Genomic DNA, 53,208 nt, shown 5'->3' on the forward strand with positions numbered 1-53,208 from the left:
GCTACGCCCCCTGTAGCAGCGGCCGCAGGCCGCGTCCGTTATTTACCACCCTTCTTGCCCTGCAACAGGTGCGAGAACACAGCGTGCAGGTCGTCCGAGGCGCTTTCCTCGTCCAGGTTCAGCTTGCTGTCGATGTGGTCCATGTGGTGCATCATCAGGTCCACCGCCAGGGCCGCGTCGCGGGCCTCGATGGCGTCGATCAGCTGGGTGTGTTCATCGTAGGAGCAGTGCGAGCGGTTGCCGCTTTCGTACTGGGCGATGATCAGCGAGGTCTGCGACACCAGGCTGCGCTGGAAGCTGATCAGCGGCGCGTTCTTCGCCGCCTCGGCCAGCTTCAGGTGGAATTCCCCCGACAGGCGAATGCCGGCGCCACGGTCGCCGCGCGAGAAGCTGTCGCGCTCATCCAGCACCATCTGCCGCAGTTCGGCCAGTTGCTCGGCCGTGGCGTGCTCCACCGCAAGCTCGGTGATGGCACGCTCCACCATGCGGCGGGCGAAGAACACCTGCCGCGCCTCTTCCACGCTGGGGCTGGCCACCACCGCGCCGCGGTTGGGGCGCAACAGCACCACGCCTTCATGGGCCAGGCGCGACAGCGCGCGGCGAATGATGGTGCGGCTGACGCCGAAGATCTCACCCAGCGCTTCCTCGCTCAATTTGGTCCCGGGCGCCAGGCGCTGTTCGAGAATGGCCTCGAAAATATGGGCGTAGACGATGTCGTCCTGGGTGCCGAGGCGCCCGGCCTTGGCCGCGCGCGTAGGTTTCTTGAGAGGTTGCAGCTGTTCGTTCATGGGCACTCGAAGGTGAAGGTTTTGCGGCAGTAAGGCCCATTGTACACAGGGCCACGGGCTTGTGTCAGTTCAAGCATAGCGGCACTTGGCAACCACTGGCGGCGGCCATATAGCGCGATCGGCAAATAAACTGCGCACAAAATCAAAAACATTATTTGCATTATTTGTATACAAACGCATAATCCCCTCGAGCGACTTTCCTGACCCAGAGGTCAAATAATAACGGGTCGCCGGCACCACCACCTTTACCTGCCTCACGGGGCCGCGCGCAGGTGCGCACGGCTTCGGAAAACAACAAAAGCCTTGAGGAGTAACTCGCTGTGGAAAGCAATAAATCCGAAGCCGCCCCCCTGGACCTGGCCCCGCCCCTGCGGCGCGGCCTGCTGGAACGCCTGTTCAAACTGAGCGTGCATGGCACCACGGTGCGCACCGAACTGATCGCCGGCCTGACCACCTTCATTACCATGGCCTACATCATCTTCGTCAACCCCAACATCATGGCCGACGCCGGCATCGACCATGGCGCGGCATTCGTCGCCACCTGCATCGCCGCCGCCCTGGGCTGCCTGCTGATGGGCCTGTACGCCAACTGGCCGGTGGGCCTGGCGCCAGGCATGGGCCTGAACGCGTTCTTCACCTACACCGTGGTCGGCACCATGGGCTACTCGTGGCAGACCGCCCTGGGCGCGGTGTTCATCTCCGGCGTGCTGTTCATGGTGCTGACCCTGTCGCGGGTGCGCGAGTGGCTGCTCAACAGCATCCCGGTCAGCCTGCGCCACGCCATGGGTGCCGGCGTGGGGCTGTTCCTGGGCGTGATCGGCCTGAAGACCTCGGGCATCATCGTCGCCAGCCCGGCGACGCTGATCAAGCTCGGCTCGCTGCATGAGGCCGGGCCGCTGCTGACCGCGCTGTGCTTCCTGATGATCGCCGTGCTCAGCTACCACCGGGTGTTCGGCGCCATCCTCATCAGCATCGTCAGCGTCACCCTGATCGGCTGGGGGCTGGGCATCGTGCAATACGGCGGGGTGTTCTCGCTGCCGCCCAGCCTGGCGCCCACCTGGATGGCCATGGACGTGGCCGGGGTGTTCAACGTCAGCATGATCAGCGTGGTGCTGGCCTTCCTGTTCGTGCACATGTTCGACACCGCCGGCACGCTGATGGGCGTGGCCCAGCGCGCCAACCTGGTGAACGCCGAGGGCCGCATCGAAAACCTCTCCCGCGCCCTGAAGGCCGACAGCGCCTCCAGCGTGTTCGGCGCCATGGTCGGCGTGCCGCCGGTGACCAGCTACGTGGAAAGTGCCGCGGGCGTGGCCGCCGGTGGCCGCACCGGGCTGACGGCGGTCACCGTGGGCCTGCTGTTCGTCGCGGCGATGTTCTTCGCGCCGCTGGCTGGCATGATTCCGGCTTATGCTACCGCCGGCGCGCTGATCTACGTGGCCATGCTGATGATGGGCGGCATGGCCCACATCAACTGGGACGAGGCCACCGACAGCATTCCGGCCATCGTCACCCTGATCATGATGCCGCTGACCTTCTCGGTGGCGGACGGCATTGCCCTGGGCTTCATCACCTACGTGGCCTTGAAGGCCGGCACCGGCAAGCACCGCGATATCTCGGTGAGCCTGTGGGTGCTGTGTGCGATATTCATCGCCAAGTTTGTGTTCTTGTAATATTTCGGCTTCACCGCCGCCCGTAGCCGCTGCCGACAGGCTGCGGCTACGGATTTGTGCGAAGGCCTTATCCAAGGAGAAAAACAATGAGTGTGGAAACCTGGCTGTTGTTCAGCGCCGCAGCGCTGGTGGTGATCGTCATCCCCGGCCCGTTGTCGCTGCTGATGATCGGCAACAGCCTGAACTACGGCCTGCGCCGCTCCTACCCGGCGTTCCTGGGTGGGGTCAGCGCCTCCATCTGCCTGCTCAGCGCCTCGGCGCTGGGGCTGGGGGCGTTGCTGATGGCTTCGGAGCAGGTGTTCAGCGCGCTGAAGATCGTCGGCGCGCTGTACCTGTTCTACCTCGCCTGGCAAAGCTGGCAGCAGTCGCGCCGCGCCCCCAGCGCCGCCGAGGTGCCCGCTGCCCTACCCGCGCCACGCTTTGGCGCGCTGTTCTGGCGTGCGTTCGCGCTGGGCGCCAGCAACCCCAAGGACATCCTGTTCTTCGCCGCCTTCCTGCCGCAGTTCCTCAACGCCGAGCACTCGCTGGCGGCGCAGCTGGGCATCATGATCGCCACCTGGGCGGTGCTCGACCTGCTGTGCAAGCTGGGCTACGGCCTGGGGGCCCACGGTGCGGCACGCTATATGCGCAGCGGCCGCGGGCAGAGCTGGTTCAACCGCGTCAGCGCGGCGTTGTTCGGGGGGGCGGGGACGGCGGCGCTGCTCAGCCGAGGCTGAAGCGACGCGGCCGCTGCTACGCACACCTGTAGCAGCGGCCGCCAGGCCGCGTCCTGGGATGTCAGCGTTGCGCCTGTTGCTGCCCCAGCAGGTTGCCGATGAAGCCGGCGAACTGCTCCACGGTCATTTTCTGGCCGTTGAAGGTCACCATGCCGTCGGCGTAGTGCAGGCGGCTGGTGACGTTGTCACCCTCGACCTTGCCCAGCTGGCTCATCACTGCCATGCCGCTGATGGAATCGCTGACGTTCTTCGCCTGCAACGCCACCGCGTCCTTGTCGGTCTGGCCCTGCAGGTGCGCCTGGGCACTGGCCAGGTCCATCAGCATGGGCTTGGACAGGGTGACGTTGGCGTCCAGCAGGCCGATCACCTTCTTGCCCAGGCCTTCGGACGGCTGGTCCAGGGTACCCGGGTTGGCCAGGTCGACCACAAGGTTAGCCTGGCTTTCACCGTTGGCGGTCTTCAGCGACAGTTTTTCCAACTCGATGTGCGGCTTGGCCGCCAGCAGCGCCAGCAGGTCGGTGTTCAACTGCTGCTGGTCGGCAGCGCTCAGCTTCAGCGCCAAGGGCACGCCGGCAGCTGCGGCAGCCTGTTGTTGCGGGGCAATCTTGGCGACATACAGCGCATACAGCGACTTGCTGGCCGGGATGTCGAAATTATTCAGCTTCCAGACCATCTGCGCCGCACCAATCGGCTGGTTGCCGACGGTGATGGAGGCGATCTCATAGGTAGCCTCGGCGGCCAGCTTGCCTTCCACCTCCTGCATCAGGCCGCTGCCGCTGAAACCAGTCACCGCCACGGCCGGCGCGTTGGGCGTCTGCACGTTGGCGCTGGCCAGCTTGAGCTCGGTGTGGCCCAGGTAGAAGCCGGACTCGCCCTTGGTGCCGCCGCTGTAAATGGTCAGGCCCTTGGCATCGGCATGCACTGGGCCATTCTCGCCGGCAACGTCAACGGACAGGCTATCCATGTTGCCCGTCAGCTCATATTTGTGGGCATCGGCAGTGCCGCTGACGGTCAAGGTGAAGCCCGAGAACTTCAGGGTCTTGCCCGGTTCCTTGGACTCCAGGGGCAGGAAGTCGAAGGTGGTCTCGCTGCTCAACCCGTAGTGGATCACCGAGCGTCCCTTGACCGGCGCCTGGCCGTTGTTCATGGCGAACCACTTGGCCGAATCGGGGCTGTTTTCCAGCTCGGTGTTGCTGGCCGCCATCACCGGTGCCAGGCGCAAGGTCAGCAGGCGCGACAGCGGCAGCGGGCCGTGCTCGATATGGTCCACCAGGAGGAAATGCGCTGGCTGGGCGTGGGGCAGTTGCACGTTCAGGCGGTAGTGCGCGGTGCTGCTGAACAGATGGCGGTCCAGCGACACCAGCTCGGCGCTGAACTGCGGGCTGCCATCGGCGTTGCGGCCCGACTGGGCCATCTGCGTGTTGGCCTGGGCGATGGCGTCCTGCAGCACGCCCTCAAGACGCGTGCCCGTGTACCAGGCCCCAGCCGTGGCCACGACGCCTGCGGCAATGATGACACCGGCTGCTATACCTGCTGCTTTTTTCATAAATCGACTCGACGAGTTCCATTCGGTGGGTGGAGGTATCGACTCGATAGTAGCGCGAAAGGTGCTGCCGCCAGGCAAAAAAAAGCTCCCCCGCCCCACCGTTGCGGCGTGGGGTTTGCCTGTGATCTGCTTGTGATCTGCTTGTGATCTGGCCGTTGATCTTGATCTGGCTGTTGATCTTGATTGTATGCCCCGTAAAGCGCCCGGGCCGACTGGAGGCGTCGATCAACGGGCTGCCCGAAGGGCCGAGGCCGCAGGCCGAAGAGACGGTAACCCGCAGGCTTCTATAGCGGGTGCCGTCTGCCCGTTGAGCGGCGCCGGAAGGAGGGGACCCGTAGCGCAGCGGAGGGCCCAAGCAGGGGCAAGCGTTTTTTGCTTACTTTTTTTGGCGTTTGAAAAAAAGTGAGTCGCCGTAAGGGCGAAACAGTCGGTGGTCGCACCACGAAAATGGATATGTTCGAAATCGCCGAAGCAGGATACGGAATCCGCGAGCATATCCATTATCAAGGGTGATGCAGAATCACCTTTCCGGCCTTACGCCGGGTCACTTTTTGACAAACGCCTCAAAAAGTAACCAAAAAAGGCTTGCCCCTGCTTGGTCCCTACGCTTCGCTGCGGGTCCCCTCCCTCCGGCGTCGCCCAAGCGGCCGACGGCCCGGAATAGAAGCGCCTCCGGTTCCGTCTTCCCCGGCTACGCCAGGGACCGCTTGGCCAACGCCTCCAGTCGGCCCTGGCGCTTTATGGGGCACACAATCAAGATCAAGGGCCTCACGGGATCAAGATCAAAAGCGGCTTGCAGCGTGGGGAGGACGCAAAAAAAAGCCCGCAGTGTGGGCGGGCAAGAGGTACCAACGAAGGAGCGCGCGCAGCTCAGCTGCCGCGGTAAGTCGAATAGCTGTAAGGCGAGAGCAGCAACGGCACGTGGTAGTGATCCTGCTCGGCGCTGATGCCGAACCGCAGCACCACCACGTCGAGGAACGCCGGGTCGGCCATGGCCACGCCACGGGCGCGGTAGTAGTCGCCGGCAGCGAATTGCAGCTGGTACACGCCGCTGCGGTAGTCATCACCCTGTAACAGCGGTGCGTCACAACGGCCATCACTGTTGGTCAGTGCCTGGGCCACCAACTCCAGCTGCTGGCCCTCGACGCGATAAAGCTCGACCTTGATCGAGCTGCCGGGGCAGCCGTGGGCGGCGTCCAGCACATGCGTAGTCAAACGTCCCATTGCGTCTCGTGCCTCATTTTCATCCGGTTATCCGAAGGCCCATGCACCTTTTGAGGGCGCCCTGGGCATCCAACACAACGACATTAAGACACTTTCAAATAAAATTGTACACAATATTTGCGACCTTTTTTCGGCAGCCCCAGCCCACCCCCTAAAACCGGAGACAAGCCCGGTAACACATGCGCTACGTGACCGCCCGGTCGAATACCTGACCAGTCGGGCAAGTATTTTGCAAGGAAAGAAATTGACCCTCCAAGGCGATGATTGGCAAAAAACAGGCTTACAAATCACGGATAAAGTTGTATACAATCAATCCATCGCCGGGTCGCCAACCTCATCGGGGCCACCCGCCACCCTAATGACGCGAAGAAGGATGCAAGCAGTGAGCGCTGATTACCCACGCGACCTGATCGGTTACGGCCCCAACCCGCCCCACCCTCGCTGGCCTGGCAATGCGCGCATTGCCCTGTCGTTCGTGCTCAATTACGAGGAAGGTGGCGAGCGCAACATCCTCCACGGCGACAAGGAATCCGAAGCCTTCCTGTCCGAGATGGTGGCCGCCCAGCCGCTGCAGGGCGAACGCAACATGAGCATGGAGTCGCTGTACGAGTATGGCAGCCGTGCCGGCGTGTGGCGCACCCTCAAGGTGTTCAAGGAAGCGGGCATCCCGCTGACCATCTTCGCCGTGGCCATGGCCGCCCAGCGCCACCCCGACGTGATCCGCGCCATGGTCGATGCCGGCCACGAGATCTGCAGCCACGGCTACCGCTGGATCGACTACCAGTACATGGATGAGAACCAGGAACGCGAGCACATGCTCGAGGCGATCCGCATCCTCACCGAAATCAGCGGCGAACGCCCGCTGGGCTGGTACACCGGCCGCACCGGCCCCAACACCCGCCGGCTGGTGATGGAGGAAGGTGGCTTCCTCTACGACTCCGACACCTACGACGACGACCTGCCCTACTGGGAGCGCAACAACCCCACCGGCAAGCCGCACCTGGTGATCCCCTACACCCTGGACACCAACGACATGCGCTTCACCCAGGTGCAGGGCTTCAACAAGGGCGACGATTTCTTCGAATACCTGAAGGACGCCTTCGACGTGCTGTACGCCGAGGGTGCCGAGGCGCCGAAGATGCTCTCCATCGGCCTGCACTGCCGGCTGATCGGCCGCCCGGCGCGCCTGGCCTCGCTGATGCGTTTCATTGACTACGTGAAGGGCCACGAGCAGGTGTGGTTCGCCCGCCGCGTCGACATTGCCCGCCACTGGCACGAAACCCATCCCTACACGCCGGAGGCTGCGCAATGACCGCCTTCCACTCCCTGAAGCCATCGGCCCTGGGCCGCGACGCCTTCGTCGCCGCCTTCGCCGACATCTACGAACACTCGCCATGGGTCGCTGAAAAAGCCTACGACCTGGGCCAGGGCGCCGAACTGGACCAGGTCGAAACCCTGCACCAGCGCATGAGCGACATCCTGTTGAGCGCCGATCACCCACGCCAACTGGCACTGATCAACGCGCACCCCGACCTGGCCGGCAAGGCTGCCGTCCAGGGCGAACTGACCGAAGCCAGCACGAATGAACAGGCTGGCGCCGGTATTCACCAATGCACCACCGAAGAGTTCCAGCGCTTCACGGAGTTGAACGACGCCTACAAGGCCAAGTTCAAGTTCCCCTTCATCATGGCAGTGAAAGGCAGCAACCGGCACCAGATCCTCGCCGCGTTCGAAGTGCGCATCCACAACTCGGTCGAGGCCGAGTTCAAGGAAGCCCTGGCGCAGATCAACAAGATTGCCCTGTTCCGCTTGCAAGGCCTGTAACTCGCCCCCTCCAGCCCCATTCAAGGCAGACAAGAAAAAATGAAAGCATACGCCGTACCCTTCGAGAAGTTCGTCAACCTGGCCGACGCGCGCCTGGGCACCAAGGCCATCTCGGTCACCGACGACTGGTTCGCCGACGTCAACCGCCTGTTCCAGCCCACCCCAGCGGTGTGGAAGGAAGGCGTGTTCGACGACAACGGCAAATGGATGGACGGCTGGGAATCGCGCCGCAAGCGCTTCGAAGGCTATGACAGCGCGGTAATCCGCCTGGGCGTGCCGGGTTCGATCAAGGGCGTGGACATCGACACCTCGTTCTTCACCGGCAACTTCCCGCCCTCGGCCTCGCTGGAAGGCTGCTTCGTCGCCGACGGCGACCCGACCGACGCCACCCAGTGGACCGAAGTGCTGCCAGCCGTCGAGCTGCAGGGCAACAGCCACCACTACCACGAAATCAGCGATGCCCAGGCCTACACCCACCTGCGCTTCAACATCTACCCCGACGGCGGCGTGGCGCGCCTGCGCGTGTACGGCGTGCCGTTCCGCGACTGGTCCGCGGTAGGCGACAACGAACAGGTCGACCTGGCCAGCGCCCTCAACGGTGGCCGTGCCCTGGCCTGCTCCGACGAGCACTTCGGGCGCATGAGCAACATTCTCAACCCTGGCCGCGGCATCAACATGGGCGACGGCTGGGAAACCGCACGCCGCCGCACGCCGGGCAATGACTGGGTGATCGTCGCCCTGGGCCATGCCGGCACCGTCGAGCAGGTGGTGGTCGACACCCTGCACTTCAAGGGCAACTACCCCGACAGCTGCTCGATCCAGGGCGCCTTCGTCAAGGGCGGCACCGACAGCCAGATCGAGACCCAGAGCCTGTTCTGGCGCGAGCTGCTGCCCAGCCAGAAACTGCAGATGCACCAGGAGCACAGCTTCCAGGAGCAGATCAAGGACCTGGGCCCTATCACCCACATCCGCCTGAACGTGTTCCCGGACGGTGGCGTGAGCCGCTTGCGCGTGCTGGGCAAGGTAGCCAAGTAACACCCACGCCGTAGCAGCTGCCAAAGGCTGCGTCCCCAGGCACCCCGGTGTAACGGCCGGACGCCGCCTGCGGCAGCTGCTACGCGATTACAGCGAATTCAGAGACAGAACAATGCGCACACTAGTGATCGAGCCCCTGACAAAAGAAGCCTTCGCCCCCTTCGGTGACGTGATCGAAACCGACGGCAGCGACCACTTCATGATCAACAACGGCTCGACCATGCGTTTCCATCGTCTGGCCACGGTCGAGACCGCCACGCCCGACGACAAGGCGATCATCAGCATCTTCCGCGCCGACGTGCTGGACATGCCGTTGACCGTGCGCATGCTGGAGCGCCATCCGCTGGGCAGCCAGGCCTTCGTGCCGCTGCTGGGCAACCCCTTTCTGATCGTGGTCGCGCCACTTGGCGATGCACCTGTATCAGGCTTGGTCCGCGCCTTCATCACCAATGGCAGGCAGGGCATCAATTACCATCGCGGCGTCTGGCACCACCCGGTGCTGACGATCGAAAAGCGGGATGACTTCCTGGTGGTTGATCGCAGTGGCACTGGCAATAACTGCGATGAGCATTTCTTCAATGAGGACGAGCTGCTGGTCCTCGCCCCCCACCAATAAGAGAAGGCCGGCCATTGCACCGCAGTGGCACGGCAAGAGGTTAGAACTGTGCAAGCACATCTGATGGAGTGGCTGAATCTGGGCGTGCGCTGGATTCACATGATCGTGGGGATCGCCTGGATCGGCGCATCCTTCTATTTCGTCTGGCTGGAGAACAACCTCAATCGCGCCAACCCGCGTGAGGGCCTGAGCGGTGACTTGTGGGCCATTCACGGGGGTGGCATCTACCACCTGGAAAAATACAAGCTGGCCCCGCCGACCATGCCGGACAACCTGCACTGGTTCAAATGGGAAGCCTACTGGACCTGGATGTCGGGCATCGTGCTGCTGTGCGTGGTGTTCTACTCCAACCCGGTGCTCTACCTGCTGGCCCCAGGCAGCACCCTGAGCGGGCCGGAAGGCATTGCCATCGGCGTCGGCGCGTTGATCGCCAGCTGGTTCATCTACGACCAACTGTGCGACTCGCCCCTGGGCAAGCGTCCCGGCCTGCTGGGCCTGGTGCTGTTCGTGCTGATCATTGCCGCCTGCTACGGCTTCAGCCAGGTGTTCAGCGGCCGCGGCGCGTACCTGCACACCGGCGCCATCATCGGCACCATCATGGTCGGCAACGTGTTCCGCATCATCATGCCCGCCCAGCGCGCGCTGGTGGCGGCCATCGCCGAGAACCGCACGCCCGACCCGACCCTGCCGGCCAAGGGCCTGCTGCGTTCGCGCCACAACAACTACTTCACCCTGCCCGTGCTGTTCATCATGATCAGCAACCACTTCCCCAGCACCTACGGCAGCCACTACAACTGGCTGATCCTGGCCGGCATCGCCGTGGTGGCCGTGGTGGTGCGTCACTACTTCAACACCCGCCACAACAGCCACAAGTTCGCCTGGGCCCTGCCTGCCGGCGCCCTGGGCATGATCTGCCTGGCGTTCGTCACCGGCCCCATGCAAATGGGCAACAGTGCCGACGTGGCCAAGGCACCGGCCATCGAGTACCAGCCGCTGCCGGGCACCGCCATCGGTGGCAAGCGCGCCGATGAGATGCCGGCCACGCCTGCCGCTGCACCGGCCCCGGCCGAACAGCCGGCCCAGGCCAGCAATGGCGCGGACTTCGACAAGGTGCACGGGGTGATCCAGGAACGCTGCGCGGTGTGCCATTCGGCCAAGCCGACCAGCCCGCTGTTCTCCACGGCGCCTGCGGGGATCATGTTCGACACCCCGCAGCAGATCCAGCAACTGGCCCCGCGCATCCAGGCGCAGGCCGTGGCCAGCCAGATCATGCCGTTGGGCAACATCACCCAGATGACCCAGGAAGAGCGCAACCTGGTGGGCCAGTGGATCGCCAACGGAGCGCAAACCAACTGATGGATCGTTCGTAGCAGCGACTGTCTTGACACCGCGTCGCCTGCATCGCGACCAAGGTCGGCTCCTACGCCGTTCGTGGTAGGAGCCGGCCTTGGCCGCGATACAGGCGACGCGATCGACGGGGCAGCTGCTACGGGTACTGCTAACCGAAAAATAAAAACAAGATTTGAGGTGTTGCATGTCCGAGTCAATCCACGCGCGCATCCCTGCTGCGCCACCACGACAGCCCCTGCCGTTGCTGCAACTGATTCTGGTGGGTTTGCAACATGTTTTGCTGATGTATGGAGGCGCCATCGCGGTGCCGCTGATCATCGGACAGGCCGCCGGCCTTTCCCGTGAGGAAATCGCCTTCCTGATCAACGCCGACCTGCTGGTGGCCGGCGTGGCCACCGTGGTGCAGTCACTGGGCATCGGTGCCCTGGGCATCCGCATGCCGGTGATGATGGGCGCCAGTTTCGCTGCGGTCGGCAGCATGGTGGCCATGGCCGGCATGCAGGGCGTGGGCTTGCCGGGCATCTTCGGCGCGACCATCGCCGCCGGCTTCTTCGGCATGCTCATCGCGCCGTTCATGTCGAAGATCGTGCGGTTCTTCCCGCCGCTGGTCACCGGCACCGTCATCACCTCCATCGGCCTGTCGCTCTTCCCGGTGGCGGTGAACTGGGCCGGTGGTGGCGCCAAGGCGGTGCAGTTCGGCTCACCCATCTACCTGATCGTCGCCGGGCTGGTGCTGGCCACCATCCTGCTGATCCATCGCTTCATGAGCGGCTTCTGGGTCAACATCGCCGTGCTCATCGGCATGCTGCTGGGCTACCTCATCTCGGGCCTGATCGGCATGGTCGACCTCTCGGGCCTGGCCACCGCGCCCTGGCTGCAAGTGGTCACGCCGCTGCACTTCGGCATGCCCACCTTCAGCCTGGCGCCGGTGCTGTCCATGTGCCTGGTGGTGGTGATCATCTTCGTCGAGTCCACCGGCATGTTCCTGGCGCTGGGCAAGATCACCGACCGCGAGGTCACCCCCGGCATGCTCCGTCGCGGCCTGCTGTGCGACGCCGCCGCCTCGTTCGCGGCCGGTTTCTTCAATACCTTCACCCACTCCTCGTTCGCCCAGAACATCGGCCTGGTGCAGATGACCGGCGTGCGCTGCCGTTCGGTGACGGTGGTGGCCGGCGGTTTCCTCATTGCCCTCAGCCTGTTGCCCAAGGCGGCGTTCCTGGTGGCTTCGATCCCGCCTGCGGTGCTGGGTGGTGCGGCCATTGCCATGTTCGGCATGGTGGCGGCCACCGGCATCAAGATCCTCCAGGAAGCCGACATCGGTGACCGTCGCAACCAGCTGCTGGTGGCGGTGAGCATCGGCATGGGGCTGATCCCGGTGGTGCGCCCGGAGTTTTTCTCCCAGCTGCCGGACTGGATGGGGCCCATCACCCACAGCGGCATCGCCATGGCGACGTTGAGCGCGGTGCTGCTCAACCTGCTGTTCAACGTGCTCGGCGGTGCCGAGCGAGAAGCCCTGTCCAGAGCGGTGCATCAGCATTGACCATGGGGGGCGCCGGTCGAAAAGCTGACCGAGTGCCCCACTTTTGCTGGGCCTGCTCTGTAACGGAGCACTTGAGCCGCGCCGCGTGAGTCAGTAATCTGCGCGCCCGCGTAAAACCGGGGGGGATTTTTTCCCCGATAAAGCTGACCTCTTGTACCAGACTGGGCCCCCTGCCCTGCCGCGTCGCCGTTTGCAGCCAATCGAACCACTTTCGACTGCTATTCACCGCAGCCGACGGGATTTCTTTGGCTGTGCGTCGGCCTTGGCAAGGCTCTTGCTAACTCAGTTGCGCCGCAGAGGAAGTTGACCGGTTGGACGACTTTTAACGCAACCAAAAAGGCGCCGCCACAGAGCGCCACCTTAGAAAAACAGACTGAAATCAAACCTGGGAGCTAACCAATGAAACGTACTCTTTCGAGCCTGATGGTGGCCGGTGGCATGCTGGCCGGTGGCCAGGCCATGGCCGACGACGGCGGCTGGCTGCAATGGCAGAGCAACAGCCTGACCTACCTGTATGGCCAGGATTTCAAAGTGAATCCGGGCATCCAGCAAACCGTCACGTTCGAACACGCCGACGCCTGGAAGTACGGCGACAACTTCCTGTTCGTGGACAACACCTGGTACAACGGCAAGAAAGACTCGGGCAACGGCAACTTCGGCACCTACGGCGAGTTCAGCCCGCGCCTGTCCCTGGGCAAGATCTTCGACCAGAAGTTCGCCTTCGGCCCGGTCTCCGACGTGCTGCTGGCGTTCACCTACGAGTTCGGCGAGGGTGACGTGGAGTCGTACCTGATCGGCCCGGGCTTCGACCTGAACATCCCTGGTTTCGACTACTTCCAGCTGAACTTCTACAACCGTATCCCGGATGGCGGCCGCGCCGGCAACAACATCTGGCAGATCACCCCGGTCTGGTCCTACACCATTCCAGTGGGCAGCTCCGACATCCTCATCGACGGCTACATGGACTGGGTGGTCAGCGGCGACCACAACAAGGAAGGCGACTACCACGCCAACCTGCACTTCAACCCGCAGGTCAAGTACGACCTGGGCAAGGCCCTGCACTGGCAGCCCAAGCAGGTGTACGTCGGTTTCGAGTATGACTACTGGAAAGACAAGTACGGCATCGAAAGCAGCCACGCCTTCGACACCAACCAGAACACCGCCAGCCTGCTGCTGAAAGTGTTCTTCTAAGCGACACCGGTGCCGGGGCGGTCAGCCGAACGACCGCCCCAGGCGCACCAGCCCTTCGTCTATCTGCTCAAGCGACGGCGCGGCGAACGACAAGCGCAGGCTGCTGGCATCAGCGCCCTCGGCGAAGAACGCACTGCCCGGCACGAACATCACCCGCTGCTCGATAGCCCGCTGCAACAACTGCGTGGCATCCACCCCACTGCGGCAGCGCCCCCAGATGAACATCCCGCCCTGTGGCGGCGACACCTCCAATACGTCCTGCAGGCCTTCGAGCCCTGCGAGCATGCGCGCGCATTTGTCCCCGTAGCCCTGGGCCAGCCCCGGCAACGCCCGTTCCAGCGCGCCATCGGCCAGGTACAGCGCGGCGATCTGCTGCGCCCACGGCGCGGTGCACAGGTCCACGGTCTGCTTGGCGATCACGCAGCGCTGGCGGATGGGCGCGGGCGCGATCAGCCAGCCGATGCGCAGGCCCGGCGCCACCACCTTGGACAGGCTGGACAAATGCACCACCCGGCCGGCGGCGCCGTCCACCTGCGCGGCCAGCGCCAGCAGCGAGGGCACTGCTTCGCCGGCAAAGCGCAGGGCGCCGTAGGGGTCGTCCTCAATAATCAGGAAATCGTGCTCGGCGGCCAGCTGCAGCAACGCCAGGCGTCGTTCAAGCGGCAGGCAGGCGCCGGTGGGGTTGGCGAAGGTCGGAACGCAGTACAACAGGCGGATGCTGCCCTTGGGCTGGGTCGCTAACTGCTCGGCGAGGCGCGCGGTGTCCAGGCCCTGGGCGTCGGTGGCGGCGCTGTGCACCTCAAGGCCGGCGAGGCGGAACGCCTGTAACGCGGCGGGATAGGTGGGGCGCTCCACCAGCACCCGCTCGCCGGGGCTGAGCAGCACCTTGATCAGCAGGTCCAGGCCTTGTTGCGAGCCTGTGGTCACCATCAGCTCGTCCACTGCCACGGGCGCCCCGCGCCTCGCCATCAGCGCCGCCAGCTGCTCGCGCAGCAGCGGCAGGCCGTCGGTGGCGGCGTATTGCAGGCAGTCCACGGGGCTGTCGCGCAAGGCGCGCTCGGCGGCCGCGGCCAGGTTGGGCTGGTCAAAGAACGAGGTGGCCGGGTAGCCGCCGGCGAACGAGATCATGCCGGGCAGCGACAGGTACTTGAACAGCTCGCGAATCGCCGAACCGGTGGGCGCCTGGAAGGCGGGGGCGAAGCGGTAGGTAAGGTCGGTCACGGGGCAAGGGCTCGGTCAGGGCGGATGGCCCAGTATCGAACCCTGCTGCTCAGGCCCGCAAACGAGGAATCGGCGGGATGTCATTCCTCATGGTCATGAAACGCAGCCCCTGTAGCCGCTGCCGCAGGCTGCGCTGGCCCTCATTCACATTGGAAATCTCCAGCGTACGCCAGGGCCTGCGCAGCCTGGCGGCAGCGGCTACAGGTTAACCGCGTACCGCTTTCCAGATTTTGCCGGCGACGCTGACCACACCCAGCACCAGCGCACCCGCCACCACACCCAGCCCACCATTGAGCAAGGCCATGGTCACGCTGCCGCCCACGCTTTCCACCCAGTGATGCAACGGCGCAATGCCATGCACCAGAATCCCCCCGCCCACCAGGAACATCGCCGCGGTGCCCACCACCGACAAGGTTTTCATCATGTACGGCGCCGCACGCAAAATGGCGCCGCCCACCGCGCGGGTCACACCGCCCTGGCGCTGGGTCATCCACAGCCCCAGGTCGTCCAGCTTGACGATGGCCCCCACCAGCCCGTACACCCCCACCGTCATGACGAAGGCGATGCCGCTCATCACGATCACCTGCTGGCTCAGCGGCGCGTCGGCGACGATGCCCAGGGTGATGGCGATGATTTCCGCCGAAAGGATGAAATCGGTGCGCACCGCGCCCTGGATCTTCTCTTTCTCGTAAGCCACCAGGTCAACGGCCGGGTCGGCCGCTGCCGCGCTCAGCGCTGCGTGTTCGGCTTGGTCCTCACCTTTGCCGTGGAGCAAAGGATGGGCGATTTTCTCGAAGCCCTCGAAACACAGATACGCGCCGCCCACCATCAACAGCGGGGTCACCGCCCACGGCGCGAAGGCGCTGATGGCCAAGGCTGCCGGCACCAGGATGACCTTGTTGCGCAGCGAGCCCTTGGCCACCGCCCACACCACCGGCAGCTCGCGCTCGGCGCGCACGCCGGTGACCTGTTGGGCGTTCAGTGCCAGGTCATCGCCGAGCACGCCGGTGGTCTTCTTGGCGGCGACCTTGGTCATCACCGACACGTCGTCGAGCACCGCGGCGATATCGTCCAGCAACACCAGCAGACTGCTTCCTGCCATAAGAATCATTCCCATGTTTCATGTTCGTTGGCCGCGAGCATACCTTGCCGCCCGCCTACTGCCCACCGCCCTGCCAGCCGCCGCCCAGGCTCTGGATCAACGCCACGCTGCCCTGCCCCAGCTGGCCCTGGGTGTCGCGCAGGGTCTGCTCGGCCTGCAGCAGCACCAACTGCTGGGTCAGCACGTTCTGCCGGCTGACGGTGCCGGCCTGCTGCTGGGCCTGCTGGCTGCCGAACAGCTGCTGGTTGCGCTGGAAGATCTGCTGGTAGGCGTCGGCCTGCTGTTGCAGGTGGTTGAGCGCCGAGAGGTTGTCTTCCACGTTCTGCAGCGCCGTCAGCACCGCGCCGCGGTAGTTGGCGGCGTCCTGGTCGTAGCTGGCCTGGGCCTCGTTGACCGCCGCACGGCGGGCGCCGCCGTCGAAGATCGTCTCGGCCAGCGCCGGGCCCAACAGCCACACCCGGTTGGGCAGCGAGAACAGCCCGCCCAGGGCGCTGCCGCGGTAGCCGCCTTCGGCGCTGAGCGTGAGGTTGGGGTAGAACGCCGCCTCGGCCACGCCAATGCGCGCGTTGGCGGCGGCCGCCGTGCGCTCGGCCGAGACCACGTCGGGGCGCCGTTGCAGCAGGGTCGACGGCAGCGTCAGTGGCGGTCGCAGCACCCCGAATGAATAGTCGCTCAGCGGCGCCAGGCTGAACTGCGCCGGCGCCTGCCCCACCAACACCGCCAGCGCGTGTTCATACTGCTCCCGCGAGCGCTGGGACGTCTGCAACGCGGCCACCACCGTGGTCAGCTGGTCCTGGGCCACCAGCAGCTGGTCGTTGGTGGCGGTGCCCTGGACGAACTCGGCCTGGGTCATGTCCTGCAACTGCTGGTCGATGCGCTGTTGCTGCTGCAGCAGGCGGACGTCGATGTCCAGCTGGCGCACGGCAAAATAGTCGGTGGCCACGCTGGCGGCGATGGACAGCCGCACCCCGGCCAGCAGCGCGTCGGAGGATTGCGCCAGGGCGTTGCTCGACTCGATGCCGCGGCGCACCTCGCCCCACAGGTCCGGGGTCCAGCTGGCGGTCAGGGTGGCGCTGACCGACTGCACCACGCCGGTGCTGGCGGTGGTCGTGCCCGTGGTGGTACTGCCGGTGGAACCGCTGCCGCCCACGCCCCGTGTCCCGGACAAGCCCACGCCCACCGTCGGCCACAGGCTGGCGCGGCTGGCCGCCACCTGGGCGTCGGCCAGGCGGTAGGCGGCCTCGGCGGCGATGATCGACTGGTTGGCGGCCGCCGCCTGGTCAATCAGCTTATTGAGCACCGGGTCGCGGTAGTCCAGCCACCACTGGCTGCGCAGCGCCCCCTGGGGGTTGGCCGCCGCCCGCTCGAACGCCGCGCCTTCCTTGAAGCCCTGGGGCAGCGGCTGCTGCGGGCGCTGGTAGTCGGGCCCGACCATGCAACCGGCCAGGAGCGCCACCAACGCCGTGACAATGAGTATGCGCATTCAAGTCTCCTTGCCGTGCCGGCGCACGCGCGCCGAGGCCCGGTCGAGCCACAGGTAGATGACGGGCGTGGTGTACAGCGTCAGCACCTGGCTGAACAGCAGCCCGCCGATGATCGAGATACCCAGCGGCCGCCGCAGCTCCGAGCCGTAGCCATGGCCCAGCACCAGCGGCAAGGCGCCAAGAATGGCCGCCAGGGTGGTCATCATGATCGGCCGGAAGCGGATCAGGCACGCACGGCGGATGGCCTCGCGGGCGTCCAGCCCTTGGGCGCGGCGCTCGCTGAGGGCGAAGTCGATCATCATGATGGCGTTCTTCTTGACGATGCCGATCAGCAGGATCACCCCCACCAGGGCGATGATCGACAGCTCGGTGCCGGTCACCAGCAGCGCGATCAGCGCGCCCACCCCGGCCGACGGCAGCGTGGAGAGGATGGTCAGCGGGTGCACCAGGTTTTCATAGAGTACGCCCAGCACGATGTACACCGACAGTAGCGCGGCGGCGATCAGCAGCGGCTCGCTGGCCACCGAGGCCTGGAATACCTGGGCGGTGCCGGCGAACTGGCCGGTGACGCTGGCGGGCATGCGCAGCTGCGCCACGGCGTTGTCCACCAGCACCGTGGCCTGGCCGATGGAGGTGCCCGGCGCCAGGTTGAACGACACGGTCACCGCTGGGAACGTGCCCTGGTGGCTGATGGAGATGGCGGTGCGGTCGATGCTGTAGTCGGCCATGGCTGCCAGCGGCACCAGCGCCGAACTAGCGATACTCGGCGCCGCGCCGCCGCGGGCGGTCGAGGCCACCGCGCCCACCGGCACGTAGATGCCCTTCAGCGCCATGGGGTCGCGCCAGTACGGCGGCGCGATCTCCATGACCACGTGGTACTGGTTGGCCGCGCGGTAGATGGTCGACACCTGGCGCTGGCCGAACGCGTCGTACAGGGTCTGGTCCACCGCCGACAGGCTCACGCCCAGGCGCGCGGCGCTGTCGCGGTTGACGTGCAGGTTGGCCAGCAGGCTGTTGTCCTGCTGGTCGGTGTTGAGGTCGGTGAGCTGCGCCAGCGGCCGCAGCACGTCCAGCACCTTGGGCACCCACAGGTCCAGGTCGGCCTGGTCATCGGCGGTCAGCGTGTACTGGTACTGCGCGCCGCTCTGGCGGCCGCCCACGGTGATGTCCTGGGCCGATTGCAGGTACAGGCGCGTGCCGGGCATGTCGCCCAGGGCGTGGCGGATCTGCCCGATCACCGCGTCGGCGCCCACGCTGCGCTGGCCCAGCGGCTTGAGGGTGATGAACAGCTGCGCGCTGTTGATGGCGCCGCTGCCGCCGCCACTGCCGCCCACGAAACCACCGACGTTTTCCACGTTGGGGTTGCTCATCACCGTGCGGTTGATGCGCTCGAAGCTCTGCTGCATGGCCGCGTAGGACACGCTCTGCGCCGCCAGTATCGAGCCCTGCAGGCGCCCGGTGTCTTCCTGGGGGAAGAAGCCCTTGGGGATCAGCACGTAGAGCAGCGCCGCCAGCGCCACCACCATCAGCGTCACCAGCCCGGCCAGTAGCGAATGGTCGATGACCCAGCCCAGGGTGCGGTCGTAGAAGCGATGGAAACGCGAGTCCGGGTGCTCGCCCGCCTGCTCGCCGCCCGCGTGCTGCGGGCGCAGCAGCACGCTGCACAGGCTGGGGGTGACGGTGAGCGAGACCAGCATGGAAATCACGATGGCCACCGACAGGGTCACGGAGAACTCGCGGAACAGCCGCCCGACAATGCCGCCCATCAGCAGCAGCGGGATGAACACCGCCACCAGCGACACGCTGATGGTCAGCACCGTGAAGCCCACCTCGCGCGCGCCCTCCAGCGCCGCCTGCACGCGGTCGGCGCCCTGTTCCAGGTGGCGCATGATGTTTTCCACCACGACGATGGCGTCGTCGACCACGAAGCCGGTGGAAATGGTCAGCGCCATCAGCGACAGGTTGTTGAGGCTGTAGCCCAGGAAATACATGGCGCCGAAGGTGCCCAGCAGCGACAGCGGCACGGCGATGGCCGGCACCAGGGTGCTGCGCCAGTCGCGGAAGAAACAGAAGGTCACCAGGGTCACCAGCAGCACCGAAATCAGCAGGCTGACCTCCACGTCGTGCAGCGACGAGCGGATGGTGGTGGTGCGGTCCATGAACAGGTTGAGCTTGATGCCGTTGGTCAGCGAGGCCTGCAGGAACGGCAGCGCGGCCTTCACTGCGTCCACCGTATTGAGCACGTTGGCGCCCGGCTGCTTGAACACCACCAGCAGCACCGCCGGCTTGCCGTTGGACAGGCCGAAGTTGCGCAGGTCCTCGACGTCCTCGCGCACGTAGCCTAGGTCGGCGATGTGCACCACGTCGCCGTTGCTCTGCTTGACGATCAGCGGCGCGTAGTCGCCGGCCTGGTAGAGCATGTCGTTGGCGGCCAGGGTGTAGTTGCCGCCGCTGCTGCTGATGGTGCCCTTGGGCAGGTTGGTGTTGGCGTCGGCGATCACCCCGCGCACTTGCTCAAGGCTCACCCCATAGTGGTTGAGGCGGTCGGGGTTGAGCTCGATGCGCACCGCCGGCAGCGCGCCGCCGCCGACGATCACGTCGCCCACTCCCGAGGTCTGCAGCAGGCGCTGTTGCAGCACCGTGGAGGCCACGTCGTACATCTGCCCCGGGGTGGCGGTGGCCGAGGTCATGCTGATGATCAGGATCGGCGAATCGGCCGGGTTGACCTTGCGGTAGGTGGGGTTGCCCGACAGGTCGCTGGGCAGGTTGGTGCGTGCGGCGTTGATGGCCGCCTGCACGTCGCGGGCGGCGCCGTCGATGTCGCGGTTGAGGTCGAACTGCAGGTTGATGCGGGTGGCGCCCAGGGTGCTCGACGAGGTCATCTGGGTGATGCCCGATATCTGCCCGAACTGGCGCTCCAGCGGCGTCGCCACCGAGGTGGCGACGGTGCTGGGGTCGGCGCCGGGCAGGCTGGCGCGCACGCTGATGGTGGGGAAATCCACCTCGGGCAGCGGCGCCACCGGCAGCAGGTTGAACGCCAGGATGCCGAACAGCGCCAGCCCCAGCGCCAGTAGCGTGGTGGCGATGGGGCGCTGGATGAACGGCGCCGAGAGGTTCATGGCGCGGGCGCTTCAGCGCTCGCCCGGCCACCGCCCAGGCGCTGCTCCAGGCCGTTCATGGCAAGGAAGATCACCGGCGTCGAGAACAGCGTCAGCAGCTGGCTCAGCAGCAGCCCGCCGATGATGGCGATGCCCAGCGGGTGGCGCAGCTCCGAGCCGATGCCGGTGCCCAGGGCCAGCGGCACGGCACCGAACAGCGAGGCCATGCTGGTCATCAGGATAGGCCGGAAGCGCAGTTGCGCCGCCTGGCGGATCGCCGCGGTGGGGTCCAGGCCCTCGTTGCGCTGCAGCTCCAGGGCGAAGTCGACCATCATGATGCCGTTCTTCATGACGATGCCGATCAGCAGCACGATGCCGATCAAGCCGATGATGTCGAACTGCGTGCCGGTCAGCCACAGCGCCAGCAAGGCGCCCAGGGCCGCCGACAGCAGCGTGGAGAGGATGGTCACCGGGTGCACGAAGCTCTCGTAGAGAATGCCCAGCATCAGGTACACCACGACAATGGCCGCCAGCACCAGGAACAGCTGGTTGCCCAGGGACGACTGGAAGGTGGCTGCTGCACCTTCCAACTGCGCCTGCACGGTGATCGGCAGGCCCAGGTCATGCTCGATCTGCCCCAGCCGCGTGACCGCCGCGCCCAGGGTCTGCCCCGGGGCCAGGTTGAACGAGACGTCGGCGTAGGGGAACTGGCCCTGGCGGTTGAGGGTGATGGGCGTCCGTATCACCTGCTGGCTGGCCATGCTCGACAGCGGCGCCACGCCGCCGCTGGCGGTGTCCACGTACAGCCCGGTGAGCAGGTCGGCGAGGTTGCCGGGCTGGCGGTCGCTGGCCAGCACCACGTGGTACTGGTTGAGCTGGGTGTAGATGGTCGACACCTGGCGCTGGCCGAAGGCGTCGTACAGCACGTCGTCGATGGCCTGGGGCGTCACGCCCAGGCGCGAGGCGGTGGCACGGTCGAAGGTCAGCTGGATCTGGTTGCCGAACTGCAGGGCCTGGCTCTGCACGTCGGCGAACATCGGGTCCTTGCGCATGGCCGCCATCAGCTTGTTGGTCCATTGCTCCAGCGCCTGGGTGTCGATGGCCTGAAGCCCGAGTCGGTAGCTGGTGGTGGAGACGGTGGAGTCCAGGGTCAGGTCCTGCACCCCGTGCAGGTACAGGCGGATGCCCGACTCGTCGCTGTTGGCGTCGGCCAGGCGGCGGATCACCACCGCGCTGCTGTCACGCTCGCCGCGCGGCTTGAGGTTGATCAGCAGGTTGCCCTGGTTCAGCGTCGGGTTGGTCTGGTCGATGCCCACGAATGACGACAGGCTGGCCACCGCCGGGTCCTTGAGGATGCGCGCGGCCAGGCGCTGCTGCTCGTCCTGCATGCGCGCGAAGGACACGCTGGGCGCGGCCTGGGAAATGCCCTGGATCAGGCCGGTGTCCTGGTCGGGGAAGAAGCCCTTGGGAATCACCAGGATCAGCCACACCGTCAGCAACGCGGTGATGACGATGGACACCAGCGTCAGTGCCTGGTGCAGCAGCACCCAGTCCAGGCCTTTCACGTAGTAGTGGTTGATGCGGTCGAAGAAGTCCTCGCGGCGCTCGCCCTTGCGCGCCTTGAGCAGGCGCGCGCACAGCATGGGAGTGAGGGTCAGGGTGATCAGCGCGGAAATCACGATGGTCACCGCCACCGTGGTGGCGAACTCGCGGAACAGCCGCCCCACCACGTCGCCCATGAACAGCAGCGGGATCATCACCGCGATCAGCGCCACCGACAGCGAGATGATGGTGAAGCCGATCTGCGCCGAGCCCTTGAGCGCGGCCTGCAGGGGCGTCTCGCCGTCCTCGATGTAGCGGGTGATGTTCTCGATCATGACGATGGCGTCGTCGACCACGAAGCCGATGGCGATGGTCAGCGCCATCAGCGTCAGGTTGTTCAGGGAAAAGCCCAGGGCGTAGGCCACGGCCAGCGTGCCAATCAGGGTCAGCGGCACGGTGAGCGCCGGGATCAGCGTGGCGGCCAGGTCGCGCAGGAAGACAAAGATAACGATCACCACCAGCAGGATCGCCACGCCCAGTTCCAGCTGCACGTCGGTGACCGAGGCGCGGATGGTCTGGGTGCGGTCGGTGAGCACGGCCACCTTGAGGGTGCCCGGCAGGCTGGCGCGCAGGGCGGGCAGCAGGCGCTGCACGCGGTCCACCACCTGGATGACGTTGGCGCCGGGCTGGCGCTGGATGTTCAGCACGATGGACGGCGTGGCGTTGGTCCAGGCGGCCTGGCGCGGGTTCTCCGGGCCCTGGATGGACGCGGCGATCTGCGCCAGGCGAATCGGCGCGCCGTTCTTGTAGGCGATGATCAGGTCGCGGTACTGCTCGGCCGACTGCAGCTGGTCGTTGGCGCCGATGGAATAGGCCTGGAATTTGCCGTCGATGTTGCCCTTGGCCTGGTTGACGTTGGCGGTGCCCAGGGCCGTGCGCACATCATCCAGCGACAGCCCCAGCGCGTTCAGCGCCGAGGTGTTGGCCTGCACCCGCACGGCGGGGCGCTGGCCACCGCTGAGGGTCACCAGGCCGACACCGGTGATCTGCGAGATTTTCTGCGCCAGGCGGGTGTCGGCCAGGTCCTGGATTTTGGTCAGCGGCAGCACGTCGGAGGTCAGCGACAGGGTCAGCACCGGCGCGTCGGCCGGGTTGACCTTGCTGTACACCGGCGGGTACGGCAGGTTGGCCGGCAGGAAGGTGCCGGCGGCGTTGATGGCCGCCTGCACCTCCTGCTCGGCCACGTCCAGGGACAGCGCCAGGTCGAACTGCAGGGTGATCACCGAGGCACCGTCGGAGCTGGTGGAGTTCATCGACTTGAGCCCGGGCATCTCGCCGAACTGGCGCTCCAGCGGCGCGGTGATCGACGAGCTGATCACCTCGGGGCTGGCGCCGGGGTACTGGGTGAACGCCTGGATGGTGGGGTAGTCGACCTCGGGCAGCGCCGACACCGACAGCAGGTGGTAGCCCAGCAGGCCCACCAGCAGCACCGCGACCATGATCAGCGCGGTGGCCACCGGCCGCTCGATGAACGGCCGCGAGACATTCATGGCGTGGCGACCTTGACCGACGAACCGTTATCCAGCTTGTCGGCGCCCTCGGTCACCACCTGCTCGCCGGGCTTCACGCCCTGGTCGAGGATGGCGGTGACGTCACCGGTGGCCGGGCCCAGCTTGACCACCCGCAGCGCCGCCTTGTCGCCGTTGACCACGAACACGAAGTCGCCCTGGCTGCCGTGCTGGATGGCCTGGGTCGGCACCACGGCGATCTGCGCCAGGCGGTCGGCCTGTAGCCGGGCGTTGACGAACTGGTTGGGAAACAGGTGATTGGCCGGGTCGCTGAACTGCGCCTTGACCTTCACCGTGCCGGTGCTGGTGTCCACCTGGTTGTCCAGCGCCAGCAGGTTGCCGGTGGCCAGCAGGTCGTGCTTGTTGCGGTCATAGGCCAGCACCGTCACCGGGCCCTTGGCCATGGCCTGGTCGATGACGCCCAGGTCGTCCTCGGGCACGGCGAACACCACGGTGGCGGGCTGCAGTTGGGTGATCACGGCGATGCCGGTGCTGGTCTGCGGGTTCACGTAGTTGCCGGGGTCCACCAGGCGCAGGCCGACCACGCCGTCCACCGGTGAGTAAATGGTGCAATAGCTGACCTGCACTTCCAGGTTCTGCACGCTGCCCTGGTCGGCGGCCACGGTACCCTGCTGTTGCTGCACCAGCGAGCGCTGGGTGTCGAGGGTCTGCTGGCTGACCGAGCCCACCTTGATCAGCTGGCCGAAACGCACCAGGTCGCGCTGGTCGTTGGCCAGCAGCGCCTGGTCGTGCAGCAGCACGCCGCGGGCCTGGGCCAGCTGCGCCTTCAACGCGCGGTCGTCGATGCGCGCCACCACCTGGCCTTTTTTCACATGCTGGCCTTCCTGGAACGGCACCTCGGTGAGCAGGCCGGCCACCTGGGTGACCACAGTGACGGTGCGGGTGGGGGTCACCGTGCCCAGGGCGTCGATGTACACCGGCACGTCCTGCTGTTTCACCGGCACCACGGCCACCGGCTCGGCCGCGGGCGGCGGCTTGGGCTTGGCCCGGCCGGCCAGCAGGTGGTAGACCAGCCAGCAGGCCAGCAGCACCAGCACGATGCCGGCAAAAATGACCAGACCACGACGACGCTTGGGCACGGGCGAACACCTCGGGTGTCACGGGCCAGTGATAATGGCCACTAGCCTGTCTTCCTGAAAAATTCTAGCAGCGGCCCCCACCGCCACTGGCCCAACCCGCCCTCCATTCAGGTAGCCGACAGGCCGCCCGTCGCCCGCCCCAAGTTGAGCCCCGCGCGAGCACGGTGCTACCATGCCGCAACCGCCCAGCAGGCAAGGAATCATCGGCTTTATGACCACCATTCGCGAGCGCAACAAAGAACTGATCCTGCGCGCGGCCAGCGAAGAATTTGCCGACAAGGGCTTCGCCGCCACCAAGACCAGCGACATCGCGGCCAAGGCCGGGCTGCCCAAGCCCAACGTCTATTACTACTTCAAGTCCAAGGAAAACCTGTACCGCGAGGTGCTGGAAAGCATTATCGAGCCGATCCTGGCGGCTTCGACGCCGTTCAACCCCGAAGGCGACCCGTTCGAGGTGCTCAGCGGCTACATCCGTTCCAAGATCCGCATCTCCCGCGACCTGCCGGCGGCGTCCAAGGTGTTCGCCAGCGAGATCATGCACGGCGCCCCGCACCTGAGCCCCGACCAGGTGGAACAGCTGAACCTGCAGGCCAAGCACAACATCGACTGCATCCAGACCTGGATCGACCGCGGACAGATCGCCCACGTGGATGCGCACCACCTGATGTTCAGCATCTGGGCGGCGACCCAGACCTACGCCGATTTCGACTGGCAGATCGCCGTGGTTACCGGCAAGGCGCGGCTGGACGAGAGCGATTACGAGGCGGCGGCGCAAACGATCATCCGGATGGTGCTGAAGGGCTGCACGCCCGACGCCTGAGCGCCATGACGCCGCCTGCGGCAGCTGCTACGCGGACCTCGTCGTAGCAGCGGCCGTAGGCCGCGTCACAGATTATCAGCCACTGACACCCGCATCAGCGCTCCAACCCAACGCCTCGATCGCGCTGATCGCACAGCGCTCGTCCACATCCGACACATCCCCGCTGATTCCCACCGCGCCAATCACCACGCCCTGCTGGTCACGAATCAGCACCCCACCCGGCGCCGGCACCACGCCGCCCTGCCCCAGCCCGTTCAACGCCGCGAAAAACGCCGGGCGTGCTTGCGCGTCCGTCGCCAGCAGGCGCGAGCCCTTGCCCAGGGCGATGGCGCCCCACGCCTTGCCAATGGCCACGTGGGGCCGCAGCAGGCTGGCGCCGTCCTGGCGTTGCAGGCTCACCAGGTGCCCGCCGCTGTCCAGCACCGCCACGGTGAGCGGCGCAGCCTTGATGTCGCGCCCCGTGGCCAGGGCGTGTTCGGCGAGACGATTGGCAGCAGCCAAGGTAATGGCAGTCATCGGCAGATCCTCTTGAATGAAAAATCGACACGACAAATAGAGCACAAATACAAAATTTATTGTATACAATGTCGCAAATATTCCCGACCAATGGCCTGCAAACGCCATCCCTCGGCAAAAGCGAAAAGGGTTTGACCTGAAGCCGGTGCCGTGAATAAACTCAGCCAACAAGCCACTTGTATACAATTACAAAACACAAAGAGGCACAAAACCATGAGCAAAATGAGAGCAATCGATGCAGCCGTTCTGGTGATGCGCCGCGAAGGTGTGGAAACCGCCTTCGGCATTCCCGGTGCCGCCATCAACCCGCTGTACTCGGCCCTCAAGAAGGTCGGCGGCATCGACCACGTGCTGGCCCGCCACGTCGAAGGCGCCTCGCACATGGCCGAGGGCTACACCCGCACCAAGGCCGGCAACATCGGCGTGTGCATCGGCACCTCGGGCCCGGCGGGCACCGACATGGTCACCGGCCTGTACAGCGCCTCGGCCGACTCCATTCCCATCCTGTGCATCACCGGCCAGGCGCCCCGCGCCCGCCTGCACAAGGAAGACTTCCAGGCCGTGGACATCACCAGCATCGTCAAGCCGGTGACCAAGTGGGCCACCACCGTGCTGGAACCAGGCCAGGTGCCCTACGCCTTCCAGAAAGCCTTCTATGAAATGCGCTCCGGCCGCCCTGGCCCGGTGCTGATCGACCTGCCGTTCGACGTGCAGATGGCCGAGATCGAGTTCGACATCGACGCCTACGAGCCGCTGCCCGTGACCCGCCCCACCGCTAGTCGCACCCAGGTGGAGAAGGCCCTGGCCATGCTCGACCAGGCCGAGCGCCCACTGCTGGTAAGCGGTGGCGGCGTGATCAACGCCGACGCCAGCGCCAAGCTGGTGGAGTTCGCCGAGCTGACCGGCATCCCGGTCATCCCCACCCTGATGGGCTGGGGCACCATCCCTGACGACCACCCGCAGATGGTCGGCATGGTCGGCCTGCAGACCTCGCACCGCTACGGCAACGCCACCCTGCTCAAGTCCGACGTGGTGCTGGGCATCGGCAACCGCTGGGCCAACCGCCACACTGGCTCGGTGGACGTGTACACCGAAGGCCGCCGCTTCATTCACGTGGACATCGAACCCACGCAGATCGGCCGCGTGTTCACCCCCGACCTGGGCATCGTCTCTGACGCTGGTGCCGCCCTGGACCGCTTCCTGGAAGTGGCCCGCGAGTGGAAAGCCGCTGGCAAGTTGAAGGACCGCAGCGCCTGGCTCGCCGACTGCCAGCAGCGCAAGGCCAGCCTGCAGCGCAAGACCCACTTCGACAACGTGCCGGTCAAGCCCCAGCGCGTGTACGAGGAAATGAACCAGGTGTTCGGCAAGGACACCTGCTACGTCAGCACCATCGGCCTGTCGCAGATCGCCGGCGCGCAGTTCCTCCACGTGTACAAGCCACGCCACTGGATCAACTGCGGCCAGGCAGGCCCGCTGGGCTGGACCATTCCCGCAGCCCTGGGCGTGGTCAAGGCCGATCCGAGCCGCAAGGTGGTGGCGCTGTCGGGTGACTACGACTTCCAGTTCATGATCGAAGAGCTGGCCGTGGGCGCGCAGTTCCACCTGCCGTACATCCACGTGGTGGTGAACAACTCCTACCTGGGGCTGATCCGCCAGGCCCAGCGCGGTTTCGACATGGACTACTGCGTGCAGCTGGCGTTCGAGAACATCAACGCCCCGGAAATCAACGGCTATGGCGTCGACCACGTGGCGGTCGCCGAAGGCCTGGGCTGCAAGGCCCTGCGCGTGTTCGAACCGGCACAGATCCAGCCGGCGCTGCGCAAGGCCCAGGCGCTGATCGAGGAGTTCAAGGTGCCGGTGGTGGTGGAAATCATCCTGGAACGGGTGACCAACATTTCCATGGGCACCGAGATCAACGCCGTCAACGAATTCGAAGACCTGGCGCTGGTCGGCAACGACGCCCCTACCGCCATCTCGCTGCTCGACTGATTTTTCAAGGAGGCTTTCATGCCGCGTTTTGCCGCCAACCTGTCGATGCTGTTCACCGAACAGGACTTCCTCGCCCGCTTCAAGGCCGCCGCCGATGCCGGCTTCAGTGGCGTGGAATACCTGTTCCCGTACGACTTCAACTCCGCCGAGATCAAGGCGCAACTGCAGGCCCACGGCCTGACCCAGGTGCTGTTCAACCTGCCGGCCGGTGACTGGGCCAAGGGCGAGCGTGGCATTGCCTGCCACCCTGACCGCGTCGAGGAGTTCCGTGCCGGCGTGGACCTGGCCATCGCCTACGCCCAGGTGCTGGGCAACACCCAGATCAACTGCCTGGCCGGCATCCGCCCCCAGGGCGTGGACTGCGCCACGGTGAAGGCCACCTTCGTCGCCAACCTGAAATATGCCGCCGACAAGCTGCAGGCCGCGGGCATTCGCCTGGTGATGGAGATGATCAACACCCTCGACATCCCGGGCTTCTACCTGACCACCACCGACCAGGCGCTGGCGATCCAGGCCGAGGTGGGCAGCGCCAACCTCTTCCTGCAGTACGACATCTACCACATGCAAATCATGGAAGGTGACCTGGCGCGCACGCTACAAGCGCACCTGCCGCGCATCAACCACGTGCAACTGGCCGACAACCCCGGCCGCCACGAACCGGGCACCGGCGAGATCAACTACCGCTTCCTGTTCGAGCACCTGGACAAGATCGGCTACCAGGGCTGGGTGGGCTGCGAGTACAAGCCGCTGACCACCACCGAGGCTGGCCTGCATTGGCTCAAAACGCATAACGCCGTCTGACCTGTAGCCGCTGCCGAAGGCTGCGCTGGCCCTGTTCCCCACTGGAGATCTCCAGCGCACACCCGGGCCAGCGCAGCCTGGCGGCAGCGGCTACGCCTTCAACAAATACAATCAGGAAGGATCACTACCATGGCAAAAATCGGATTCATCGGCACCGGCATCATGGGCCTGCCCATGGCGCAGAACCTGCAGCAAGCAGGTCACCAACTGTTCCTCTCCACCCACCACGACGCAGCCCCCACCGACCTTGTCGCCGCCGGCGCCGTGGCCCTGGCCAACCCGCGCGACGTGGCCCAGGAAGCGGAATTCATCATCGTCATGGTGCCCGACACCCCGCAGGTGGAAGACGTGTTGTTCCGCGAGCAGGGCATCGCCGAGGGCCTGAGCCGCAACAAGATCGTCATCGACATGAGCTCCATCTCGCCCACCGCCACCAAGGCCTTCGCCGCCAAGGTCAACGCCCGTGGCGCGCAGTACCTGGACGCACCGGTGTCCGGTGGTGAAGTAGGCGCCAAGGCCGCCACCCTGAGCATCATGGTCGGCGGCGACCAGGACGCCTTCGACCGCGCCCTGCCGCTGTTCCAGAGCATGGGCAAGAACATCACCCGCGTCGGTGGCAACGGCGACGGCCAGACCGCCAAGGTGGCCAACCAGATCATCGTCGCCTTGAACATCCAGGCCGTGGCCGAAGCGCTGCTGTTCGCGGCGAAGAACGGCGCCGACCCGGCCAAGGTGCGTGAGGCGCTGATGGGCGGCTTCGCCTCGTCGAAGATCCTCGAAGTGCACGGCGAGCGCATGATCAAGGGCACCTTCGACCCCGGCTTCCGCATCAGCCTGCACCAGAAAGACCTCAACCTGGCCCTGCAAGGCGCCCGCGAGCTGGGCGTGAACCTGCCCAACACCGCCAACGCGCAACAGGTGTTCAGCACCTGCGCCGCCCTGGGCGGCAGCAACTGGGACCACTCGGCGCTGATCAAGGGCCTGGAACACATGGCCAACTTCAGCATCCGCGACAAGTGACCCACCGCTGACGCGGCCTGGCGGCCACTGCTACACAGCCCTTGTAGCAGCGGCCGCCAGGCCGCGTCAGGGCCCACGCCATAACAACAATAAATTCCCCGGGAGCCTGCCATGTCAGTCGATCCGCAATCCTTCCTGCGCGAGCTGTTCGCCACGGCCATCGCCGCAGCCCACCCAAGCCAGGTGCTGGAACCCTTCCTGCCCGCCGACCGCAGCGGCCGGGTGATCGTCATCGGCGCCGGCAAGGCCGCAGCCGCCATGGCCGAAGTGGTCGAGCGCTGCTGGCAGGGCGAGGTCAGCGGGCTGGTAGTCACCCGCTACGGCCACGGCGCCAGCTGCCGGAAAATCGAGGTGGTGGAAGCCGCCCACCCTGTGCCTGATGCCGCCGGCCTGGCCGTGGCCCAGCGCGTGCTGCAACTGGTCAGCAACCTCACTGAAAGCGACCGGGTGATCTTCCTGCTTTCGGGCGGCGGCTCGGCGCTGCTGGCCCTGCCTGCCGCCGGCATCACCCTGGCCGACAAGCAGGCCATCAACAAGGCGCTGCTGAAATCCGGCGCCACCATTGGCGAGATGAACTGCGTGCGCAAGCACCTCTCCGCCATCAAGGGCGGGCGCCTGGCCAAGGCCTGCTGGCCGGCCACCGTGCATACCTACGCGATTTCCGACGTACCCGGCGACCTGGCCACGGTCATCGCCTCCGGCCCCACCGTGGCCGACCCCAGCACCTCGGCCCAGGCGCTGGCGATCCTGGCACGCTACAGCATTGACGTGCCACAGGCCGTGCGCGACTGGCTGCACAACCCTGAATCGGAGACCGTCAAGGCCGACGACCCGTGCCTGGCCCGCAGCCACTTCCAGCTGATCGCCACGCCGCAGCAGTCGTTGCAGGCCGCCGCCGTCAAGGCGCGTGCCGCCGGCTTCAGCCCGCTGATCCTCGGCGACCTGGAAGGCGAGTCGCGGGAAGTGGCCAAGGTGCACGCCGGCATCGCCCGGCAGATCGCCATTCACGGCCAGCCGCTGGCGGCGCCGTGCGTGATTCTCTCCGGGGGCGAGACCACGGTCACCGTGCGCGGCAACGGCCGCGGCGGGCGCAACGCCGAATTCCTCCTCAGCCTCACCGAGAGCCTCAAGGGCCAGCCCGGCATCTACGCCCTGGCCGGCGACACCGACGGCATCGACGGCTCCGAGGACAACGCCGGCGCGCTCATGACCCCGTGCAGCTACCGCCGCGCCGCGCAGCTGGGCCTGAGCGCCAGCGCCGAGCTGGACAACAACAACGGCTATGGCTACTTCCAGGCGCTGGGCGACCTGGTGGCTACCGAACCCACGCGCACCAACGTCAACGACTTCCGCGCCATCCTGATTCTGGAGGCCACCGCGCCATGACCGCCTACAAGAACACCAAGATCCTCGCCACCCTGGGCCCTGCCACCCGCAGCCAGGAAGACATCCGCCAACTGGCGCTGGCCGGGGTCAACCTGTTCCGCCTCAACTTCAGCCACGGTGAGCACGGCGACCACGCCCAGCGCCTGGAATGGATTCGCGACGTGGAAGCGCAGTTGAACACGCCGCTGGGCGTGCTCATGGACCTGCAAGGGCCGAAACTGCGCGTCGGCCGATTCGCCGACGGCAAGGTGCTGCTGCACCGCGGCCAGGCGTTCCGCCTGGACCTGGACACCAGCCCCGGCGACGCGCGCCGGGTGAACCTGCCGCACCCCGAGATCATCGCCGCCCTGCAGCCGGGCATGGACCTGCTGCTGGACGACGGCAAGCTGCGCCTGCAAGTGACCGCCAAGCATGCCGACGCCATCGACACCCAGGTCATCGCCGGCGGCGAGCTGTCCGACCGCAAGGGCGTCAACGTGCCCCAGGCGGTGCTGGAGCTCAGCCCGCTGACCGCCAAGGACCGCCGCGACCTGAGCTTCGGCCTGGAGCTGGGCGTGGACTGGGTGGCGCTGTCATTCGTGCAGCGCCCCGAGGACATCCTCGAGGCCCGCGAGCTGATCGGCGGCCGCGCGCGGCTGATGGCCAAGGTCGAGAAGCCCTCGGCGCTGGTGCACCTGGAAGAGATCGCGCGGCTCAGCGACGCGATCATGGTGGCCCGTGGCGATTTGGGCGTGGAAGTGCCGGCCGAGACCGTGCCGCAGATCCAGAAGCGCATCATTGCCGTGTGCCGCGCCCTGGGCCGGCCGGTGGTGGTGGCCACGCAGATGCTCGAATCCATGCGCTTCGCCCCCGCGCCCACCCGCGCCGAGGTCACCGACGTGGCCAACGCCGTGGCCGAGGGCGCTGACGCGGTGATGCTGTCGGCCGAGACCGCTTCGGGCGACTACCCGCTGGAAGCGGTGCAGATGATGAGCAAGATCATCCGCCAGGTGGAAAGCGGCCCCGACTACCAGGCGCAACTGGACGTCAGCCGGCCTCAGGCCGAGGCCACCGTGTCGGACGCCATCAGCTGCGCTATCCGCCGCATCAGCGGCATTTTGCCGGTGGCGGTGCTGGTGAACTACAGCGAATCCGGCGCCTCGACGCTGCGCGCCGCCCGCGAGCGGCCACGGGTGCCGATCCTCAACCTGACGCCCAACCTGGCCACGGCCCGGCAGTTGAGCGTGGCCTGGGGCGTGCGTTCGGTGGTCAATGACCGCTTGCGGCAGGTGGAGGAAGTCTGCTCCACGGCGCTGGAAATCGCCCAGGCGCAAGGGCTGGCCAGCCGTGGCGACACCCTGGTGATCACCGCCGGCGTGCCGTTCGGCAAACCTGGCAGCACCAATTCGCTGCGTATCGAAACGCTGGTGTAACCCACCACCGTAGCCGCTGCCGCCAGGCTGCGCTGGCCCGGTCACCCACAGCAGATTTCCCGGGTGTACTCAAGGGCCAGCGCAGCCTGCGGCAGCGGCTACAGGAACTTCATCATGCCCCGACATTTCTGCCCCGACTGGGCCACCGCCCTGCTCAACGGCTTCAGCCAGGTGCTGCTGCAACGCAACCCGCTGTGCGGCCTGTGCTGCCTGGTGGCGATACTGGTGGGCGCCCCGCAGCTGCTGGGTGGCGCGCTGCTGGGCGCGGCCAGCGGCCTGCTCACCGCGCAACGCCGTGGCTACCTGCGCGAACACCGCCAGGCCGGCGTCTACAGCTACAACGGCGTGCTGATCGGCCTGCTGTTCAGCCATTGGCTGCCGCTGGGCCTGACCCTGCCCCTGTTGATCATCGCCGCCAGTGGCCTGAGCAGCCTGTTGCTGGCGCGCTGGCTGCGCGTTTGCGCGCGCCCCAGCTGCCTGCCCGCCTACACTGCGCCGTTCGTGCTGGCCGGCTGGGCCCTGGCGCTGGGCATCAGCCCCGCCCCTGGCAGCGTGCAAGCCTTCGACCTGAGCGACGTGCTCACCGGGCTGGGGCAGATCTTCGTGCTGCCCAGCCCCCTGGCCGGCGCGCTGATTGCCCTGGGCCTGTACCTGGCCGACCGCCGCGCCGCGCGCTGGGCGCTGCTGGGCTCTGCCGCCGGCCTGGCCTTCGCCTGGTTGCAGGGCGAGCCAGCGCTGCCCGGCCTCTACGGTTTCAACCCGGCCCTGGCGGCGCTGGCCTTCAGCGCCCAACCGCTGCGCGCGGTGCTGGCCATCGGCCTGGCGCTGTTGCTGCAACCGGGGTTCGCCAGCCTGCCGCTGCCCGGCCTCACCGCACCGTTCATTCTCGCCTGTTGGCTGGTGCGCGCCGGTGCCCGCGCCAGCCTGGTGGAGGGCACCTTGCACAGTCGCCGGTAAACGCCCTAGGCTTGGTCCATGTTCAGGAACCCGGACCCTATGGAAAGCCAACGCACCCTGCGCCAAAAGCTCTACACCATCATTTTCCACAGCGACACGGTGGCCGGCCGGCGCTTCGACACCACCCTGCTGCTGATCATCCTCGCCAGCCTGGTGCTGGTGATGCTCGACAGCATCGAAGGCGTGCACCGCGAGTACGCCACCCTGTTCGCCAACATTGAATGGGGCCTGACCGGCATCTTCACCGTGGAATACCTGCTGCGCCTGTACTGCACGCCGCGGCCGCTGCGCTACGCCTTCAGCTTCTATGGGCTGGTGGACCTGCTGGCGATCGTGCCGGGCATCCTCGCCATTTACTACAGCGACGCCCAGTACCTGATGATCGTGCGGGTGATCCGCATGCTGCGCATCTTCCGCGTCCTCAAGCTGCGCCCCTACCTGAGCCAGGCCAACTACCTGATGTCGGCGCTGCGCGGCAGCCGGCAGAAGATCATCGTGTTCCTGCTCAGCGTGGCCACCCTGGTGACGGTGTTCGGCACCCTGATGTACGTGATCGAAGGCCCCGAGCACGGCTTCACCAGCATTCCCATGGGCATCTACTGGGCCATCGTCACCCTTACCACCGTGGGCTTCGGCGACATCGTGCCCAAGACCCCGCTGGGGCAGATGATCTCGGCGCTGGTGATGATCACCGGTTACTCGATCATCGCCGTGCCCACCGGCATCTTCACCGCCGAGCTGGCCAACGCCATGCGCGGCGAACGCCAGGAGCGTCCGTGCCCGGTGTGTGCCAAGGCCGATCACGACAGCGAGGCGGCGTTCTGCTCCCGTTGCGGAAATGCCTTGTTTAAAAAAACTCCATAAGCGCCCAACTTTTCGGTCTTTCGGGCGCCAACGGCGCCCGGCTATAGTGGCTGGCCAATTGATTCCAACGACAACAACAGGGACATCCACCATGCACAAACTCTTGAGCGCCTCGCTGCTCGCCGCCGGGCTGGGCCTGGCCGGGCTGGTCCAGGCTGCCCAGCCGCCCTTGCTGAACGTTTCCTACGACGTGATGCGTGACTTCTACAAGGACTACAACGCCGCGTTCCAGAAACACTGGCAGGCCGAGCACAACGAGCCGGTCAGCGTGCAGATGTCCTTCGGCGGTTCCAGCAAGCAGGCGCGCTCGGTGATCGACGGCCTGCCCGCCGACGTCATCACCATGAACATGGCCACCGACATCAACGCCCTGGCCGACAACGGCAAGCTGGTGCCCGACGACTGGGTCACGCGCCTGCCCAACCACAGCGCGCCGTTCACCTCGGCCACCGTGTTCATCGTCCGCAAGGGCAACCCCAAGGCCCTGAAAGACTGGCCCGACCTGCTCAAGGACGGCGTGCAGGTGATCGTCCCCAACCCCAAGACCAGCGGCAACGGCCGCTACACCTACCTGTCGGCCTGGGGCTACGTGCTGAAGAACGGCGGTGACGAGGACAAGGCCAAGGCCTTCGTCGGCAAGCTGTTCAAGCAGGTGCCGGTGCTGGACACCGGTGGCCGTGGTGCTACCACCACCTTCATGACCAACCAGATCGGCGATGTGCTGGTGACCTTCGAGAACGAAGCGGAAATGATTGCCCGCGAGTTCGGCCGCGACAAGTTCGAGGTCATCTACCCCAGCGTCTCCGCCGAAGCCGAGCCGCCGGTGGCCGTGGTCGACAAGGTGGTGGACAAGAAAGGCAGCCGCGCCCTGGCCGAGGCCTACCTCAAGTACCTGTGGTCGCCAGAAGGCCAGGACATCGCCGCGCAGAACTACCTGCGCCCGCGTGACCCGGCGGTGCTGGCCAAGTACCAGGACCGCTTCCCCAAGGTCGACTTCCTGTCGGTTGAAAAGACCTTCGGCGACTGGCGCACCGTGCAGAAGACCCACTTCGCCGACGGCGGCGTGTTCGACCAGATCTACACCCAGCAGTAACACCCTGCTGAACATTCGCCACAACGCCATACCTGTAGCCGCTGCCGAAGGCTGCGCTGGCCCACATCCACACTGGAGATTCCCAGTGAGGCACAGGGCCAGCGCAGCCTGGCGGCAGCGGCTACGGCGCACCATGCTGGTGCCATCAATAGCACGATCGTCCCATACAGTTATAAAAAAGCGCCACCCACGGTAATCCAGCGGCCAATTGTTTCGTCCTTTCTACATTGGCACAGCCATTGCTCTTCACGCCCCACCCCTCTCATGAAGAGAGCCGACCCGAGTACGACCATGCCCAGCTTCACGCCCACGCTAAAAGCCCTGGTCCTGTCGATTGCCACCAGCGGGATGCTGGTGGGCTGCGACAAGCCTGCTTCACCCACCCAGGCGGCCGCCGCCGGGCCGATCGCCGTGGACGTGGCCACCGCCACGCCGGCCCTGGAACCGCGCACCACGGTGCTCACCGGGCGCCTGGAAGCCTTCCGCACCGCCGAGGTCCGCGCCCGCGTGGCCGGCATCGTCGAACAGCGCACCTACACCGAGGGCGCGGCGGTGAACGCCGGCGACCTGCTGTTCCGCATCGACCCGGCGCCGTTCGCCGCCCAGCTGGCCGCCGCCGAGGCCGAACTGGCCCAGGCGCGCGTGGCCGCCGAGTCTGCCGGCGACATTGCCCGCCGTTCCCAGCAGTTGGTGGTGGACAATTCCATCAGCGTGCAGCAGAGCCGCCAGGATCTGTTCGCCGAGAAACGTGCCAAGGCCGCGGTGCTGTCCGCCGAAGCCAAGGTGCGCAGCGCGCGCCTGCAACTGGACTACGCCAGCGTCAAGGCACCGATCGCCGGCCGCGCCCGCCGCGCGCTGGTCAGCGAAGGCGCCATGGTCGGCCAGGACGAGGGCACGCCACTGACCACCGTCGAACAGCTGGACCCCATCTACGTCAACTTCTCGCAGCCGGCCAGCGACTTCCTGGCGTTGGGCGAGGCGCTCAAGGACAGCCCCGGTGCCGCCCGCGTGACCCTGCGCCTGAGCGACGGCAGCCTGTACAAGCGCGCCGGCAAGCTGCTGTTCACCGACACCGCGGTAGACCCGAAAACCGACACCGTGGCCCTGCGCGCGCAGTTCGACAACCCCGAACAACTGCTGCTGCCCGGCCTGTACGTGCAGGTGGAGTTCGAACGCGCCGGTGGCCACCACGACGTGCTGATCCCGCAGCAGGCGCTGACCCGCACCCGCGACGGCGCCTACGTGATGGTGCTCAAGGACGGCCACGCGCGCCAGGTCAACGTCCAGGCCCAGACCCTGCAGGGCCGCCAGTGGCGGGTCAGCGCCGGGCTGGACGGCGGCGAGCAGGTGATCCTCGACGGCGGCGCCCTGGGTGACGGCCAGGCCGTGGCCGTGAAACCTTCCGCCGACACCGGCACGGTAGCCGACCGCTCATAGGGAATCCCATGTCAGCCTTTTTCATCGCCCGGCCCGTCATGGCCTGGGTCATCGCCATTGTCATCCTGCTGGCCGGGCTGGGCGCGGCCACGCGCCTGCCCATGGAGCAGTACCCCAACGTCGCGCCGCCGCGCGTGGGCATCACCGCCAGCTACCCGGGCGCCTCGCCCGAGGTGGCCGAACGCACCGTCACGGCGGTGATCGAGCGTGAGCTGAGCGGCATTCCGGGGCTGTTGTATTTCGCCTCCAACAGCTCGGAAAACACCATCGAGCTGAACCTGTCGTTCGAAACCGGCACCAACACCCAGCTGGCGGCGGTGGAGGTGCAGAACCGCCTCAAGCGCGTGGAAGAGCGCCTGCCCGAGAGCGTGCGGCGCCAGGGCCTGACCGTGGAACAGAGCGGCCAGAACGAGCTGATGTTCGTGACCCTGACCGCCGACAACCCCAACGTCGATGACATCGAGCTGGGCGACTACGCCACCAGCGTGGTCCGCCCCGCCCTGCTGCGCACCCCGGGGGTGGGCGGGGTCGAGGTGTACAGCCCCGAGTACGCCATGCGCATCTGGCCCGACGTGCAGCGCCTGACCGCCACCGGCATCACCACCACCGAGCTGGTCAACGCCATCAGCCTGCAGAACCAGCGCATCACTTTGGGCGCCATCGGCACCCCGCCCTCGCCGGCCAGCACCGCCATTACCGCGCCGCTGGCGGTGCAGGAAGAGCTGGACACGCCCCAGGCGTTCGGCGCCATCGCCCTGCGCGTAAACCCGGACGGTTCGGCCCTGCGCGTGGCCGACGTGGCGCGGGTGGAGCTGGGTGGCATGAACTACGACTACCCGGCGTTCCTCAACGGCCGCTACGCCGGCGCCATCTCGGTGAAGCTGGCCAGCGGCGCCAACGCCCTGCAGACCGCCGACGCCATCAAGGCCACCCTGGCCGAACTGGCGCCGGAGTTCCCGCCGGGCCTGCATTACCACACCGCCTTCGACACCTCGACCTTCGTGCACCTGTCCATCGTCAAGGTCGGCTACACCCTGGTGGAGGCCATGGTGCTGGTGTTCGCGGTGATGTGGCTGTTCCTGGGCAACTGGCGCGCCACGCTGATCCCCAGCCTAGTGGTGCCGATCGCCCTGGCCGGCACCTGCGCGGCCATGCTGGTGCTGGGCTTTTCGCTGAACGTGCTGACGCTGTTCGGCATGGTGCTGGCCATCGGCATCCTGGTGGACGACGCCATCGTGGTGGTGGAGAACGTCGAGCGGATCATGGCCGAGCAAGGCGTGGGCCCGCGCGAGGCGACCCTGCAGGCCATGGGCCAGATCAGCGGTGCCATCATCGCCATCACCCTGGTGCTGACCGCGGTGTTCGTGCCCATGGCGCTGTTCCCCGGCGCCGTGGGGCAGATCTACCGGCAGTTCACCGTGGCCCTGGCCGTGCCCATGGCGCTGTCGGCGTTCCTGGCCCTGAGCCTGACCCCGGCGCTGTGCGCCACCCTGCTCAAGCCGGCTAGCCACGGCACCAGCCCCGGCCGCGTGGCGCGCGCCAGCCAGGCGTTCGCCGACCGCTACCTGCGGGCGCTGGACGCCTTCCTGCGCCGGCCGCTGCGTTTCATGCTGCTGTACGCCGGCCTGCTGGGCCTGTGCGCGCTGTTGTTCGCCTACCTGCCGGGCGGCTTCCTGCCCAAGGAAGACAAAGGTAACTTCGCCACGGTGATCCAACTGCCCACCGGCGCCACCCAGGCCGACACGCGCCAGGTGGTGGACGAGGTGCAGCGCTTCATGGCCCAGGACCCGAACATCGAAAGCCGCTTCGCCATGCAGGGCTTCAGCTATTTCGGCGACGGCCAGAACGCGGCCATGGTGTGGCCGACGCTGATCGACTGGTCGCGGCGCAAGCAGCCCGACCAACAGGTGGACGCGATCATGCAGCGCATCAACACGCACTTCGCCCACGGCACCGCCAGCCAGCCCAAGGCCACGGTCCATGCGTTGAACACACCACCGCTGCCCTCCATGGGGCGCACCGAAGGCATCGACATGCGCCTTCAAGACCGCGGCGGCCTGGGCCACGACGCACTGGTGGCAGCCAAGGACCAACTGCTGGCCCTGGCCGCCAAGAGCCCGGTGCTGGCCGAGGTGTCATTCTCCGGCCAGGACGACGCGCCGCAGCTGCGCGTGAGCATCGACCGGGTCAAGGCGCAGAGCATGGGCGTGGCGGTCAGCGAGATCAACGACACCCTGGCCACCCTCTACGGCTCGCAATACCTGGGCGACTTCATCTACAAGAACCAGGTGCGGCGCATCCTGGTGCAGGCCGAGGGCCGCGACCGCCAGGCCGCCGACAGCCTGCTGCAGGCGCGGGTGCGCAACAGCAATGGCGACATGGTGCCGCTGAGTGCCTTCGTCAGCATGCGCTGGACGTTAGGCCCATTGCAGATCGATAACTTCAACGGTTTCCCGATCATGCCTATCACCGCCCTGCCAGCACCTGGCTACAGCACCAGCCAGGCCATGGACGCCCTCGCCGCGCTGGTGGCCCAGCTGCCAGTGGGCGTGGGCTACGAGTGGGCCGGGCAGTCGTACCAGGAGCGCCTGTCGGGCAACCAGGTGCCGCTGCTGTTCGGGCTGTCGGTGCTGGTCATTTTCCTCTGCCTGGCCGCCCTGTATGAAAGCTGGTCGATGCCGCTGGCAGTGATCCTCGCCATTCCGCTGGGGCTGCTGGGGGCACTGGCCGCCACGCACCTGCGCGGCATGCCCGATGACCTGTATTTCAAGGTGGGGATGATCACCATCATGGGCCTGACGGCGAAGAACGCCATCCTCATCATCGAGGTGGCCGAAACCCTGCACCGCCAGGGCGCCAGCCTGCACCAGTCGATACTGGACGCGGCGCGCATGCGCCTGCGGCCCATCGTGATGACCTCGCTGGCGTTCATGTTCGGCGTGCTGCCCCTGGCCCTGGCCACCGGCCCGGGTTCGGCCAGCCAGCGGGCAATTGGCACCAGCGTGTTCGGCGGAATGCTGTCGGCGACGGTGCTGACGGTGTTCTTCGTGCCGTTGCTGTATGGCCTGGTGGTGCGCTTGCGCCGGCGCCCTACCGCCTCCGTAGCCGCTGCCGAAGGCTGCGCTGGCCCTTCGGTGCACTGAAGATCTGCGGTGCATGGGAGGGCCAGCGCAGCCTGGCGGCAGCGGCTACAGGGCGGGGGCGCCGCCACCTTACATCGGCGGCTTCAGGCCATTTTCCCCCGCGGAAATGGCCTTCGCGGTGTAGCTGCCGTCCGCCGCCTTCTGCGCGAACAGCACGATCTTCACCCCCGGCTTGAGCAGGCTGCGGTCAGCCGGCACTAGGTTGACCACCGGCACGTCGTCCGGCACCAGGATCTTCTGCTCGCCGCCCTTGTATTTCACGGTGATGGTGCGCCCGTTGGCCACCACCAGGTCGCCGACGCTGCCGTTGGTCATGCTGCTGTTGGCCGCCAGGTCGAAGGCGCGGTGGCCGTCGCCGGTGCCGGCCATGGACGGCGGGAACACGTGCACTTCCAGGGCCTTGAGGGTGCCGTCGGCCTGGGGGATGGCGGCCGAGCCGACGTAGCTGCCCGGCTTGATGTCGGCGATGTTGGCCAGGGTCACGCCGCGCACCTGGGTGTCGGGCGTCAGGTGCACCACCACGTCTTCGCCGCGGTTGGTCTTCACCTGCAGGTCGTCGCCGTTGATGGCGGTGATGGCCCCGCGCACGCCCGTGGGCTGCGCGTCGGCGGCGTGCAGGCCGCTGCTGGCAAGCACCGCCAGGGCCAGGCTGGATGCAGTGAACAAGCGTTTGAGCTTCATGAACGGCACTCCTGAGGGAAATCGATAGCTAGCGATCAATTCCCACTCTATCACCGTTGCTCAGGCCAGCGCGTGCTCTTCGTTGAGCAGGGTCACGCCGCCATCGATGATCACTTCCAGGTCGTGGTCCTTGCCCCAGCGGAACAGCTGGGCCAGCAGCGTGGCGTTGGTTTCGCCGAACAGGTACACGGTGTTCACCGGCTGTTCGAGGATCCAGCGGCCCAGGTCGGTGGCCTCCAGCGAGTGCTGGAAGTCGTAGCTGAACTCCGGCTCGCTGAAGCGCGGCTTCACCTCGACCACCGAGCTGGCCAGCAGGTCCGGCGCTTTTGCCGCCACCTGCACATGGGCCAGGGGAAACTTGCCCACCCGCCAGTCGCGCAGCAGCTGCACCAGGCGCACCTTGGCGCGCTGGGCCTTCATGTCCAGGCGGCCTTCGGAGGGAATTTCCAGGCGCTGGTTGAGGATCAGCCACACCGGCTGGCGGCGCGGGGTCTTGAGCAGCACCTCGGCCTTGACCTTGGCCGCGCGCAACGCCAGCGCCAACACCAGCAGCAACGCCGTGGCCACCCAGCGCAGGCTGCCCTCGCCCGCCGCCTGCACCACCAGCGCCAGCGCCACGCAGCCCAGCCACAGGTAGTCGGCGCGCTTCCACGCCACCTCGCCCCAGCGGCCCAGGGAAATGCACGCCCAGCAGAACAGGCTGTACAGGAACAGCGCCAGCACCGCCAGCCAACGCAGGTCACGCGCCAGCGCCAGCAGGTCCAGCGCCGGGCTCAGCCACAGCGACACCACGGCCAGCAGCACCAGGGAAATAAGAGTGGGTAACAGGTAAGGCTTGTTGAAAAACTGCTTCATGAATGTCAGCCGAAAAGTCCAGGGGGCGTTGGGACGTATCGGCGGCGGGTGGGGATTCTTGATGGTTGATTTGGCGTGGCGCCCGGACGCGGGGGGGGGGGGGGGGGGCGGGCCCCCCCCTCCCCGCGCGGGGGGCGCCGGGCGGGCGCGCGGCCGCTGCTACACCCCCCAAGGTCCCGTAGCAGCGGCCGCAGGCCGCGTCCGCCAACGCAACCAATCCCTCGCCGGACACCCACACGGCGCTTGCAGTCATCCGCCTGTAAAGATAACCTTTCCCCGTCGTTGCCAAATCAACGACCCGGGGTCGAAGCCGGCACTCAATCAACATGGCGCAGTAGCGCCCCCATAAAAGCTGGGGCATTTTTTTGCCTTTTGCTTTGCTTTATGGCGGGCCGTGTGGCGCGGGCCTCTTGGCTTCCATGTTGATCGAGAGTTACCCGACTTCGAACGCCGCACGGTCTGCCACCCAACTTGTCGAAGGGTTAGTGGCGATCTTCACTCAACATGGGATCGAATCATGTCCATCTGCGCTGCAGCTTTATCCGAAACCCTTTCACCGTTGCCTACCACCTGCGAAATCGACTTTGGAGCAAGCCCTTCCGGTCATCTGTTCACGGTACGTGGCGATGTGCCGATCGATGAGGCACTGCAGAGTGCCAACGCGATACTCAACACCATCCGTGTGCTGGCGGACGAGCGTTGTGATGCTACGGTAGAGGCAGCACAAGCACTGAACCACGCAATCGAATGTCTCACAGAGATGAGTAGCGGATTAGTTGCTGCTTCGCTGCAAGGTGTGCACGCCTCCAGATAGGCCAGCATCGCAGGCGCCCGTGGGAAAAACCCGTAGCAGCGGCCGCAGGCCGCGTCCGCCAACGCAACCAATCCCCCGCCGAGCGCGAAGGCACAAAAAAGGCGCCGCCCTGCAAGGCAGGTGCGGCGCCTGATTGAACAACAGCCAGCTTACGCCAGGCTCTTGCTCACCACTTCGTACACGTCACTGCTCAGCTCGCCGGAGGCCAGGATGCGCTCCAGCTCGCCGCGCATCAGCGCCTGGCGGTGCGGGTCGTATTTGCGCCAGCGGGTCAGTGGGCCCAGTTGGCGCGAGGCGATCTGCGGGTTCAGGGCGTTGAGCTGGATGACCAGGTCCGCCAGGAAGCGGTAGCCCGAGCCGTCCACGCCGTGGAAGTTGACCAGGTTCTGCTGGGCGAAGGCGCCGATCAGGGCACGCACCTTGTTGGGGTTTTTCAAGGTGAACGCCGGGTGCTGCATCAGCGCCTGCACGCGTTTCAGGCCGCCTGGCAGAGTGCTGCCGGCCTGCACGCTGAACCACTGGTCCATGACCAGCGGGTTGTCCTTGAAGTGCTCGGCGAAGGTGTCCAGGGCCTTGGCTTTCTCGGCGTCGAAGTGCGAGTTGACCAGCACGGCCAGCGCGGTGAGGCGCTCGGTCATGTTGTCGCAGGCGTCGAACTGCTCCAGGGTGGCTTCCAGCACCTGCGGCTTGGCCGTCAGCATCAGGTACGACAGGGCGATGTTCTGCAGCGCGCGGCGGGCGAAGTGCTCGGCCTCCGGCACGTAGGCGGTCTCGCGCGAGATGGCGCGGTTGGCCTGGTAACGCTGCCACAGGGCGCCGTACAGGTGCTCAGCGATCTGCGCGCGGGCGAATTCGCGGGCGGCGTGGATGGCGTCCACTTCGGCGCGGTCGCTGAGTTCGGCCAGGTAGGCCTCGCTCGGCAGCGAGAGCATCTCGGCAACCATGGCCTGGTCCAGGCTGTGGTTCGCCAGCACGGTGCCCAGGGCGGTGATCAGCCGTGGGTCGAGCACCATGGGTTTATTTTCCATGTACTGCGCGGTCAGTTCCTGCAGGCACTGCACGGCCAGGCGCTGGCCGGCGTCCCAGCGGTTGAAGCCGTCGCTGTCGTGCTGCATCAGCACCATCAGCTGGTCGCGGTTGTAGTCGAAGCTCAGTTTTACCGGCGCGCTGAAGCCACGCAGCAGCGACGGCAGCGGCTTGGCGTCGATGTTGTGGAAGGTGAAGGTCTGGTCTTCCTCGGTCACCGACAGCACGCGGCTGGTGCCCACCGGCGCGCTTTCGCCGGCCAGTTGCAGCGGCAGGTCGTTGCCGTGGGCGTCGATCAGGCCCAGGGCCACGGGAATCACGAACGGCAGCTTCTCGGCCTTGTCCGGGGTGGCCGGGCAGGTCTGGTGGAAGTGCAGGCTGTAGGTCTTGGCGGCGGCGTCGTAGGTCTCGCTGACCTGCACGCGCGGGGTGCCCGCCTGGCTGTACCAGCGCTTGAACTGGGTGAGGTCGACGCCGTTGGCGTCTTCCATGGCCTTGATGAAGTCATCGCAGGTCACGGCCTGGCCGTCGTGGCGTTCGAAGTACAGGTCGCTGCCCTTGCGGAAGCCTTCGTTGCCCAGCAGGGTGTGGATCATGCCGACCACTTCGGCGCCCTTCTCGTACACGGTCAGGGTGTAGAAGTTGGAGATCTCGATGAAGCTGTCCGGGCGCACCGGGTGGGCCATGGGGCCCGCGTCTTCGGCGAACTGGTGGGTGCGCAGGTAAGCCACGTCCTGGATGCGCTTGACCGTGGCCGAGTTCATGTCCGAGGAGAAACCGGCGTCACGGTACACCGTGAAGCCTTCCTTCAGCGACAGCTGGAACCAGTCGCGGCAGGTGACACGGTTGCCCGACCAGTTGTGGAAGTATTCGTGGGCGACGATGGCCTCGACACGCTGGTGGGCGGCGTCGGTGGCGGTCTCGGCGCGCGCCAGCACGGCGCTGGAGTTGAAGATGTTGAGCCCCTTGTTCTCCATGGCGCCCATGTTGAAGTCGTTGACCGCGACGATCATGAAGATGTCCAGGTCGTACTCGCGGCCATACACCTCTTCGTCCCAGCGCATGGACTTCTTCAGGCTGGTCATGGCGTGCTGGCACTTGTCGATGTTTTCCGGCTCGACGTAGATGCGCAAGGTGACGTCGCGCTTGGAGGCGGTCTCGAACTTGTCTTCCACGCACCACAGGTCACCGGCCACCAGGGCGAACAGGTACGCCGGCTTCATGAACGGGTCTTCCCAGGTGGCCCAGTGGCGGCCGTCTTCACCGGGGCCGCTGGCAATCGGGTTGCCGTTGGACAGCAGCACCGGGTAACTGTGCTGCTCGGCGCTGACCGTGGTGGTGAACTTGCTCATCACGTCCGGGCGGTCGAGGTAGTAGGTGATCTTGCGGAAGCCCTCGGCCTCGCACTGGGTGCAGAACATGCTGCCGGACTTGTACAGGCCTTCCAGCGCCGTGTTGGTCTCGGGGTGGATGCGCACGCTGGTGTCGAGCGTGAAGCTGGCCGCCGTGGGGTGCAGGGTCAGGTGGCTGTCGTCGATCTGGTAATCGGCAGCACCCAGTTCCAGGTCGCCCAGGCTGACCGACAGCAGTTCAAGCTGCTGGCCGTCCAGCACCAGCGGCGGCAAACCAGGCCCGCGGGCCGGGTTGCGGCGCATGACCAGCTGCGCGTGGACCAGGGTATGGTCGTCGTGCAGCTCGAAGGTCAGGTGCGTTTCGTCGATCAGGTACTCAGGGGCCTGGTAGTCCTTGAGGTAAATCATTTTCGGCTGTTCGGTGCGCATGCTGACATCCTTCTACTGATGCACGGCGAGCTGGTACGCCGTGTATTTGCGAATATTGATCACGCCGGTGTCGAAGATCAGGTACTGGCCCTTGATGCCCAGCAGCGTACCCTCGGCGATCGGATTCTTGTCCAGGTTGAAACTGGCGATCTTGGCCGGGTAGGCCTGGACCGGATAGCGGATCTCCAGCACTTCGGTGTCATGCAAGGGTTGGATGGCTTGCAGGCCGAAGCGTTCCTGCAGCATCGACAGGCCGGCGCCGCAGGTGTCGAACAACATGTCGCGCACCTGGGGCAGGTCGACCGGCGCGGCGTCGCCCTTGAGCAGCGCGCGCCAGTTGGTGCGGTCGGCCACCTGGCTGCGGAACAGGTCTTCCACCAGCCCCGATTGCTGGCGGGTGGCCACGCGCACGATCGGCAGGGCCTGGCTGGCGCCCTGGTCGAGCCAGCGGGTGGGCAGTTGGGTGGCGCGGGTGATGCCGACCTTGATGCCCGACGAGTTGGCCAGGTACACCACGTGGTCGGTCATGCAGAACTGCTCGCCCCAGGACGGCTCGCGGCAGGTGCCGGCGTCGTAGTGGCAGCGCTCGGGGCTCATGATGCACACGTCGCACTGGGCCAGCTTGGTCATGCAGGGGTAGCAGTAGCCCTGGCTGAAGCTGGTCTTGGTCTTGCGACCGCAGTGGGTGCAGTGGATGGCGCCCAGGTATTCCAGGCGCAGGGGCTTGCCGATCAGGTCATTGACCGGGATCTCGACGTCGCCCAGGCGAAAGCTGTACTGGACCGCCGACTCGTCGAGCCGGGTGGCCATCTTGCTCAGGGTACCGCGACCAATCTCGTTCAATGGACAGCATCCGACTTGAACAGAATGTTCGCCACCGGCGCCGACTTCGAGGCGCATTCCTGCGGGCCCATGTAGCCGGTGCGCTGGTCTTCGGGCAGGTTTTGCATCTCCCAGGCGATCACCGCCTGCAGCGACAGCTCTTTCTGTTCGGTGGTGAGCTTGCGGCCGTCGGACCATTTGCCGATTTCCACGGCCAGTTTCAGGCTCTCGTAGATTTCGGGGGTGATGTTTTCGATCATGTGGGCGAAGGAAGTCATGGCGTCTCCAGAATTTATGCGCGTAGTTTACGGCGCGCGAAGGCGCCACCCAAGAGCCCTGTCAGGCAACCGACCAACAACCCGCCGACGTGGGCGGCGTTGGCGATCTGGCCGAACATGCCCACCAGCGGGGTCATGCAGATGACCAGCCACGCCAGCATCATCACCAGCACGCTGCGCGGCATGCGGTAGACGTTGTTGGGCGCCAGCCACTGGAACACGAACACGTGGCCCAGCAGCGCGTACAGCACGCCGGACAGGCCGCCGAACAAGGTCGGCCCGCTGTACCAGTACTGGGCCGTGTTGGACACCAGGCTGAACAGCAGGGTCAGGCCGATGAGGTTGATGCGGCCCTGCAGTATTTCGACGCGCTTGCCCAGCTCCCAATACCACAGGGCGTTCATGGCCAGGTGCAGCACGCCAAAATGCAGGAGCATGGGCGTGAACAGCCGCCACCACTGGCCGGCGTCGAGGCTGGCCCCCAGGGGCAGGAAGTAGAGGTTTTCGCTGTCGAAGCTGAAGTCCTGGAAGGTCAGCCAGTGCAGGGTGTCGAAGTTGTCGCCCAGGTAGGTCAGGCCGGCGACGATCAGGCACAGCAGCAACACCAGCGCCGTGGCCGGGCAGGCGCGGGCCTGGGCGGCCAGGCTGGGCCGCGATATTCGTGGCCGGGGCTGGTAGCTGCTCAGGTCGAGGTCGGCGTTGCCGTCGGGGTAGCGGGCGTACAGGTCGCGGATGTCGGCGGCCATCTGTTCGTTGACGGCCCACAGCACCTGTTCGCCGCGCTCCTCGCTGACCCGGTGCGGCACCTGCAGGCGCGCCAGCAGCTGTACGAAGCCGCTGAGGTCGGTGCCCAGGGGCACGCGCATCACGGTCACTGGCCTCATGGCTGCACCTGCGCGCGTTCCACGTCCACCCACACGAACTTGTGCGGGTCGATGAGCGTTTCCTGGTCCAGGCGGTAGGCCACCAGCTTGCCGTAGAGCACGGCGCTGTAGTCCAGGCAGGCCAGGTTGGGGCGGATGGCCGAGGGCCGGCCGCTGCGCCAGTAATGGCCGACGAACAGCAGCGGCTCGTCGATGCCGTAGCGCAGCAGGTTGTTTTTCTGGCTGCTGGACAGCGGCGTGCTGGCCACCTCTTCGGGCAGCGCGTCGGGCTGGAAGACGATGTCGCCGTAGGTCTGCGGGTCGTCTTCCCAGAACTTGGTGCGGAAGAAGGCGCGGGTCAGGCCGTCGCCGCCGGTCAGGGTCAGGCCGTCGGGCAGGCGCATGTCGGTGCCGCGCAGCAGGCGGTCGAAGACGTTGCAGGCAAAGCTGCCCGGCACCGCGGCGGCCTGTACGAAGTGCTCGTCGATGCAGCCGTCCGGGTACTGGCCGCGCAGCAGCTCGATCATGCTGTGGTCCCAGCAGGCGTGCACCAGGCGGAAGCGCCCGGCGTCGATGAACAGCGGCATGTCGTAGAACCACTGCACGAAGTCTTTCCAGTCGCCGGGGTGCTGTTCGAACTGCGCCAGGGTGTCGCCGATCAGCCGTGCATGGCGCGGCGTGTGCTCGCGCACGAACTGCTTGCCGCTGCCCGGCGGCGCCGGCGTGCACCAGCCCAGCGCGTTGAATTCATGGTTGCCCATGATGCAGTGCGCCTGGCCGGCGTCGACCATGTCGTGGACGATGTGCAGCGCCTCGCGAATGCGCGGGCCGCGGTCGATGATATCGCCCAGGAACAGCGCCTGGCGCTGGGCGTGCCGCCAGATACCGCCCTGTTTGCGGTAACCGAGGGTGTCGAGCAAGTGCTCAAGGGTATGAGCGCAACCGTGCACGTCACCGATCAGATCGTAGCTGCGTGCGGGATCGAGCATCAGTCTCCTGTGCCTCCCAGCCGGCTGCCCCAACCGAGTTTGGTGCGGCAGACTTCGTAGTAGTTGTGGTCCAGCGGGTGGATCAGGCGCAGTTTCTGCGACTTCTTGCTGACCGTGACGGTGTCACCCGGGGCGCAGGTGAAGTGGTTCTGGCCGTCGCAGGACACCTGCGGGTAGATGGTCATGTCCTTGGACACCACGATCTTGAGTTCACTGTTGCCGTCCACCACGATCGGCCGGCCCGACAGCGTGTGCGGGTACATGGGCACGATGACGATGGCGTCGAGCTTGGGGTGCATGATCGGCCCGCCCGCTGACAGCGCGTAGGCGGTGGACCCGGTGGGCGTGGCGACGATCAGGCCGTCGGCCTTCTGGCTGCACACGAACTGGCCGTCGATGTAGATCTCGAACTCGATCATGCGCGTGGACTTGCCGGGGTGCAGCACCACGTCATTGAGGGCGTCGCCCTGGCCGATGGCCTCGCCGTGGCGGCGCACTTCGGCCTGCAGCAGGAAGCGGTTTTCCACCAGGTAGTGGCCGTCCAGCACCTCGGCCACCTTCACTTCCAGCTCGTCGGGGCGAATGTCGGTGAGGAAGCCCAGGCTGCCGCGGTTGATGCCCAGCACCGGCACGTTGTGCTTGGCCAGCGCGCGGGCGGCGCCCAGCAGGCTGCCGTCGCCGCCGACGACAATCACCATGTCGCACACTTCGCCGAGCATCTTGCGCGTCGAGGTCTGCAGGTTGTGCCCCGGCAGGACCTCGGCAATGGTGTCCTCGAGGATGACGTGCAGGTGCCGGTCGAGCAGGAATTTTTTCAGGCGGCGAATGGTATCAAGCACCTGGGAACTGCCGAGGCGGCCGATGATACCGATATTGCGAAATTGCTCCATGGGGCTCCTGCGGGGTCTGGAACGGGCGCGGCCACGGTGCGGCGCCTTGGGAAACGTGGGGTCGATTATGGGCGAAAGCAACCGGCAGGACAAAAAGGTTTGGTGTATGAGGTGGCTAAAGCACCGTAGCCGCTGCCGAAGGCTGCGCTGGCCCTATACCCGCTGAAGATCTCCAGGGTTCATACCGGCCAGCGGTTATGGGCCGGCTCGGGATTTGCGTAACGGCCACCACCCGCCGTCCGCACGGCGGGCCGCAGCCTGGCGGCAGCGGCTGCGGGCCGACTCGGGATTTGCGTAACGGCCACCACCCGCCGTCCGCACGGCGGGCCGCAGCCTGGCGGCAGCAGCTACATTTGTTGCACCGTGCCATGGCCTGATGGACCGAGGTTTTAGCCTTTGGTGCAGGCCTTGAGATCGGCGTGGTGGTTGCCAACCGGCTATGCTCGCACGATGACTCTATTTCCCACGTTAGCCGCTCTACCCCGCCACTTGCGCCAGCCGCAGGTGCGTGACCTGGCGTGGGTGATCCTGGCGCCGCCGATGCTGGCCGAGACGCCGTGGCCCCAGCGCCACCCGCTGACCGGCAGCGACTGGGTGGCGCAGCCCTGGCGGCTGGAGGCGTGGCTGCGGGCGCTGGATGTGGATCACAGCCCGCTGGTGGCCTGGCTGGCCCGGGGCGCCGCCACTCGTCGCCTGGGGCTCTATTACGAGCGCTTGTGGCAGTTTGCCCTGAGCCAGGCGCCGGGCATCGAGCTGATTGCCTCGAACCTGCCGATACGCCGCGAGGGGCATACCCTGGGCGAGCTCGACATCCTGTTGCGCGACGGCGGCGGCGTGCACCACCTGGAGCTGGCGATCAAGTTGTACCTGGGGCCCCAGGCCAGTGACGGCGAGCACGCTGCCTTGTGGCTGGGCCCGGGCAGCCACGACCGCCTGGACCTTAAGCTGGCGCATCTGGCCCAGCACCAGCTGCCTATCTCCGCCCGTGACGAAAGCCGCCAGGCCCTGGCGGCGCTGGGCATCGTGCAGTTCAGCGCGCAATTGTGGCTGGGCGGCTACCTGCTGTACCCCTGGCCCGGCACCGCGCAACCGCCGCCCGGAGCCCACCCCCAGCACCTGCGCGGCCGGTGGCTGCACCAGCGCGACTGGCCGGCGTTCTACCTGCAAAGCCAGCCCGGGCGCTGGCAGCTGCTGCCACGCCAGGCCTGGCTGGCGCCGGCGCGCTACGCCGAGCAGGACACCTGGGACGCCGCGCAACTGCAGCAGTGGCTGCAGGCGTTGGACCCGCTGGCCCCGGCACAATTGCTGGTGCGCCTGGTCCAAGCCAGCGATGGCGCCTGGGAAGAGGCCGAACGGCTGTTTCTGGTCGCGGACCTGTGGCCCAATGCGCCACCTATAAAAAGATGCAACGACCGTGAGGAAATTCAATGACCTGGAAAAACACCGAGGCCCGCTATGGCAGCCTGTCGATCGCCCTGCACTGGCTGATGCTGGTACTGCTGGGCATCGTCTACGCCTGCATCGAGCTGCGCGGCAACTTCCCCAAGGGCAGCGACAGCCGCGCGCTGATCGTGCAGCTGCACTTCATGACCGGGCTGACCGTGTTCGTGCTGGTATGGATACGCCTGGCGGCGAAAATCGCTGGCGCCGCGCCGAAAATCATCCCCAAGCCGCCGGCCTGGCAGACCGGCCTTGCACACCTGATGCACACCCTGCTGTACGCGCTGATGGTGGCCATGCCGCTGCTGGGCTGGTTCATCCTCAGCGCCGCCGACAAGCCGGTGCCGTTCTGGGGACTGGAACTGCCCCACCTGATTGGCCCGAACGACGAGGCGGCGAAGCAGATCAAGCACTGGCACGAGCAGATCGGCACCTGGGGCTATTGGCTGATTGGCCTGCATGCGCTGGCGGGGCTGTATCACCATTACGTGGTGCGGGATAACACCCTGGTGCGGATGCTGCCGCACAAGCAGGGCTGATGATCGCGACGTCACGCCGCGTCCAAGATCACCGCGCCTCGGCAGGCACCGCGTAACGGCCGGACGCAGCCTGCGGCAGCTGCTACGCGGGGGATTCCGTAGCAGCGGCCGCCAGGCCGCGTCCAGGAGCACCGCGCAACGGCAGGCACAACGCGCAACGGCCGGACGCAGCCTGCGGCAGCTGCTACGCGGGAGATTCCGTAGCAGCGGCCGCAGGCCGCGTCCAAGAGCACCGCGCATCGGCAGGCACGCCGCGTAACGGCCGGACGCAGCCTGCGGCAGCTGCTACGCAGGAGATCCCGTAGCAGCGGCCGCAGGCCGCGTCCAAGAGCACCGCGCATCGGCAGGCACAACGCGCAACGCCCGGACGCAGCCTGCGGCAGCTGCTACGCGGGAGATTCCGTAGCAGCGGCCGCCAGGCCGCGTCCGGGAGCACCGCGCATCGGCAGGCACGCCGCGTAACGGCCGGACGCAGCCTGCGGCAGCTGCTACGCGGGAGATTCCGTAGCAGCGGCCGCCAGGCCGCGTCCAGGAGCACCGCGCGCCGGCAGGCACGCCGCGTAACGGCCGGACGCAGCCTGCGGCAGCTGCTACGCAGGAGATCCCGTAGCAGCGGCCGCAGGCCGCGTCCAGGAGCACCGCGCATCGGCAGGCACACCGCGTAACGGCCGGACGCAGCCGGCGGCAGCTGCCACGCAGGAGATCCCGTAGCAGCGGCCGCCAGGCCGCGTCCAAGAGCACCGCGCATCGGCAGGCTCGCCGCGCAACGGCCGGACGCAGCCTGCGGCAGCTGCTACGCGGGGTGTGGGGCGGCGCGTATTCCCTGCAGGCCGCCGGTGTGGATGAACACCAGGCGGGTGCCTGGCGCGAAGCGATGCAGGTTGTCGTGCAGCGCCAGCAGGGCCTTGCCGGTATACAGCGGTTCCAGCGGCACGCCGCTTTCCTGCTCGGCGGTGGCCATGAACGCCAGCAACGTTGCATCCACCTTGGCAAAGCCGCCGCGGCTGGCGTCGATCAGTTCGAAGCCACTGCCGTCGGCCAGCAACGCTGCCAGGTTTTCTTCCACCCCATGGCCACCCGGCACCGCCGTGGCGCCATAGGCGAACGGCCCGCCGGCCTGCACCAGGCCTGCCAAGGTGGTGCCGGTGCCCACGGCCAGCCACCAGGCATCGAAGCCATCCCAACCCAGCCCCAGCAACCCCGCCCGCACCTGCTTCAGCAGCACCTGGCAGCCACGCGCGCCCTCCTCGCCGCCACCGCCTTCAGGCACCGCCAGCAAATCGGGGTAACGCGCCTGCCACGGCAACCAGAACCCCGGCGCATGCCGTTCACGGTAGCCGGCATAGCCCAGCCAGTGCAGCTCCATGCCAAATGCCTGAAGGTCTTCAACGGTGGGCGTCTGCTGCCGGTGGCCACGCAACAGGCCCACGGTCTTGAAGCCCAGGCGCTTGCCCGCCCCCGCCAGGGCGTGCAGGTGATTGGAATGGGCGCCACCCAGGCTCATCACCCCGCCCAGGCCTTCGCGGCGCATGCGTTGCAGGTGCTCGCTGAGCTTGAACCACTTGTTGCCGCTGACGAGCGGGTCGATCTGGTCCAGGCGCAGGATGGCCACCTCAACGTTGGCAGCGTGGAGCCAATCAAGCCTCAGCCGATCGAGCGGGGCCATGCGAAACCGAGGGAAAACTGAGGTCATCAATGCCTTCGCGAGGGGAAAATCAACAGGCCGGTAGTCTACCCAATTGACCACAGCAACAGTGGACAAAGCCGCCTTCGCCACTACTACAAGCCAATCGCCAGTATGCGCAAGAAGTTGCGCACTGTTCTCGCCAAAATCGCTTCAAAAACTGCCGCAGGCCTTTATTTACAAGGCCTGCAGCCGAGTGCGCAAGAAGTTGCGCAGCACTGCGCAACTTCTTGCGCACTTGGCGAACAAATTCAGGAAAATATGGAAATACCATCTTACAAATAAGTATAGCTTATTGATTTTGCTTATAAAAAATTAGTTGGCATGACTATTGATTACCTTCAGCTACCCGGATGCGCTACCGCCTCCAGGATTCGACACTTAAACCCCGCAAGGAGAGCTTTCATGCCAACACCCGCCTACCTGACCCTCCAAGGCACCAAGCAAGGTCTGATCACTGCCGGCACCTTCACCGAAGACTCGGTCGGCAACA

Annotated in this window: 42 protein-coding genes and 1 pseudogene; 24 read left to right on the plus strand and 19 right to left on the minus strand. The window is 66.2% G+C overall.

The annotated features are described in order from the left end of the window. Positions 1 to 38 precede the first annotated feature (38 nt). Positions 39 to 788, minus strand: a complete 750-nt coding sequence (locus AC0Z2B_RS27720; protein ID WP_476300904.1) for a GntR family transcriptional regulator — start codon at positions 786 to 788, stop codon at positions 39 to 41. Between the two features lie 320 nt (positions 789 to 1,108). Between AC0Z2B_RS27720 and AC0Z2B_RS27725 the strand changes: the two genes are divergently transcribed. Together AC0Z2B_RS27725 and AC0Z2B_RS27730 are read left to right on the plus strand one after the other, a co-directional pair. Further along, complete coding sequence (locus AC0Z2B_RS27725) at positions 1,109 to 2,458, plus strand: solute carrier family 23 protein (RefSeq protein ID WP_473003878.1); 1,350 nt, start codon at positions 1,109 to 1,111, stop codon at positions 2,456 to 2,458. Positions 2,459 to 2,544: 86 nt separating this feature from the next. Next, positions 2,545 to 3,174 (plus strand): LysE family translocator, encoded by a 630-nt coding sequence (locus tag AC0Z2B_RS27730; RefSeq protein ID WP_476300905.1) that lies wholly within the window; start codon positions 2,545 to 2,547, stop codon positions 3,172 to 3,174. 61 nt (positions 3,175 to 3,235) lie between these two features. Here AC0Z2B_RS27730 and AC0Z2B_RS27735 read toward each other — a convergent pair whose 3' ends face one another. Together AC0Z2B_RS27735 and uraH are read right to left on the minus strand one after the other, a co-directional pair. Continuing rightward, the gene (locus AC0Z2B_RS27735; RefSeq protein WP_476300907.1) at positions 3,236 to 4,720 is read right to left on the minus strand and encodes a YdgA family protein; all 1,485 of its coding nucleotides are present in this window, start codon (positions 4,718 to 4,720) and stop codon (positions 3,236 to 3,238) included. 870 nt (positions 4,721 to 5,590) lie between these two features. Beyond that, positions 5,591 to 5,944, minus strand: a complete 354-nt coding sequence (uraH, locus tag AC0Z2B_RS27740; protein WP_416425925.1) for a hydroxyisourate hydrolase — start codon at positions 5,942 to 5,944, stop codon at positions 5,591 to 5,593. A gap of 382 nt (positions 5,945 to 6,326) precedes the next feature. On the opposite strand from uraH, the gene puuE reads away from it, so the two are divergent. The 7 genes from puuE to AC0Z2B_RS27775 all read left to right on the plus strand — a co-directional run bounded on the left by puuE (position 6,327) and on the right by AC0Z2B_RS27775 (position 13,500). After that, complete coding sequence (puuE, locus tag AC0Z2B_RS27745; RefSeq protein WP_416425927.1) at positions 6,327 to 7,256, plus strand: allantoinase PuuE; 930 nt, start codon at positions 6,327 to 6,329, stop codon at positions 7,254 to 7,256. Beyond that, positions 7,253 to 7,768 carry a 2-oxo-4-hydroxy-4-carboxy-5-ureidoimidazoline decarboxylase gene (gene uraD, locus AC0Z2B_RS27750; RefSeq protein WP_476300908.1) on the plus strand — a complete coding sequence of 172 codons (516 nt, stop codon included), beginning with the start codon at positions 7,253 to 7,255 and terminating at the stop codon, positions 7,766 to 7,768. The genes puuE and uraD overlap by 4 nt, the downstream gene beginning before the upstream one ends. A gap of 39 nt (positions 7,769 to 7,807) precedes the next feature. Next, positions 7,808 to 8,803, plus strand: a complete 996-nt coding sequence (gene alc / locus AC0Z2B_RS27755) for an allantoicase (protein WP_416425931.1) — start codon at positions 7,808 to 7,810, stop codon at positions 8,801 to 8,803. 112 nt (positions 8,804 to 8,915) lie between these two features. Next, on the plus strand, positions 8,916 to 9,419 hold the full coding sequence (locus tag AC0Z2B_RS27760; protein ID WP_416425933.1) for an ureidoglycolate lyase: 504 nt from the start codon (positions 8,916 to 8,918) through the stop codon (positions 9,417 to 9,419). Between the two features lie 48 nt (positions 9,420 to 9,467). Continuing rightward, positions 9,468 to 10,775 carry a urate hydroxylase PuuD gene (locus AC0Z2B_RS27765; RefSeq protein ID WP_416425935.1) on the plus strand — a complete coding sequence of 436 codons (1,308 nt, stop codon included), beginning with the start codon at positions 9,468 to 9,470 and terminating at the stop codon, positions 10,773 to 10,775. A gap of 178 nt (positions 10,776 to 10,953) precedes the next feature. Next, entirely contained in the window at positions 10,954 to 12,309 is a 1,356-nt protein-coding gene (locus tag AC0Z2B_RS27770; protein ID WP_416425937.1) for a nucleobase:cation symporter-2 family protein, read from the plus strand. A 399-nt stretch (positions 12,310 to 12,708) separates the two neighbouring features. Beyond that, positions 12,709 to 13,500 (plus strand): outer membrane protein OmpK, encoded by a 792-nt coding sequence (locus AC0Z2B_RS27775; RefSeq protein ID WP_416425939.1) that lies wholly within the window; start codon positions 12,709 to 12,711, stop codon positions 13,498 to 13,500. Between the two features lie 21 nt (positions 13,501 to 13,521). On the opposite strand, the gene AC0Z2B_RS27780 is transcribed toward AC0Z2B_RS27775, so the two are convergent. The 6 genes from AC0Z2B_RS27780 to AC0Z2B_RS27805 all read right to left on the minus strand — a co-directional run bounded on the left by AC0Z2B_RS27780 (position 13,522) and on the right by AC0Z2B_RS27805 (position 24,615). Continuing rightward, a complete protein-coding gene (locus tag AC0Z2B_RS27780) occupies positions 13,522 to 14,721 on the minus strand; it encodes an aminotransferase-like domain-containing protein (protein ID WP_476300910.1) in 1,200 nt (399 codons plus the stop codon). A gap of 205 nt (positions 14,722 to 14,926) precedes the next feature. Continuing rightward, a complete protein-coding gene (locus AC0Z2B_RS27785; protein WP_476300912.1) occupies positions 14,927 to 15,823 on the minus strand; it encodes a DUF808 domain-containing protein in 897 nt (298 codons plus the stop codon). 55 nt (positions 15,824 to 15,878) lie between these two features. Next, complete coding sequence (locus tag AC0Z2B_RS27790) at positions 15,879 to 17,306, minus strand: efflux transporter outer membrane subunit (protein ID WP_476300914.1); 1,428 nt, start codon at positions 17,304 to 17,306, stop codon at positions 15,879 to 15,881. Continuing rightward, on the minus strand, positions 17,307 to 20,426 hold the full coding sequence (locus AC0Z2B_RS27795; RefSeq protein ID WP_476300916.1) for an efflux RND transporter permease subunit: 3,120 nt from the start codon (positions 20,424 to 20,426) through the stop codon (positions 17,307 to 17,309). Beyond that, positions 20,423 to 23,497: an efflux RND transporter permease subunit gene (locus AC0Z2B_RS27800; RefSeq protein ID WP_476300918.1), complete on the minus strand. Its 3,075-nt coding sequence runs from the start codon at positions 23,495 to 23,497 to the stop codon at positions 20,423 to 20,425. Before AC0Z2B_RS27800 ends, AC0Z2B_RS27795 begins: the two co-directional genes overlap by 4 nt. Beyond that, positions 23,494 to 24,615: an efflux RND transporter periplasmic adaptor subunit gene (locus AC0Z2B_RS27805; protein WP_476300920.1), complete on the minus strand. Its 1,122-nt coding sequence runs from the start codon at positions 24,613 to 24,615 to the stop codon at positions 23,494 to 23,496. Before AC0Z2B_RS27805 ends, AC0Z2B_RS27800 begins: the two co-directional genes overlap by 4 nt. A gap of 211 nt (positions 24,616 to 24,826) precedes the next feature. Here AC0Z2B_RS27805 and AC0Z2B_RS27810 point away from each other — a divergent pair, with 211 nt between their 5' ends. Further along, positions 24,827 to 25,435 carry a TetR/AcrR family transcriptional regulator gene (locus tag AC0Z2B_RS27810; RefSeq protein ID WP_476300922.1) on the plus strand — a complete coding sequence of 203 codons (609 nt, stop codon included), beginning with the start codon at positions 24,827 to 24,829 and terminating at the stop codon, positions 25,433 to 25,435. 75 nt (positions 25,436 to 25,510) lie between these two features. Here the strand turns inward: AC0Z2B_RS27810 and AC0Z2B_RS27815 are convergent, their stop codons facing one another. Further along, positions 25,511 to 25,951 carry a GlcG/HbpS family heme-binding protein gene (locus AC0Z2B_RS27815; RefSeq protein ID WP_476300924.1) on the minus strand — a complete coding sequence of 147 codons (441 nt, stop codon included), beginning with the start codon at positions 25,949 to 25,951 and terminating at the stop codon, positions 25,511 to 25,513. A 213-nt stretch (positions 25,952 to 26,164) separates the two neighbouring features. On the opposite strand from AC0Z2B_RS27815, the gene gcl reads away from it, so the two are divergent. The 10 genes from gcl to AC0Z2B_RS27865 all read left to right on the plus strand — a co-directional run bounded on the left by gcl (position 26,165) and on the right by AC0Z2B_RS27865 (position 40,053). Then, positions 26,165 to 27,940 carry a glyoxylate carboligase gene (gene gcl / locus AC0Z2B_RS27820; protein ID WP_416425954.1) on the plus strand — a complete coding sequence of 592 codons (1,776 nt, stop codon included), beginning with the start codon at positions 26,165 to 26,167 and terminating at the stop codon, positions 27,938 to 27,940. Between the two features lie 18 nt (positions 27,941 to 27,958). Next, positions 27,959 to 28,741, plus strand: a complete 783-nt coding sequence (hyi, locus tag AC0Z2B_RS27825; protein WP_476300926.1) for a hydroxypyruvate isomerase — start codon at positions 27,959 to 27,961, stop codon at positions 28,739 to 28,741. A gap of 129 nt (positions 28,742 to 28,870) precedes the next feature. Next, positions 28,871 to 29,761 (plus strand): 2-hydroxy-3-oxopropionate reductase, encoded by an 891-nt coding sequence (locus AC0Z2B_RS27830; RefSeq protein WP_476300929.1) that lies wholly within the window; start codon positions 28,871 to 28,873, stop codon positions 29,759 to 29,761. A gap of 111 nt (positions 29,762 to 29,872) precedes the next feature. After that, on the plus strand, positions 29,873 to 31,147 hold the full coding sequence (locus AC0Z2B_RS27835) for a glycerate kinase type-2 family protein (RefSeq protein WP_476300931.1): 1,275 nt from the start codon (positions 29,873 to 29,875) through the stop codon (positions 31,145 to 31,147). Further along, a complete protein-coding gene (gene pyk / locus AC0Z2B_RS27840) occupies positions 31,144 to 32,559 on the plus strand; it encodes a pyruvate kinase (protein ID WP_476300934.1) in 1,416 nt (471 codons plus the stop codon). The genes AC0Z2B_RS27835 and pyk overlap by 4 nt, the downstream gene beginning before the upstream one ends. A 114-nt stretch (positions 32,560 to 32,673) precedes the next feature. Beyond that, positions 32,674 to 33,516, plus strand: a complete 843-nt coding sequence (locus AC0Z2B_RS27845) for an urea transporter (protein WP_476300936.1) — start codon at positions 32,674 to 32,676, stop codon at positions 33,514 to 33,516. 39 nt (positions 33,517 to 33,555) lie between these two features. Continuing rightward, complete coding sequence (locus AC0Z2B_RS27850; RefSeq protein WP_476300938.1) at positions 33,556 to 34,380, plus strand: ion transporter; 825 nt, start codon at positions 33,556 to 33,558, stop codon at positions 34,378 to 34,380. Positions 34,381 to 34,471: 91 nt separating this feature from the next. Beyond that, a complete protein-coding gene (locus tag AC0Z2B_RS27855) occupies positions 34,472 to 35,473 on the plus strand; it encodes a sulfate ABC transporter substrate-binding protein (RefSeq protein ID WP_416425968.1) in 1,002 nt (333 codons plus the stop codon). A gap of 291 nt (positions 35,474 to 35,764) precedes the next feature. Beyond that, entirely contained in the window at positions 35,765 to 36,910 is a 1,146-nt protein-coding gene (locus AC0Z2B_RS27860) for an efflux RND transporter periplasmic adaptor subunit (RefSeq protein ID WP_476300940.1), read from the plus strand. An 8-nt stretch (positions 36,911 to 36,918) separates the two neighbouring features. Beyond that, positions 36,919 to 40,053 (plus strand): multidrug efflux RND transporter permease subunit, encoded by a 3,135-nt coding sequence (locus AC0Z2B_RS27865; protein ID WP_476300942.1) that lies wholly within the window; start codon positions 36,919 to 36,921, stop codon positions 40,051 to 40,053. Positions 40,054 to 40,122: 69 nt separating this feature from the next. On the opposite strand, the gene AC0Z2B_RS27870 is transcribed toward AC0Z2B_RS27865, so the two are convergent. Beyond that, positions 40,123 to 40,734: a DUF5666 domain-containing protein gene (locus AC0Z2B_RS27870; protein ID WP_416425974.1), complete on the minus strand. Its 612-nt coding sequence runs from the start codon at positions 40,732 to 40,734 to the stop codon at positions 40,123 to 40,125. A gap of 60 nt (positions 40,735 to 40,794) precedes the next feature. Beyond that, positions 40,795 to 41,589: a hypothetical protein gene (locus tag AC0Z2B_RS27875; protein WP_476300945.1), complete on the minus strand. Its 795-nt coding sequence runs from the start codon at positions 41,587 to 41,589 to the stop codon at positions 40,795 to 40,797. A gap of 517 nt (positions 41,590 to 42,106) precedes the next feature. Between AC0Z2B_RS27875 and AC0Z2B_RS27880 the strand changes: the two genes are divergently transcribed. Continuing rightward, positions 42,107 to 42,403 carry a DUF3077 domain-containing protein gene (locus AC0Z2B_RS27880; RefSeq protein WP_476300947.1) on the plus strand — a complete coding sequence of 99 codons (297 nt, stop codon included), beginning with the start codon at positions 42,107 to 42,109 and terminating at the stop codon, positions 42,401 to 42,403. A 149-nt stretch (positions 42,404 to 42,552) separates the two neighbouring features. On the opposite strand, the gene pepN is transcribed toward AC0Z2B_RS27880, so the two are convergent. The 6 genes from pepN to AC0Z2B_RS27910 are packed head-to-tail and all read right to left on the minus strand — an operon-like array spanning position 42,553 to position 49,052. Next, a complete protein-coding gene (gene pepN, locus AC0Z2B_RS27885; RefSeq protein WP_476300949.1) occupies positions 42,553 to 45,210 on the minus strand; it encodes an aminopeptidase N in 2,658 nt (885 codons plus the stop codon). Between the two features lie 12 nt (positions 45,211 to 45,222). Then, positions 45,223 to 46,053: a DUF2797 domain-containing protein gene (locus AC0Z2B_RS27890; protein WP_416425981.1), complete on the minus strand. Its 831-nt coding sequence runs from the start codon at positions 46,051 to 46,053 to the stop codon at positions 45,223 to 45,225. After that, positions 46,050 to 46,310: a YeaC family protein gene (locus AC0Z2B_RS27895; protein ID WP_008371636.1), complete on the minus strand. Its 261-nt coding sequence runs from the start codon at positions 46,308 to 46,310 to the stop codon at positions 46,050 to 46,052. Before AC0Z2B_RS27895 ends, AC0Z2B_RS27890 begins: the two co-directional genes overlap by 4 nt. Positions 46,311 to 46,324: 14 nt before the next feature. Then, positions 46,325 to 47,194, minus strand: coding sequence for a rhomboid family intramembrane serine protease (locus AC0Z2B_RS27900; RefSeq protein WP_476300951.1), 870 nt, complete (start codon positions 47,192 to 47,194; stop codon positions 46,325 to 46,327). Continuing rightward, positions 47,191 to 48,162 carry a metallophosphoesterase gene (locus tag AC0Z2B_RS27905; RefSeq protein WP_416425985.1) on the minus strand — a complete coding sequence of 324 codons (972 nt, stop codon included), beginning with the start codon at positions 48,160 to 48,162 and terminating at the stop codon, positions 47,191 to 47,193. The genes AC0Z2B_RS27900 and AC0Z2B_RS27905 overlap by 4 nt, the downstream gene beginning before the upstream one ends. Then, the gene (locus tag AC0Z2B_RS27910) at positions 48,162 to 49,052 is read right to left on the minus strand and encodes an NAD(+) kinase (protein WP_416425987.1); all 891 of its coding nucleotides are present in this window, start codon (positions 49,050 to 49,052) and stop codon (positions 48,162 to 48,164) included. The genes AC0Z2B_RS27905 and AC0Z2B_RS27910 overlap by 1 nt, the downstream gene beginning before the upstream one ends. A gap of 450 nt (positions 49,053 to 49,502) precedes the next feature. Between AC0Z2B_RS27910 and AC0Z2B_RS27915 the strand changes: the two genes are divergently transcribed. After that, positions 49,503 to 50,483: a DUF1853 family protein gene (locus AC0Z2B_RS27915; RefSeq protein ID WP_476300953.1), complete on the plus strand. Its 981-nt coding sequence runs from the start codon at positions 49,503 to 49,505 to the stop codon at positions 50,481 to 50,483. Continuing rightward, positions 50,480 to 51,031 (plus strand): cytochrome b, encoded by a 552-nt coding sequence (locus AC0Z2B_RS27920; RefSeq protein WP_476300955.1) that lies wholly within the window; start codon positions 50,480 to 50,482, stop codon positions 51,029 to 51,031. The genes AC0Z2B_RS27915 and AC0Z2B_RS27920 overlap by 4 nt, the downstream gene beginning before the upstream one ends. 793 nt (positions 51,032 to 51,824) lie before the next feature. Here AC0Z2B_RS27920 and AC0Z2B_RS27925 read toward each other — a convergent pair. Next, positions 51,825 to 52,697 carry a 1-aminocyclopropane-1-carboxylate deaminase/D-cysteine desulfhydrase gene (locus AC0Z2B_RS27925; protein ID WP_476300957.1) on the minus strand — a complete coding sequence of 291 codons (873 nt, stop codon included), beginning with the start codon at positions 52,695 to 52,697 and terminating at the stop codon, positions 51,825 to 51,827. 423 nt (positions 52,698 to 53,120) lie between these two features. Here AC0Z2B_RS27925 and AC0Z2B_RS27930 point away from each other — a divergent pair. Continuing rightward, positions 53,121 to 53,208, plus strand: a pseudogene (locus tag AC0Z2B_RS27930) (Hcp family type VI secretion system effector); the annotation flags it as partial.

This window comes from Pseudomonas sp. GYB4201 (genome assembly GCF_056312595.1).

Coding starts and splice junctions, on each gene's coding strand:
- AC0Z2B_RS27720 (WP_476300904.1), bottom strand. CDS start 788: ATGAACGAACAGCTGCAACCTCTCAAGAAACCTACGCGCGCGGCCAAG.
- AC0Z2B_RS27730 (WP_476300905.1), top strand. CDS start 2,545: ATGAGTGTGGAAACCTGGCTGTTGTTCAGCGCCGCAGCGCTGGTGGTG.
- AC0Z2B_RS27735 (WP_476300907.1), bottom strand. CDS start 4,720: ATGAAAAAAGCAGCAGGTATAGCAGCCGGTGTCATCATTGCCGCAGGC.
- uraH (WP_416425925.1), bottom strand. CDS start 5,944: ATGGGACGTTTGACTACGCATGTGCTGGACGCCGCCCACGGCTGCCCC.
- uraD (WP_476300908.1), top strand. CDS start 7,253: ATGACCGCCTTCCACTCCCTGAAGCCATCGGCCCTGGGCCGCGACGCC.
- alc (WP_416425931.1), top strand. CDS start 7,808: ATGAAAGCATACGCCGTACCCTTCGAGAAGTTCGTCAACCTGGCCGAC.
- AC0Z2B_RS27760 (WP_416425933.1), top strand. CDS start 8,916: ATGCGCACACTAGTGATCGAGCCCCTGACAAAAGAAGCCTTCGCCCCC.
- AC0Z2B_RS27770 (WP_416425937.1), top strand. CDS start 10,954: ATGTCCGAGTCAATCCACGCGCGCATCCCTGCTGCGCCACCACGACAG.
- AC0Z2B_RS27775 (WP_416425939.1), top strand. CDS start 12,709: ATGAAACGTACTCTTTCGAGCCTGATGGTGGCCGGTGGCATGCTGGCC.
- AC0Z2B_RS27785 (WP_476300912.1), bottom strand. CDS start 15,823: ATGGCAGGAAGCAGTCTGCTGGTGTTGCTGGACGATATCGCCGCGGTG.
- AC0Z2B_RS27790 (WP_476300914.1), bottom strand. CDS start 17,306: ATGCGCATACTCATTGTCACGGCGTTGGTGGCGCTCCTGGCCGGTTGC.
- AC0Z2B_RS27795 (WP_476300916.1), bottom strand. CDS start 20,426: ATGAACCTCTCGGCGCCGTTCATCCAGCGCCCCATCGCCACCACGCTA.
- AC0Z2B_RS27800 (WP_476300918.1), bottom strand. CDS start 23,497: ATGAATGTCTCGCGGCCGTTCATCGAGCGGCCGGTGGCCACCGCGCTG.
- AC0Z2B_RS27810 (WP_476300922.1), top strand. CDS start 24,827: ATGACCACCATTCGCGAGCGCAACAAAGAACTGATCCTGCGCGCGGCC.
- AC0Z2B_RS27815 (WP_476300924.1), bottom strand. CDS start 25,951: ATGACTGCCATTACCTTGGCTGCTGCCAATCGTCTCGCCGAACACGCC.
- gcl (WP_416425954.1), top strand. CDS start 26,165: ATGAGCAAAATGAGAGCAATCGATGCAGCCGTTCTGGTGATGCGCCGC.
- hyi (WP_476300926.1), top strand. CDS start 27,959: ATGCCGCGTTTTGCCGCCAACCTGTCGATGCTGTTCACCGAACAGGAC.
- AC0Z2B_RS27830 (WP_476300929.1), top strand. CDS start 28,871: ATGGCAAAAATCGGATTCATCGGCACCGGCATCATGGGCCTGCCCATG.
- AC0Z2B_RS27835 (WP_476300931.1), top strand. CDS start 29,873: ATGTCAGTCGATCCGCAATCCTTCCTGCGCGAGCTGTTCGCCACGGCC.
- pyk (WP_476300934.1), top strand. CDS start 31,144: ATGACCGCCTACAAGAACACCAAGATCCTCGCCACCCTGGGCCCTGCC.
- AC0Z2B_RS27845 (WP_476300936.1), top strand. CDS start 32,674: ATGCCCCGACATTTCTGCCCCGACTGGGCCACCGCCCTGCTCAACGGC.
- AC0Z2B_RS27850 (WP_476300938.1), top strand. CDS start 33,556: ATGGAAAGCCAACGCACCCTGCGCCAAAAGCTCTACACCATCATTTTC.
- AC0Z2B_RS27855 (WP_416425968.1), top strand. CDS start 34,472: ATGCACAAACTCTTGAGCGCCTCGCTGCTCGCCGCCGGGCTGGGCCTG.
- AC0Z2B_RS27860 (WP_476300940.1), top strand. CDS start 35,765: ATGCCCAGCTTCACGCCCACGCTAAAAGCCCTGGTCCTGTCGATTGCC.
- AC0Z2B_RS27865 (WP_476300942.1), top strand. CDS start 36,919: ATGTCAGCCTTTTTCATCGCCCGGCCCGTCATGGCCTGGGTCATCGCC.
- AC0Z2B_RS27870 (WP_416425974.1), bottom strand. CDS start 40,734: ATGAAGCTCAAACGCTTGTTCACTGCATCCAGCCTGGCCCTGGCGGTG.
- AC0Z2B_RS27875 (WP_476300945.1), bottom strand. CDS start 41,589: ATGAAGCAGTTTTTCAACAAGCCTTACCTGTTACCCACTCTTATTTCC.
- AC0Z2B_RS27880 (WP_476300947.1), top strand. CDS start 42,107: ATGTCCATCTGCGCTGCAGCTTTATCCGAAACCCTTTCACCGTTGCCT.
- pepN (WP_476300949.1), bottom strand. CDS start 45,210: ATGCGCACCGAACAGCCGAAAATGATTTACCTCAAGGACTACCAGGCC.
- AC0Z2B_RS27895 (WP_008371636.1), bottom strand. CDS start 46,310: ATGACTTCCTTCGCCCACATGATCGAAAACATCACCCCCGAAATCTAC.
- AC0Z2B_RS27900 (WP_476300951.1), bottom strand. CDS start 47,194: ATGAGGCCAGTGACCGTGATGCGCGTGCCCCTGGGCACCGACCTCAGC.
- AC0Z2B_RS27905 (WP_416425985.1), bottom strand. CDS start 48,162: ATGCTCGATCCCGCACGCAGCTACGATCTGATCGGTGACGTGCACGGT.
- AC0Z2B_RS27910 (WP_416425987.1), bottom strand. CDS start 49,052: ATGGAGCAATTTCGCAATATCGGTATCATCGGCCGCCTCGGCAGTTCC.
- AC0Z2B_RS27915 (WP_476300953.1), top strand. CDS start 49,503: ATGACTCTATTTCCCACGTTAGCCGCTCTACCCCGCCACTTGCGCCAG.
- AC0Z2B_RS27920 (WP_476300955.1), top strand. CDS start 50,480: ATGACCTGGAAAAACACCGAGGCCCGCTATGGCAGCCTGTCGATCGCC.
- AC0Z2B_RS27925 (WP_476300957.1), bottom strand. CDS start 52,697: ATGGCCCCGCTCGATCGGCTGAGGCTTGATTGGCTCCACGCTGCCAAC.